At 41.9% G+C, this 57,671-nt stretch carries 32 protein-coding genes (1 of these 32 running past the window's edge); 21 read left to right on the forward strand and 11 right to left on the reverse strand.

Features of this window, described 5'->3' with window-relative positions; translation table 11 throughout:
* The 8 genes from CLV51_RS22910 to CLV51_RS22945 all read left to right on the forward strand — a co-directional run.
* The coding region (locus tag CLV51_RS22910) for a hypothetical protein (RefSeq protein WP_211302090.1) at positions 1-450 on the forward strand (450 nt) is incomplete at its 5' end.
* Complete coding sequence (locus CLV51_RS22915; protein ID WP_211302091.1) at positions 371-1,054, forward strand: P-loop NTPase family protein; 684 nt, start codon at positions 371-373, stop codon at positions 1,052-1,054. The genes CLV51_RS22910 and CLV51_RS22915, both read left to right, overlap by 80 nt.
* 86 nt (positions 1,055-1,140) lie before the next feature.
* Positions 1,141-4,662, forward strand: coding sequence for a hypothetical protein (locus tag CLV51_RS22920; protein WP_106530435.1), 3,522 nt, complete (start codon positions 1,141-1,143; stop codon positions 4,660-4,662).
* Positions 4,640-5,089, forward strand: coding sequence for a response regulator (locus CLV51_RS22925; RefSeq protein WP_106530436.1), 450 nt, complete (start codon positions 4,640-4,642; stop codon positions 5,087-5,089). Before CLV51_RS22920 ends, CLV51_RS22925 begins: the two co-directional genes overlap by 23 nt.
* Positions 5,089-6,333 carry a phosphorylase family protein gene (locus CLV51_RS22930; protein WP_106530437.1) on the forward strand — a complete coding sequence of 415 codons (1,245 nt, stop codon included), beginning with the start codon at positions 5,089-5,091 and terminating at the stop codon, positions 6,331-6,333. The genes CLV51_RS22925 and CLV51_RS22930 overlap by 1 nt, the downstream gene beginning before the upstream one ends.
* Before the next feature lie 156 nt (positions 6,334-6,489).
* Positions 6,490-8,220 carry a caspase family protein gene (locus tag CLV51_RS22935; protein WP_106530438.1) on the forward strand — a complete coding sequence of 577 codons (1,731 nt, stop codon included), beginning with the start codon at positions 6,490-6,492 and terminating at the stop codon, positions 8,218-8,220.
* Positions 8,221-8,223: 3 nt separating this feature from the next.
* Positions 8,224-9,108 carry an alpha/beta hydrolase family protein gene (locus CLV51_RS22940; RefSeq protein ID WP_106530439.1) on the forward strand — a complete coding sequence of 295 codons (885 nt, stop codon included), beginning with the start codon at positions 8,224-8,226 and terminating at the stop codon, positions 9,106-9,108.
* Positions 9,109-9,219: 111 nt separating this feature from the next.
* Entirely contained in the window at positions 9,220-10,470 is a 1,251-nt protein-coding gene (locus CLV51_RS22945) for a hypothetical protein (RefSeq protein ID WP_146151360.1), read from the forward strand.
* 1,357 nt (positions 10,471-11,827) lie between these two features.
* Here CLV51_RS22945 and CLV51_RS29225 read toward each other — a convergent pair.
* From CLV51_RS29225 to CLV51_RS22960, 3 genes are all read right to left on the reverse strand, one after another.
* On the reverse strand, positions 11,828-11,986 hold the full coding sequence (locus CLV51_RS29225) for a hypothetical protein (protein ID WP_158267122.1): 159 nt from the start codon (positions 11,984-11,986) through the stop codon (positions 11,828-11,830).
* Positions 11,973-12,443 (reverse strand): PIN domain-containing protein, encoded by a 471-nt coding sequence (locus tag CLV51_RS22955; protein ID WP_106530442.1) that lies wholly within the window; start codon positions 12,441-12,443, stop codon positions 11,973-11,975. The genes CLV51_RS29225 and CLV51_RS22955 overlap by 14 nt, the downstream gene beginning before the upstream one ends.
* A 143-nt stretch (positions 12,444-12,586) precedes the next feature.
* A complete protein-coding gene (locus CLV51_RS22960; RefSeq protein ID WP_106530443.1) occupies positions 12,587-12,805 on the reverse strand; it encodes a SymE family type I addiction module toxin in 219 nt (72 codons plus the stop codon).
* A gap of 262 nt (positions 12,806-13,067) precedes the next feature.
* Between CLV51_RS22960 and CLV51_RS22965 the strand changes: the two genes are divergently transcribed.
* The gene (locus CLV51_RS22965; RefSeq protein ID WP_106530444.1) at positions 13,068-13,415 is read left to right on the forward strand and encodes a helix-turn-helix domain-containing protein; all 348 of its coding nucleotides are present in this window, start codon (positions 13,068-13,070) and stop codon (positions 13,413-13,415) included.
* 89 nt (positions 13,416-13,504) lie between these two features.
* Here the strand turns inward: CLV51_RS22965 and CLV51_RS22970 are convergent, their stop codons facing one another.
* Both CLV51_RS22970 and CLV51_RS22975 read right to left on the reverse strand, forming a co-directional pair.
* Positions 13,505-13,714: a hypothetical protein gene (locus CLV51_RS22970; protein WP_106530445.1), complete on the reverse strand. Its 210-nt coding sequence runs from the start codon at positions 13,712-13,714 to the stop codon at positions 13,505-13,507.
* 49 nt (positions 13,715-13,763) lie between these two features.
* Entirely contained in the window at positions 13,764-14,513 is a 750-nt protein-coding gene (locus tag CLV51_RS22975; protein WP_211302092.1) for a hypothetical protein, read from the reverse strand.
* An 807-nt stretch (positions 14,514-15,320) separates the two neighbouring features.
* On the opposite strand from CLV51_RS22975, the gene CLV51_RS22985 reads away from it, so the two are divergent.
* From CLV51_RS22985 to CLV51_RS23005, 4 genes are all read left to right on the forward strand, one after another.
* On the forward strand, positions 15,321-15,707 hold the full coding sequence (locus tag CLV51_RS22985; protein WP_106530448.1) for an Arm DNA-binding domain-containing protein: 387 nt from the start codon (positions 15,321-15,323) through the stop codon (positions 15,705-15,707).
* Between the two features lie 314 nt (positions 15,708-16,021).
* On the forward strand, positions 16,022-16,315 hold the full coding sequence (locus CLV51_RS22995; protein WP_106530450.1) for a site-specific integrase: 294 nt from the start codon (positions 16,022-16,024) through the stop codon (positions 16,313-16,315).
* 9 nt (positions 16,316-16,324) lie between these two features.
* On the forward strand, positions 16,325-16,540 hold the full coding sequence (locus tag CLV51_RS23000) for a tyrosine-type recombinase/integrase (protein WP_281261538.1): 216 nt from the start codon (positions 16,325-16,327) through the stop codon (positions 16,538-16,540).
* Between the two features lie 225 nt (positions 16,541-16,765).
* Positions 16,766-17,275 (forward strand): hypothetical protein, encoded by a 510-nt coding sequence (locus CLV51_RS23005; protein ID WP_106530452.1) that lies wholly within the window; start codon positions 16,766-16,768, stop codon positions 17,273-17,275.
* Positions 17,276-17,379: 104 nt separating this feature from the next.
* Here CLV51_RS23005 and CLV51_RS23010 read toward each other — a convergent pair whose 3' ends face one another.
* From CLV51_RS23010 to CLV51_RS23020, 3 genes are all read right to left on the reverse strand, one after another.
* Positions 17,380-17,898: a hypothetical protein gene (locus CLV51_RS23010; RefSeq protein WP_106530453.1), complete on the reverse strand. Its 519-nt coding sequence runs from the start codon at positions 17,896-17,898 to the stop codon at positions 17,380-17,382.
* Positions 17,879-18,394, reverse strand: coding sequence for a hypothetical protein (locus CLV51_RS23015; RefSeq protein WP_106530454.1), 516 nt, complete (start codon positions 18,392-18,394; stop codon positions 17,879-17,881). The genes CLV51_RS23010 and CLV51_RS23015 overlap by 20 nt, the downstream gene beginning before the upstream one ends.
* Positions 18,395-18,632: 238 nt before the next feature.
* Positions 18,633-19,583 carry a quinone oxidoreductase family protein gene (locus CLV51_RS23020; RefSeq protein WP_106530455.1) on the reverse strand — a complete coding sequence of 317 codons (951 nt, stop codon included), beginning with the start codon at positions 19,581-19,583 and terminating at the stop codon, positions 18,633-18,635.
* An 85-nt stretch (positions 19,584-19,668) separates the two neighbouring features.
* Between CLV51_RS23020 and CLV51_RS23025 the strand changes: the two genes are divergently transcribed.
* Complete coding sequence (locus CLV51_RS23025) at positions 19,669-20,034, forward strand: winged helix-turn-helix transcriptional regulator (RefSeq protein WP_106530456.1); 366 nt, start codon at positions 19,669-19,671, stop codon at positions 20,032-20,034.
* Between the two features lie 956 nt (positions 20,035-20,990).
* On the opposite strand, the gene CLV51_RS23035 is transcribed toward CLV51_RS23025, so the two are convergent.
* Both CLV51_RS23035 and galB read right to left on the reverse strand, forming a co-directional pair.
* Positions 20,991-22,376 (reverse strand): hypothetical protein, encoded by a 1,386-nt coding sequence (locus CLV51_RS23035; RefSeq protein WP_106530458.1) that lies wholly within the window; start codon positions 22,374-22,376, stop codon positions 20,991-20,993.
* 997 nt (positions 22,377-23,373) lie between these two features.
* A complete protein-coding gene (gene galB / locus CLV51_RS23045) occupies positions 23,374-25,908 on the reverse strand; it encodes a beta-galactosidase GalB (protein ID WP_106530460.1) in 2,535 nt (844 codons plus the stop codon).
* A gap of 559 nt (positions 25,909-26,467) precedes the next feature.
* On the opposite strand from galB, the gene CLV51_RS29230 reads away from it, so the two are divergent.
* The 4 genes from CLV51_RS29230 (at position 26,468) to CLV51_RS23065 (ending at position 29,350) form a co-directional block, all read left to right on the forward strand.
* A complete protein-coding gene (locus CLV51_RS29230; RefSeq protein ID WP_158267123.1) occupies positions 26,468-26,614 on the forward strand; it encodes a hypothetical protein in 147 nt (48 codons plus the stop codon).
* Between the two features lie 31 nt (positions 26,615-26,645).
* On the forward strand, positions 26,646-27,662 hold the full coding sequence (locus tag CLV51_RS23055) for an ornithine cyclodeaminase family protein (protein ID WP_158267124.1): 1,017 nt from the start codon (positions 26,646-26,648) through the stop codon (positions 27,660-27,662).
* 65 nt (positions 27,663-27,727) lie between these two features.
* Complete coding sequence (locus CLV51_RS23060; RefSeq protein WP_106530463.1) at positions 27,728-28,765, forward strand: proline racemase family protein; 1,038 nt, start codon at positions 27,728-27,730, stop codon at positions 28,763-28,765.
* A 186-nt stretch (positions 28,766-28,951) separates the two neighbouring features.
* A complete protein-coding gene (locus CLV51_RS23065; protein ID WP_106530464.1) occupies positions 28,952-29,350 on the forward strand; it encodes a hypothetical protein in 399 nt (132 codons plus the stop codon).
* 157 nt (positions 29,351-29,507) lie between these two features.
* Here the strand turns inward: CLV51_RS23065 and CLV51_RS29235 are convergent, their stop codons facing one another.
* Entirely contained in the window at positions 29,508-29,693 is a 186-nt protein-coding gene (locus tag CLV51_RS29235; protein WP_158267125.1) for a hypothetical protein, read from the reverse strand.
* A gap of 718 nt (positions 29,694-30,411) precedes the next feature.
* Here CLV51_RS29235 and nusG point away from each other — a divergent pair.
* The 3 genes from nusG to CLV51_RS23080 all read left to right on the forward strand — a co-directional run.
* Positions 30,412-30,930, forward strand: coding sequence for a transcription termination/antitermination protein NusG (gene nusG / locus CLV51_RS23070; RefSeq protein WP_106530465.1), 519 nt, complete (start codon positions 30,412-30,414; stop codon positions 30,928-30,930).
* Between the two features lie 149 nt (positions 30,931-31,079).
* Positions 31,080-51,074 carry a non-ribosomal peptide synthetase gene (locus tag CLV51_RS23075; RefSeq protein WP_106530466.1) on the forward strand — a complete coding sequence of 6,665 codons (19,995 nt, stop codon included), beginning with the start codon at positions 31,080-31,082 and terminating at the stop codon, positions 51,072-51,074.
* Positions 51,075-51,107: 33 nt separating this feature from the next.
* Positions 51,108-57,671 carry the 5' portion of a non-ribosomal peptide synthetase gene (locus CLV51_RS23080; RefSeq protein WP_106530467.1) on the forward strand. Its footprint extends 17,505 nt past the window's final position, so the window shows 6,564 of its 24,069 coding nt (coding positions 1-6,564); the start codon lies at positions 51,108-51,110; the stop codon falls past the right edge of the window.

The following is a 57,671-nucleotide window of genomic DNA, read 5'->3' on the forward strand; positions in this document are numbered from 1 at the left end:
AAAAGTGATACTATACCAGTCGCAATTTTGCGACGCTTTTATAATAAACAAATAAACAATTATAAACGAGAGGGAGAAAACAGGCTCCCGCCCCCCAAAAAAAATTATAAAAATGAAACTGAAAATTCCCAGCTCGATCCGGGTGCACCCGGCGCGGAAAATGCAAATGCCGCCGCGCGAATTCTCCCCGCCTTATCCCAGGTGCAGGAGTTTTTTAACGTCCACGTCTACCCGGAGATGGAAGCAGACAAGTTTTTCCATCACTACCAGGCCAACGGCTGGCGACAGGGCGGCAAGACGTTAATCACCGACTGGCAGGCTGCCGCTCACAAATGGATACTGAATATTCATCCTCAAAAAGCTGAAACCCATGACAAACATACCAGACAACCAACCGGGCCAGGAAGGCTCCACACCAATGAAAACAAAAGCTACTCAGACCCCCTATGATTACTACCTGCTGATGCAACAACTGGAGGAACATGGAAAGAATGTGTATGGCCCGCGTTTCCGGATTGATGATATAGACCGACCGGTGGTAATCAAACTATTGGCTTACTTCCTACAGGATGAAGCGGTGGCTGCTGCCGAGGGGATAGATCTTCACAGGGGGATTCTGCTTACCGGCAAGATTGGCTGTGGTAAAACCTCCCTTATGACGCTTATGAGGCCTCTGGCGGCGGAATCCTACCGGCCGCATATGGTTTCTTGTAGGGGGATCAGTTTTGAGTTCAGCAAAATTGGGTACGATGTTATCAGCCGATACAGTACCAATGCCTTTTTCCCGTATACCAATGTGCCGAAGGTGCATTGCTTTGATGACCTGGGACTGGAACAGACGGTGAACTATTGGGGGAATAACTGCAATGTGATGGGGGAGATATTGTTGTCACGATATGACCTGTTTATATCCAACAAGATGATTACCCACGTGACAACGAATCTGAACAGCCAGGAGTTGGAGGAGGTGTATGGGAATAGATTGAGGAGTAGAATGAGGGCAATGTTTAATTTGCTAGTGTTTAGTCAAGAATCAAATGATAAAAGATCATAAAAGTAAGACTGTATTCAGCTAATAAGTGAAGAAAATAGTATGTTTGTAACCTAGTGTATTTATATTTTTATTATATAACCCCATTCATGAAAAAAAAGCATAATAAAAATTATAATAATAACCAAGATGTTGTCTATTATCAAAGAAAATTATACCCACTTGATAAAAATATAAAAGGGCATTTAAATGCCCTAAAAAGAGACTCCCCAATTGCCCGAATAAAGACCATCGTAAGAAACCTTGATTCTCATCCATATGTGAAGAAGTTTTTCTATGGAACCCCATTTCCCCAATCAATTAAAGAATTAGGAAATGCTTTTTATACAATTTCTTGTGATGTAACAAAAGAGCTAGAAGTCTTAAGTCTACTATTTTCCAAGTATTTAAAAGAAATAAATGAATTTGTTAAGCTTAGACAGGATTTTCAAAAGAAATTCATTGTTGGGAAATATGATCATGCTAGTGAAGTTTTGAATTCAATTGAGAGTAAATTCGGTTACTCCCTGTGGTTAATGGAGAATCGTTTTTTAATTGCAGAATATACTGGAGGGATCAAAGCAAATAAAGGATACTTGACCTTCGTAAATCAGAGTTCGAACGAAACTTTTGCAACCACTTTAGCCTACTACTACAGTGTGAAAAGTGAGACACGAGTATCTGCATTGAATTACTCTAATAGATTAGTTTCATTAACTACAGATTTAAAAAAACATGTAAAGGATTACTTAGAGTTCAAGTTGAGATTTTTGGGGAGTGAATCTCAAATTACTGAATTGACTGATGTTATATCATTTGAGTCGCTATTTTCAGTTATTGATAGATATGAATCCTTTCTGAAGCTTGTACAACTCATAGTATTGAATGATATATATGATGAAAATAGTATAGGTGTCAAGGATATTCTAATCTATTTGAATGGTAGAATAGATGATATTCTACTAAAGAACTTGTGTCTTAAATATGATATTGGAGTTGGAATAGTGTTTAGTGAAGCAGACATTGAAATTATTAATATTTTCGAATTATATACTAATGATGAGTGTGTTGCATCATTACAGCAAGCAATCATTCTATTAAGTAAATATCCAAATGAATTTTCTTTGTATGAGATCTACGTCAAATCACTTCTATTATTAGATGCTGAATTCGAATATGTGGGCGATGACCAGGAATCAGTTCAGAATTTTGTTTTGGAGAATTTGTATCATATTTATAAAAAGGATAAACATACGAAGGCCTCATTATTAAATCTGCAGAAAATAGTGAAGCAGGTAGATGGGCTTGGATTCCCTGCTCAAATATACTCTTTTGTAAAGCGAATTAACGAAAAGGAATCTAATCAGCGAATTCAATTACTTGATTATCTAAATTCGAGCATCTTTAATCCTATCCATTATTTGGCATTCATGCCAAATAATACAGCATTGAGCTACTTGGAAAAGTTTAAAGAGTTCTCACAACTAAATGTTATTAAATTCTTTATTTCTTTTAACTCTATTAAAAATGTGGATGATATACCACTACTAGATATTAGTGGTATTGCAATATTTAGACTTAAAATGTATAAAGCGGAGGCTCTAATGAAGCTTGGAATATTTGATCAAGCTATTTTGTTATTTAATTCCGTAATTTCTGAATCTAATATTCCAACTAGCATATACGAAGAGTGTATAAGAGGTTTGTTTGAGTGTTACTTTCGAATAGAGGATTTTAATACTTGTATTGATATTTATGTAAGTAACTACCTGCTAAATTCTAATTTAATAATCAGAATAAATTATCGTGATTTACATAAAAAAATAGAGTCTGCTAAATTTAAAAACATACAGGCTAGTATTAACTTGCCGTTATTTTACAGAATTACAGGCAGAGACAATCATCTAACAAATGTCACAATTCGATTCTTTCTCAAAAAATATGAATTGCTGAAACCTCAAGATATAATTACCTTACTTGAGATAATTGATAAACAGAAAATTATATTCTTCTTAAGAAGTGTTTGTGTGCCAGAGATTATTAAATATTTTATTTTTTATAACAGCACCAAAGAGATTCTGAGTGATAGACTGGAAATTTATCAAGTTTTACTAGTTATTGATGAAGATCATACTGATGAATATGTTGATGAAATTGGAAAAATAGCTCAAGAATTGGCTATATCGGAGGGCATCAAACAAGTTGATGAAAGTAAGATTTATGTTGATGAGAAAAGTCTTGTCAATAGTGAGTTTGAAGAGATAAAGGGGAATTTTATAAGATTTATTGAGATATCAAACCTTGTTTCAGATATTCCGTTTGTGCTAATTGATTTAATTAATAACAAACAAATTCTGGTTAATATTCCATTGAAAGAGCATGAGTCAGAGGAGATAAGAAGATCCAAAATTGCTGAAGACTTAAAGCTAGAACTGTTTAAAGAGATATTTTATGAGATTAGAAATGCATTTTTGTTTAATAGTAAATATGGATTGGATTCCTATTTAAGTACCAGAATTCGACATGGTACCCTATTAGGGCAGATTCGCAGTCAATTTCAAGATCAAAATCTAATAACACAGAAAAATAAAGATACTGAAGCTTATTATCCGAATGAGTATTGGGCAGAAAAGTTAGATTATTTAAGCGATAGTCAACTTGCTTCTATTCAATTGTATTTGGCTGACTTTTCCGACAGAATAGACTCTTTGATAAGTAAGTTGAAAGATGAGTTAATCCAAATCAGGATAGAGAATAAGCATGAAAAGGGGTTGTTTAACTATATTTATTTTCACGAGGAATTATTGATACTTTTTAAAATTGTCTATAAAAATATTGATGACTATGGCGAATTTATAAAAGGTATCTTCTCGGATTTATGGGATCGTACGAATCGAAATTTAAGTGTTATAAGGAATTATATATCTTCTACTATAAAAAACGAGTTTGATAGATATTTGGATGAACTTACGGCAAATTTAAAAGCGCTTAATATTAGTACAATAGAATTTCAAGAGTTGCTGTCTAATATCATTCATTGTAAAACGAATATTAGCTATGAAATGGATAAGATTTCAGATTGGTTTAATATTCGTGATGTTGCAATTAAAGAGTTTAATATAGTTAAAGCTATTGATACAAGTTTAGAAATTACTAATAAAATATCTCAGGGTAAAAGAATTGTTCCTAGGTGTAAAATAGTAGAAAGCTCGACTACAATTAAGGGTAATTTTTTTATTCATTTTTTTGATTTATTTAGAATTTTTCTTGAAAACATTGTGAAATACTCGGAGTTGTCTACCGAGGATCTTGATGTTACTGTTACAGCTATTGAAGAACCAGGATTGCTCAAAATTAGTTTGAAAAATAATCTTAATGAAGAAGTTGACAAGAGTCAAGTAGATACTTTATTGAAAAGAAGATTTGATGAACTGAATGGAAATAATTGGGATATGGAGAAGATTAAGACCGAGACAGGCACAGGTTTCTATAAAGCGAAGAAGATTTTGTCTTCTGATTTATTGGATGTAAGAAATTTTTTCAAGTGTTTTCTGAATTCTGATAGTGAAGTGGAGGTAAATATAGAAATACATTTAAGCAGAATTAAGTATGAAGAAACTACTACTAGTTGAAGATGATCAGAACAAGATCAAACAAATAGAAACTTTTTTAGCTGATAGTAAAAGTGAGCTTCCAGAATTCACATTTGAAGTAAGAAAGTCTTATCAAAGCGGATTGCAAGCGATTCTGGAAAATCGGTACGATCTTATCCTCTTAGACATGAGTATGCACAATTTTGACAAGACGTTTAATGAATCTGGTGGCGAATTTATGAAGTTTGCAGGAGAAGATATTCTTAGTGAAATGGAGTGGAATGATATATCTATAAAAACGATTGTAGTAACACAGTATGATTTAATTGGAAATAAGGCTCTCGAGGATCTAAAGGATCGTTGGAAAATTCGATTCCCATTAAATTATTTAGATACAGTTTTTTATAGTGCTAAAGAATCGAACTGGAAAGACGAACTTTTTTCTTTAATAAAAAGTAATATTTAATGCTATCGATACTATTGGTTGACGATGACCCTATAAAAATTAGGAGTATCAAGAGTACTTTGAATGAAGTAGATAATTTCCAGAAAATTGACATTGATGTGGCTTCAGATAGAAAACAAGCGAAAAAACTACTTTTTGATAAGCAATATGATCTTTTGATTCTTGATATTTCCCTTCCTGAACAGTTTGGAGAGAATCCGGAAAGTGATGGTGGGGTAAAGTTTTTGGAGGAAATTAGTCTGGCCCCGGATTTCATTGTGCCATTCCACATTATAGGATTAACCGCTTATCCTGAGCTAAAAGAGATGTATGGTGATAGTTTTTCTGATTCTCTTTGGCATTTAATTGTTTATGAGCCTCAATATGATAAATGGAAAACGCAGCTTAAGACACATATTGATTACCTGATTAGATCGAAGAATGAAATTAGGAATCCTTCAAACATTAAGTATGAGTATGATTTAGCTATAATCACGGCCCTACACAAAGTGGAGTTGGAAGAGGTTTTAAAACTGGATGCTAGTTGGGCTGAATTAAAGTTGCAGAACGACCATACTGTATATTATACAGGTTTTTTTGAGAAAGAAGGGAAAAAAATTAAAGTTGTTGCAGCAGCGGCAGACCAAATGGGTCTAACCGCCTGTACTTTGACGTGCCAAAAACTAATTCATAACTTTCACCCGAAGTATTTGGTTATGACCGGCATCGCTGCGGGAATAAAGGGTAAAGGAAATTTTGGCGATATTGTTGTTGCAGATCTATCATGGGATTATGGTAGTGGTAAAATAACAAGTGATGAAAATGGGTATAAGTTTAAGCAAGATCCTAGACCACTACAGTTAGTTCCTGAGCTTAAGGCTATTGTCACTAAGATTGAAACAAGTTTCGATTATGTCAACAAAATACAAACTAAATGGAATACCCATAGAGGACCTGCAATCGAAACGGTATTAAAAATAGTATTGGGCCCTATGGCTTCTGGATCATACGTTATTGAAAATCTACAGAAGGTACATGAAGTAATTGACCAGCAAAGAAAATTAGTTGGTATAGATATGGAAACCTATGCTGTATTTTATTCAGCACAGTTTGCAACTAAGCCAAAGCCGAGAGCGATGTCCTTAAAATCGATTTGTGATTTTGGAGATTCATATAAAGATGATAGATTTCAATCCTATGCTGCTTTTACGAGCGCTAATCTTTTATATGAATTGGCGCTTAATGAACTTGATTTTAGTTTTTAAGTCATTAAGCGAATGTACTCATTTAATAGTTATTAAAGGCGCTTAAAGCTTATTAGTAAAGGCGTTTGGAAAAACATCACAATTAAATTTATATTTTTTTGAATAATATCCCATTTTATCAAGAGTTTATTAATTTGATTTGCTTAAACCCATTCTATGAAAAAGTGTGCCGTCATTATTGGAGTTAATGAAGTGAAAGAACTCGCGCCACTTAAGGCTGCAGTATCAGGTGCTTATGCTTTTAATACATGGGCATTGAAACAAGGGTATGAAACAACGCCAATTACAGATGATAACGGTCCTGTAAAACTGTCAATGATCAGTAGCGCAGTTAAGAGCTATGTTCAGAAAGAAATTTATGAACAGCTTGTAATTTTCTTTTCTGGACATGGTACCTGGAAGTCTGTTCAATCTGAACTTTGGTTACTTTCAGACGCAGTTAATGATTCAAATGAAGCGATAAATTTAAGCATTTCCTGCATTTCAGCTGAGTTTGGCAATATTCCGCATGTGGTGTTTATATCTGATGCTTGTAGAACAATTAGCAGTGATCCGCTTTTGAGTCAGGTATATGGTGGTAATATCTTTCCGACTGTATTTGGCAATATAGTACCCGAAGTAGACCGGTTTCATGCAACAAGGGGTCTTAGTCCTGCCTACGAGAGGGATGGTGAAAAAGATAATATAGAGTCATTTGGTGTATATACTAAGTGTATTTTAAATGGACTTTATGGTAACGACGAAAAAATTTTTTCCCATTATGTTGAGAATGGAAAGAGTTTTAAGATTATCCGTCCGAAGAAGCTAAAAACGTATCTTGAAGAAGTTGTGCCATCCGAAGTTAGCAAATATAAAAATGCACGTGCGCAACAACCTGTTGCACATGTGCAGTCGCAATATCCTAAATATTTAGCCAAGTTTAGTCCCTCTAACAAAGAAGGGCCTGCACCTTCCGATTTGGTAAACAAGTCTGATGAATTGTACTTAGGCCATGAAATGCAAAACAAATCAGAAATGGAAGGGGTTCGGGTGACTGAGAATGTTACACCGTATATTGACTCACGATTATATAAAAGTTGGGAACAGTATGCAAAAATTGTAGTTCCCGATAAAATTATCGATTTTTGGAATCTCGCAGCTAGCATAATAGTTGACGGTGCTGATGATATAAAAATAAATCCAGATTGGCCATCCGAGTATCAGTTTACAGCTGATTCTGTGACATTTATAGGAATCCCTTCGTTTTACCAAAGTTCTTTTTTACAGTTGCGTTTAAAAAATGGCAACGGTATACCTATTACAATTTTAAGTGGTTTTGTAGTTATTGTGCTGCTGAAGAATGAACAGGTATCTAATATTAGATATGAACCGAGCCGAAATAGCGCCAAATATTTAGAAAGCGCAGAACGTAAGCCGGAAATTTTGTCTAAGAGAGCCATTATATCTACAGCGATGCAGTTTGGGGATTTCAGAATTACTGGGGAAGCACATGAAGTAATCAGGCAAGCTGGCTATTTGAGGTACGATAAAGCATTTGACCCAACATTGGGCCTATATGCATCTTATGCCTATGCTCAACAGGGACAATGGACGGAGATAGAATCAATATATGGCTTTATGAAAAAGGAACCGGAACCTATTTTATATGATGTTGAGTTACTTAACTTTTTGGCTAGATACAAAACGAACAGAAAGACGCGTTTTAATGAGCGTAGATCAATGTTTGAACCTGGACCACCATTATTAACCCAAGGATGGTCGTATTTTCCGATAGACTTCTCTTATTTTCCGCCACTTTATACGGAGCTTATCCGTAACCTTGTACCTGGACTTTGGACCACTTTTACAGAAGCTGGCGCTCATATTATTTCACACGAATTGAGATAGATTATGGCTACAATATATTTGATACATGGAATGAACCAACAGGGACGTAATATAAAGGAGTTGCAAGAAGAATGGAGGATATCCCTGGAGAATGGATGTCGTAAAATCAATGTCACTCTACCTTCGGATACTAAGTTTATTTTCCCTTTTTATGGTGATATACTTCATGAACTGGCAAAAGATGTCGATAATAGTACTGGGAAGCTAGTAGAGAAAGGTAATGCGTCAGATGAGGAGATGTATTTTATTCGTGATTTATTAAATGAGGTAGTGGAAAATGCAGGTATCACAACTGAACAAATTCGTGAGAATTATTCCGAGGAACTTTCAGAGAAGGGAGTTCTGAATTGGGCTTGGGTAATTGCTATGGCAAGGACGGTAGATAGGATTCCTGTGCTTAGAGAGATCATATTGAATATAGGAACAAATGATGTATTCAAATATTTGTCTATACCTCATATTCGAACTGAAATTGACAAGTTAGTAGTAGGCCACTTTGAGGATGATCCGTGTGTTATAGTCGCCCATTCTCTCGGTACTGTTATTGCTTATAATGTTCTCAGAGAAAAGATTAAGCTGAATGTTGATACCTTAATTACTTTAGGTTCACCTTTAGGAATTCGTACTATAAAAAAGTATTTAGACAAACCGCTTTTAATGCCTTCCTGTATTAGTAATTTATGGTTTAATGCCCTTGATGGTAACGATATTGTTCCCTTAAATCCATTAACAACTAGACATTTTCCCATCACCCCGGAAATTACCAATAAAACAGATTTGGTTAATGAAACACCTAATCGTCATGAAATTGGAGGATACCTTAGCGACCCGGAGGTTGCGGCAATAATTTATCAGCGACTAACAGAATTAAATAATAGTATTAAGTAGATATCGATAAATGTGCATGCTTCATCTAGAATTGATACCTAAATAAATTTATACTCATTACGCATGTTTAATACGCTAAAGCATAATCTTGGATTCTATACTCCTAGTTTTATGAGAATTAATCTTAATTATTTTGACGACCTTTCTGTACTCGGTAGTGGAGAGAATGAGGTTTTTGATGCAGTGTATCTTCATGAATATATTCATTTTATTCAGGATGTTTCTACAACTTTCGGATATTCTAATATTAGCATTACAGCCGATTATATGAGATTTGTGAATAATACTGTAATTGCCTCTAAAAAGGCTGTTTTTAGTGTTCCATTGCTGCCACCAAAGAAAGATCCATTTAATGTATACGATAACCTGAAGCTTAAAAAATATTACAATGGAGATGAAGCTAAAGGGGAGTTGAAATTTAACGGTTATAGGGTAATACCTTTGTTTTTAGATGATCTTAATAATCCCGTGCCACTGAATATCATTGAACTAAATTGTACTACTTCCGATGGTCGTTTAAAGAAATTTGAGTTTGGTGGAATATGCATAATGGAAAGTATGGCTTATATTATTCAAACTGAGTGTTATCCTGATATTTTAAGACAATCTGACTTTTTGTATGTTGGAGCTGAAATTGTGGCAAAAGCTATTTATCCGAAATTTGCAAGTAATAGACTTAATGTTTTAGCCTTGTGCGACGCTTCATTAGGAGTTTACAATCCAGGTTTCTTTTTCTGTAGTCTATTAGAATCAATGAAGAGGGATAATGTCTCTTTCACTGATCCCGTCCAGATTTATTTATATAGCCATTGTAATATTTCGGACCGTTCGAATAAGCCAATTGACCTGCGTGATTTGCATTCAAGCGCTGCTTCTCAAAGCAAAGATCAACTGGTAAGGTATTTTAATGATAATTATTTTCTGGACGTAAAGTTTTGGTTATCTAATATGATTGAATCGGCATTTGCTTACCGACGAGACAACCCCGATTTTATTATTAAAATTGCCAGAGGAGGAAAGCTTATTAGTAATCAAGCGTTAAGAAATTTTGTCAATCAGATAGGATCTCCATTAATAACAAATGCGAACTACCAAACAAAGCTTTCAATGCCAGTGGAGAATCCACATGTTGTCAAAAGTGATTATGTCTGGTGTTTAGATCAAATATCTAAAATATACTGGGGAAAGCGAACTTCCTGTGAATTAAAAACAGTATGTCAGAAGAAAGGAATAAAAGTTGATACGCGATGTGATTTGGAGCCTTGGGAGCGTTCGAAAGATCCGATAAATGAGCGTTGTACCTTTGGTGACGTATGGTGGCATTGGGGAATGAAGAACCATGTACCGAAGCTCACGAGATAAATTAATCGTGTTCATTGCTTTGGGCTTTTTGCTTGCTTCTTGAGATGCGAGAATTTTTATCAGGATTTTAAAATTCTGGCGAAGAATTGAGCCCAATACCTGTTGATGTGCAAAGGAAGCTTGACCAGCCATATTTATCAATACCATCTCCAGTAAGAAATAGAAATAAACAACGAATTTGATTATTATTTCTGCGAAAAGATTCACAGGATTCAAACGACTAAAACGGTATTTCAGGTATAGTAAAGCAAGCCTCATTTCTAAATCTGTTCATTGAAATTTAGATGAGAGAATTTTTTTTGATACCAGCTTCAGGAGTACTATTAAGCATCCTTGCGTCGCACTCTTCAGCCGTAGTACGACTATAAGCAGAGAAATACCCGTACCGAAGCGGTTTTGAGATTAGCAGATCGAAGCGTAGAATTAAGCGGGTTCAAAGGTCTCACTGCGGCCTCAGTCGGCAAAAAGGGCGCCAGGCCCTCGCTTGCCCCTTCCGCTGCGCTTCAGGGGCTGCGCTCCGTCCTGTCACCCTTTTTGCGCTCCTTCAGCCTCCGTTCGGGTAGCTCCCGGTCTGGCTAAGGGCTGTTTTTAAAATTGGTCGCCTTTATGCCCGCCATCCCTCCGCTACCCATTTTGTCCGCCCCCCGCCCGCCACCCCCGGCCTTCCATTTTTGATTTGCCGTCCGCTGGCGCTCCCGGCGAGACAAAGGACGAAGGCGCGGCCTGCTGCGGCTCGCCCTCGCTTGGCCCCTCCGCTGCGCTCCGGGGCCTGCGCTCTGGCTGCCGCCGCAGCGGCCGGGGGTGGAAGGGCGGTGGGGGCGGCAGACCTCCGATTAAGCGGGAGATTATAGCACTGATCGACAGAACCCTGATTAAGCGACCGACAGGAGAACCAGGCGCGCGAACACCAGCATTTGTACCCTGATCGACATTGTATTATCGCGCGGCGTCCGTGAGAACAGATGATGGGATCAGCTATAGAACATAGGCTCAACGACATCACTTTGACCAGCGGAAGATCATAGGCCCGGCGTCAGTAATCCATCATCTATTCTCCCGGACGTTAGCGCGTTTGTATGATCAAATTGATTTTTGAGTTCTGGATGAGTAACGGCAATACATGTACGCAACAGCGCAGTTGCCGACACCTGGCTAAAAGCAAATACCGGCTGTGATAGATGATATTTTAACTTCAGAACATGACCCGGCATTTGTACCACTGTCAGCGACAGTACATAACCCAGCACCCGGGCGAATCATCGATTACGGCCGATATTTGTTTGCTCTCTTGAAAATTTAATGAGTATTGCATTACCAGGGGGCATCTAAAAGTTATGGTAATGCTGTATATGAAAGATTAGTGTTTCTCGATAGTTTTTAGCCGTTGGGCGTATCTTTCTCTGACTGCTTTCAGATCTTTCAGCAGTAACTCAGTATGTCCCCAATATTTCAAACTTAACTCTTCCCGGATCTTCCGCACCTCGGCCACTGCATCGTACTTTTTACTTTTTTTCATGGTCGTTTGGTTTTAAAATTTCTCTGGGTGTTCTGATCTCAATTAATCGGTAACCCATTCGCAAATTAATGGAATTATACAATTTAATTCTGTCTATGTTTACAATATGCTTAAAATTCCAGCTTGCAAGAATATCAGCGCCGTGAAGTGTAGCCAGGGCAATATGTAAAGCATCATTGTAGCATTTATTACTCAAGGCACCTTGTGCGATGTAGGTTGCTGCAAGGCTAGACGCTTTAACGGTGCTTTTAATCTCTACTTTAAACCGTCCTGGTACTTCATCCGGTTTTTTGTTTACTTGCTCATTCGCCAGCTCCAGTTCCATTTTTACCAGATCTGACAGGATCAGCGTTTTAACTCCGGCTTTAAACTCTTCAAAAAGAGCAAGGCTGTGTTCTTTGAACTCTTTATCAAAACAGCCCCCTATAACTGACGTATCAGTATACACATGTATCATGAAATAGCAATGAAAAGGTTAACAAACTGGTTTTTCTGAATTCGGCCGGGGTGGCCTATATGCCCGGTATCCGTGGGCGGGAGGTTCATGAATGCAGCCCGCCCTCGAATGCCCAGGTGCTCATTTTTGGAGTTAATGAGGTTTTATAAATCCCAAAAAGACTTAATTTGGGGAGGAGCCTTTTGAGCCACTGTTATGGTGATCGTGTTTTTTTCCACTGCAATGGCAATATTATCGCCTACATCGAAACCGGCTTTTTCAAGCCAGACACCAGATAAGTTTAACCAAGGAACTGTTTTAGACTCACAAAGTCTTGGAACTCCTTTTGCGTGTATTTTCGCGGTTCTGTTTTTACTTTGCATAAGACAGGTAATTTTAATTGTTATCTGATGTAAATATACCTTATTTGACTTAATTAAACAAGTCTAATAAGGCGTATTAAGCTGTTTTAAGTCATGTAATTGTCAAAATAATATACCTAAAAAGGAGTATAAACATCAGATATGGAGTTTTAAAACTAATAGCATTGCATAGAAAAAACATTAATATGAATGACCTGATAGCCACCCTTTGGCTAACATTTTACTTTAAAGTCATATTTTTAATCTCTAAACATTAACCCTGATGACATTCGGACAAAGAGTCACATTAGTAAGACGGGAAAAGAAACTAACACAAGCCCAGATGGGCGCTGCAATCGGAACTACCGGAGATATGGTAGGGAAATACGAGCGTGATGCAATCAAACCATCTATAGAAGTCGCCGCAAAGATCGCGGATGCCCTGGAATGCACACTGGACTACCTGATTAGAGACATCCAGGACAACGAAGACAAAGAAAAACGCATTTCTCCTGCATTGATAGAGCATTTCAACAAAGTGGAAAGATTGTCTGCTAAAGACAAAGAACATGTACTGGCTGTAATCGATGCCTTTACAGCAAAATCGAAAATCCAGTCCATCATGGAATGAAAAAAGGCTCCCGCGAATAGCGAGAGCCCTTTACACCAAACAATCCGTAAGGTAACCACACCTTTGGCCGGAGACTATTTAACAGCGGACTAACCGCCTTCTTTTTGAACTGCTGCCTGACTCACACCGCTCATAACCGTACCGGCAACAGCTAGGTAACCAGCTACTTTGACAATGATAGCAGGAATAGCCGGAATACCCATCAGAGCGCCGCTAATCGCGGTCAGGATCAAACCTATATTGCGCACCTTAGTAAAAAAAGGTGGTGTTGATGCAGTGAAACGTTGTATAAATTTCATACACGCTTTTTAGAAGTTAAAAGATCTGGCCATGACGACCAGCCTATTATTATACTCCACCTGGCGTCGCCGGTATGCCGGAAATACTCACCAAAGCCAGGGCATTGAAAGCCCCATTTTTAAGGCTATACAGCGCCCCGTTAACTTGCTGATAGAATTCTACGCCGAGGGCAAGAAACAGTGGTTTTGTGCTGTTTGCTGTTACATTCACGGACAGATTCATCACCGCTGTTACGGTGGCATCAATGGCCAGTTCTGCGCTTGCAGCATTGCCGTTGACAAAAGTTTCGGCCTCGAAATCAATCTCAGCACCGGCGACCATAATTTTAAAATGGGAGGCACCACCTGGCGCCGCTACCATGTTAATAGGTATGAAGGCCGGAATATCAACTTTCAGAATACCGGTCGCTCTATCAATGGCCGCAGTATAGGGTGCAAACAGTGTACTAGCCAGCCGCGCATTGATATTGAACTCAAACCCACTCAGGAGCTCCGCTTCACCATCAATAACATTGCGTTGACCTCGAACACTCTTGGCATCGGCTTGAATCACCTTCAGCATATCACGGGTCAGCCGGGAAGTCAGATAACTATCACTGGCATTTAACAGCATAGCCCGGAAAGCCGTCCTCAGTAACTTACCGGCTTTACCGGCCCGGCCAAATTCTGCTCCATTCTCCCGTGTACGGACGAAGGCGGCATCATTGGCAATACGACTTCCATCTACACCACCTTTCCCGCGAGCCAGGTGGCCAGCTTTAGACTTATAAAAAGTAATGTTGCCGATGGTCCCTTTCAAAGGGACGATTCCATTTTGTTTTGCCATTTGAAAACAATTTTAAGGAACGATAAGGGCTTTCACATAGCCAAGCCCGTTAGGCTCACATCTGCGCAGGATGCAGTAAATTTGCATTTAGCCACACCAAACTAAGCCGGCATTTTAACCCAAAAAAATTTCCATTCCGATTATGCCGAATTCGCACATATTAATACCTAATCGCATAGTGATTTATGCAAAAGACATCCGAAATATTACTGGCAGGAGTGAACGCACCGCGAGGAAGATGCTGCAGCAGATCCGCGAGGCCAACGGTAAAAAGAGAGGTGATCTAGTGACTGTAGTAGAGTTTTGCCGGTTTACCGGAATAGAGGAGGAGTTAGTGACTCAGTTTCTCATGTATTGATACTCCCGGTCCCCAACCTATATTAAACGTATATGGGTTACTGTTATATTACAGGAATATATTTTAGCCTTATTTATGCTTATTTAGCAGGGGTTTTCGTATCTTTGTAAGGTGTTTAAGTTCTTACAAATTCAATTAAAATAAGCGAATCCAAAAGGATACAAAAAAGGATACAGTACCTTTTTATTACCCTGAAAGCGGCGGTTTATAAGCCTTTGATATAGTCCCAAGGGGATCACTGGAATACTCTACGAAAAGCCGCTACTATAGCGGCTTTTCTGCATTGGTAGCGGATTCGCCACAACCCTTCAATACCTCCTAACGCCCTTCAATACCCCCTATTCCCTTTTCTACATTTACAAAAATTTACAACCCGAAACCCAAAGCATTTACAATTTAAAATACGGCTAAAACGTAGGTCTATGGCGAAGATCACACCGATGTTAGATGAAAAGTATCAGCATAATGATGATACCTATCCCATTGTTATAAGAATAACAAATAAAAATCAAACAAAATATAAACCTGTTGAGCATTCAGTCCTCAAAACTCATTTTAAAAGAGGTACGTCTGATTGGGTCAAAGAACACCCGGATGCTATTTTTTTGAATGCCCTGATTGAATCAAAACGAGCGCTACTAAATGCAAAAATAATTCAGTTGCAGCTTAAACAGTTGCCATTCAACTTTGAATATGTAATGTCAGATGACCCAATTACGGAAATCGTTGACCTAAAGCCTAAATATACATTAGGGGATATTTTGGATAAAATTGCAAACCGACATTTTGAAAACAATGAAATAGGATAATATTTCAAACAGCGTTCCATAAAATCTCAGGTTATGGAATGTTTAAAGTTTGACAAACCCTTAAATGATTTTTGCCTTGAAGATGTCCAGAAAATTGTCGATTGCTTTAAGAATGTTCATAGTAATAAGCCGAACACTGTAAATAGAAAGTTACGTTATTTATCTACTGCTTATTCTGACGCCCAAAAAATATGGCCGAAGGACATAAACCCTGGTAACCCATTTAAGTTAGTCAAGGTAAAGGGAGAAGGTAAAAAAAGTTAAAGCTGAATGGGAAACAGCTACAAGCACTTGAAGATATTGAGCTATCTGGAATGTTTGACCTTGGACGTGATATGTATTTGTTTGCGTTCTATTCGCAAGGTATGCGCTTTGCTAATGTTGCAACTACCAAAAGAGAAGCTATAGACGAGGCATATCTTGACTACCGAATGAATAAAGGCCGTGATCTGAGAAGCATAAAAATTCATCCTAAGCTCGCCCGGATAATAGATAAAGATTGGAATTCAGGTGGGCCATATCTATTCCCTCTATTGAAAAAAGAATGTACTGATGATAAAGCGCTATATTATGCCATTGATGAGGCTAATTATAATATCAATTTTTAACTCAAAAAAATAGGCGATTTAATAGGTGTTAAGGGGGCAATGACCTTTCATACATCTCGGCATACTTTCGCACAGCTGATGAAAAAGGCTAAAATAGACGGGTTTATTATTCAAGGAAGTTTAGGCCATGATAGTTTCCAAACAACAGATGGTTATTTAGAGGATTTAGACGATGATGAAATCAACGAGGCCGTAACACCAGTATACTATCAACAAATAGCATAAATAAAAAAACCGGGCCATGATAGCCCGGTTTTTCTGCTTATATTGTTTGCTGGTAAAAGGAAAAGAGTTACCATGGTCTTGAAGCTGAAAAGCATCCTCAATTCATTAACATATTCAAATATGCTGTCTTTTGTGATGTTGTAATGAAAATATTGGTCCAGTATAACCCATGCTGAAGCATTTCCTGTTTTACTAATTATACAAATACAAAAAAACATTAATCGTATGGAAACATTAGAATTTCAAACTAGCCCAGTAGTAAATATTTTAGGTAACACATTCATAAATACACCTATAATTTTAAAGTATGAGGATGTTAATTTGATAGAAATAGTAAATGAGCATAGTGTTAGTTATGAAGTGCAAATACCAATCTATCATTCCGACGGTACTTACCTTACAAAGGTGACGGGAAATAGAGTATATGAAACTGATGCAGGGAGAAAAGCAGGCGTAAAATTGGAGAAATGGGAAGGCGTTACTGTGTGTAAAATGAACGACAAGACCATATTTGAACTTCATCATGGAACAGGCGATAGTTTTAAAGCCTCTGTGGAATTATATGCTCCGGAAGGATATTTTTTAAAAATTACGGAAGGGGCACTACCCGTAATGAGGAATAATAATAACGAAGCAATAAACATTTTAGGTGCCCAAATGAGTGGTAATACATTTAATAATTGTAAAATTGGTATACTCTTAAAAAAGAATGGAAGTATGCGTTTAGGTGTTTGATAACAAAGCCCTTCTCCACAAACTGAGAATCCGCTCAACGCCTATAAAACAGAAAGCACTTGGTACTTGCCAGGTGCTTTCTGTTTTATAAAGCATTGTTTGTATTATTTTTTAGCGACTGTGCCATACTTTTTTAAAATTAGATTCTCTAATAAAAAGGTAGGAATATTTTTCTTTTTTCTACCACCTATATCCGTATCCATCATAGCTTTTATTTGGCCTGTAGAAATAGTATCCGGGCATTCTGCAATGTAATTTGGATAATACGTATAGATAAAAGGTTGTATAATATCGAAATTGCCACTCGATTTACGAATAATTTTGTCCCAATTAGCATTTTTGTAAAGTGAAAAAACGGTAGCAAAAGCTAATTTTATGATTTTTGGATTCCTCGAAAAATCTACAGAATCAAGTACTCTCTTATTGCGAACATGAATTATTACAGTGGAATATTCATTGCAAACAGAGTCCTCAATTCTATGTAATATGATCGCGCGTTCTACCTTATTAAAGAATTTTCTACTTTCATCATTATCAACTGCCTTAATTTGTGCAGATGCTATTTGACTGATCATAATAAGTAGGCAAATCTGAATTGCCTTTTTAATTGCATTTGGTTCCATTGAGTCCCATTTTAAAGTTAATATTTGTAGATTCAATAGTATCTTTCGCCCCTTTGCTTAATGCGGTATATGCTGACGTATACCCAAGCCCTCCCCAAGACAAAGAGATCGCATCATTATATTGCAAGTTTGGGAAAAGTTCAGATAAAGCATCAGCAATAATGCAAACATAATCATTTGCCATTTGATTGTGATCTCTACTATTTCGATCCGTGATAATTGGAGAGGGTGGATGTGCAATAAAATAAGCGTGTAATGTTTCGTGCATCATTGTTGCTACAAGGTATTCCTGTGACGCATTTTTTAATGTAACATTATTAATTTTTGTATCTCCATATGCATATATGCCACTAGAAGTACCATCAGTGTGAGCGTCATCACCATTCTGTACTATCCCCTCACTGAAACTTATAGTCGAGTTTGCTTTATCTCCATAGAATTCATGTAAGATTATACTGTAACGGCCATCGAAAATTCCTCCTTTTAGATTATTCAAGGCTTTTTTAAAACAAGGGTTTTTTAAACTATCTCTTATTTGTTTTATTTGATACAATTGCGTAATCGCAACAGGAGGAGGGGCACCAACACTCCCGCCGCCATCTCCGCCTCCGGAAGGAGGGGTGTTATCTACACAAACCGAAGTTGTTTGTAGATAGTAACAGGTCCAGTTCGCACCATCATCCCATATTATTTTAGCCCGCTGGCAAGGAATTATTATTTGTGTATGGCCATACTCACCATGGTTGAAGTATCAACCGGCCTATACTACGCCGTTCTTCCATATCCCGGTGTGCCCGGGATGCATCAGCCAATGGATAAAGAGTTATTGACACATCCAGTTCACCTGAAAGTATCCATTGAATAATCTCCCTCGTCCATTGCTCCCTTAATTCAGCTGGAGCAGAGTAAAGCCTGGCGCTCACGATCCTGGTATTGGATATGATGAGATCCGAGATATCCACTATGGTTGGCTGCCGGGAACTATTGCCATATACCACCATAGTACCGCCACGGGATAAGCGGGGTAGCAACGCTGAGGCAACAGGACCGCCCACCGATTCGAGGATCAGGTCTACTCCTTTTTTTTCGGTAAGTGTATCCAGTTGATCCTGCCAGTTATCGGCGGTGTAGATGACAGTCCCGGTGGCTCCGAGGGATAAAATATATCCTGCCTTGTCTGCACTACCCACCATCCCGATAATAGTGCTGATACCTTTAAGTTTAGCTATGCGTATGGTGGAAGACCCAACTCCCCCGGCAGCGGCGGTAATCAGCAGCGATTGATAACCGGCAGCCTGATGCAACAGGTTCTGCGCCGTGAGATGCTGGATCAACATGCCTGTTCCCAGAGGGAGTTCATTTGGCAGCAAAGTGACTTCGCTGGCTGGCATAACGGCAAATTGGGCGTAGCCGGCATTGGCATATCCGGTTATGCGCTGGCCAGGGTAAAGGTGCCGTACCTCTTTGCCGGTTGCTTCTATGACACCCTCTACTTCCCCTGGCATAATGGCCGGGAACTGCTTTAATACAGGATGACTGCCTTTCCGGATAAGGGTATCTACATAATTAAGGCCTACAGCTTCTACCCGGACAAGCACCTCTTCCGGCTTACAAACCGGTTGGGGAATGTCTTTAATGACCAGTACTTCGAAATCTCCCTGATTTGCTAATTGTATTGCTTTCATAAGTAGTATTTTTCACGACGGCAATTTATTGGCTATTATGGGATTGATCGTTATGGGTTACCTTTAGGAAAGTAAAAGAACCGTTATGTCAATAATCAGGTGTGATGATATTAATGTCGACTGGAAGGAGAGGGCGCTGGGGCTCAGGGATGCCATTGAGTTGCTTCGCGGAAAGTGGAAATTTAGAATTCTTAAAACCCTTGCATATGGTTCCCTGCGATTTAAGGACCTGCAGGAAAAATTAAATATCAGTCCGAAAGTGCTTACCCGGGAGCTTCAGGAGCTGGAGCAAAATTTGCTGATTGCCCGCACAGTTAAAAAAACGAAACCGATCACCGTTGAATATTCCGTGACGGAATATGCGAGAGAGACAAGGTTGATATTAGAGGCGCTTATTACGTTTGGTGAAAACCACAGAAAAAAAATTAAATCGCAGATAAAGGCGTCTTAAATCAATACTTAGCCATGCTCCGGAGGATAGCTCACATTTTTGCTTTTATCGTTGTGGCATTCAAGCAATGTTTGAGGGCTACGCTCCAAAAGCAAAAACCTCCGCGATTGCGAAGGCTTTGTTGCTTTTTCTCTGTCGCCCTGCCTGTACAATTTTCGAACTTATTTTTAATGGATCACAAAAGCGTGATACAATTCGAAAGAATGTATCACGCTTTTTATAGTCCTTTTTGATTAGTGACTCATCTTAATCTGGAAGCATAATTTTTCCCGACATACCTACTAATGTAACTATTTAACCCTCTTCCACTTAGAGCTAGTGTTTTCATTTGATCTACATGGCGACTACCTGGGCGACTATAATTATAAAGGTACACAGCCCTTGTACTGAATTCAACTGTTATAGAGTTATCGTCGATCAGAAACGCATAGACCCCTGAATCTCCCCCTATATTTTGATAAATTTCCATATTGATATTTATAGGTGAATAATCAACAAATAACGGTAGGACAAAATTTTGCTTTGTATTTTTGATCTTACGAAAATCGGATTAACCAATTAATAACAACCAGTTAGGGATAATTTTTGGTCTATCAAAGTGCGGATTTGCAATTCTTGCTTACTTAGTTTTATTTGGGTTGACTTGTCAATATGTAAATTACATTTTTTTGAGATGATCTTTAATGGATTTAAATCAGTAGGCGCTTATGAAGCAGCACAACCAGCAGGACAAAACAAATTACTCAGAAGCAATTTAGAGGCGATCAGAAAATTCAGGCGGCATAATACCAGAAGTGCATGCTGGCATTAAAAAGCAATGATAAAGTATTTGACTATAGACGGCAACCCCAATTATTTTGGGGTTGCTTTTTATTAAGATTCAATAGCCCCGTTTCTTGTGATTTAGCGCAGAGGGCTTGCTCATTCAACTCCTTTTACGCATCCTCAACTTATAATCAGGATCCTGATTCGCGGAGATCTTCGAATATGGGAGCAAAATCTTCGTCTTCTAAAATCATGTCAAAACTGTATGTGCTGTATTCTGTAGTGAATATGGCCTGGCATTCGTTCAGGATATTCAGTGATTCCTGTTTATTACCTGATTTCAAGGCGACTTTGGCGAGTAACAGAAAAGGAAGCTCATAATAGTTTTCCCCCAATTCTTTAGCGATGTTCAATTTGAGGGCAGCCTCTTTGAGGATATCTTCAGCTTGAAAGTTGTAGGCCAATCTGGCATATTCAATCAGAAATTCTCCCCAATTAAGATTTAGGGTAAAGTTTTTTTCATGCTGATACGTTTTTGAAAAGATGGTATTCCCCGCTTCGAATAGTTGGATAATTATACGTTTATCCTGGTGATGCCGGGCCATTGCTTTCAATGCATTGGTGGCATAAACGGGAAAGGTCCATGCCGCAGGTGCAATGGTTTGCCCTTTTGTAAAGTAATGGACTGCTATTTGGAAAAAACGTAATTTTTCCGCGACTTCATTATTGTTCATCTGTTTGGCAGCCTTTTCAAATGCGGATCCCAGCCGGTTTAAAAGTCCACTATCATCAGTTGAGTAGTCGGTTAGGTTTTCAAGGAGATCAAACGATAATTTGTATAGATCATCGGCATGGTTGGGTGAGATGTCATAGACCCCACACTCCAGGACTCTTGTCAGTTCCTCTGAGCATAATAAATTGATAATGGGATCTTTCGCTGAAAAATGAGTGAGAGATGCAGTGAATTTCCCGAAAAACTGGTGATGCCAATGTTCTCTTTTATCAAATGAAAAATTCAGGATCCGGAAACAGCCTTGCAAAAAATAAATGAGAACCTTTTCGGAGTATGCTGTAAAGGCAAGTTGAAACAACCCAAGGATTCTTATAAACTCATCATCGGTATACTGTTGTGTAATCTCCATTTTATCAATCGAGATACCCGCTATGCAAACGTTTATTTCCAGAGAAGTCCGGGCCGCTTTAATATATTCGTCGGCAGCTTTTTGGAGTGCCGATAATTTATCATTTATCCCTTTTTTAAGCTCTGCCTGAAATTCATAACATTGTGCCCGTTCTATATGAAAAAGTTTCTCTGGATAGACTTTTTCTACTGATGCAAGGATTTCAAAAAGATATGCAACAATTGAATCCTTGTCTTCTGTATTTATATTGCCATAGCTCAGATCACAATGTCCAATGGTGAAGATCCGAAGATAGCTATCTGTAATTTCAGTTTTGTAGCGTTGCAAATCTTCTGCATTCAGGCGATGGATGAGTGCATCTAATTCTGTAAGGTCTTCGCTGTTAGTGATTTGTTCGAGCAGGTCATTAAAGTTCTCGTGTGCTGAATTATTCATAGGTAATAAGTTAAGGATTCTTGAGTAGTTTACTGAGTAGGGTCGTCATAGGGCCAAACCTAAATGTCAAACCGGGTTATATAAAATTCCCCGGCATATCTTCATTGAATAGTTTCTTCGATTGTGTTGCCATCTTTTGTATTCTTATAAAAATTTGGTATGACAATGCTTTTGATATTTTATTTTCCTGAAATGTACAGAAATTTTGGACTGGCATTAAAATAAATTTTGTCAAACAATCCCATCAGGATAAACTAATAAGTGTTTGATAGAAATGTGATTATAAATCATCCATGACCAAAAAGTTCGAGAATTGTACAGGCACCCCGACTTGACTGGACAGAATAGGATAAACCCATAAATTTAATTAACTATTGGGCCGCAATGAATGAAAAAGAAAGATTACTTAATGTAATTAAGAGCAATGTCTGGGTAACCGGAGGGCGGCGTTCTGATTTGATCCCCGACTTACAGCAGTATTATCAAATAGACAGAAATTTAGGGGAAGCTCTTATACAGGAGTGCCTTGCAGAAGGACTTATTTCTATAAATAATGAAGGATATAGCATTAGCAGGTTTGGAACTAATCCCTGAAAATTGGTATTTATTTGTAAACCAGGTATCCCTACCTGGAGTCGCAAAAAACTATTATCTTACTTTGTAGCAACACTAGGAGCCAAATCATTCCCGAGATGGATCTGAAAGTTCATGGTTTGCCACGTTTTAAAAGAAACGTCATGTACAGGGTCAGACACATCATTAATGTAACGTTTTCTTTTTTCGGATTACCTTTCAAAAAAGGGAGTCATTATCATTCATAAACAGGTTGTTTTAGTTACGGAACTGTTTGCCAGGTATAATGCCTCGCTGGAACTAATTAGCAAAGCTCTTACAGGTAATAATGACGTTTGATATTTGTAACGATATTATTACTTGTAAGAGCTTTTAAGTTTATTTTGAGCCGTCTTAAGATGCTTTTGGAGAAGTGTCCTTGTCTTTATTTTACCACCACTTCAGTAGCTGCCTCCTCTAATCCGGAGCTTACCGCTCTTATAATAATTTTTCCTTTTTTCCCTTTGGCGGCTTTTACAACCACCTGGGCCATCCCATTATATGCAGGGCGCTCATGGCTTTGAAAGGATATAAAGCTGGTGGCATCCCCGTTATCTGTCGCAACAATCTCACCTGGTCCTTCAATCATAAATTGCACTAACGGATGAGAGCGGGGAACCATTATTCCATCATTATCCTCCACACGGAGCGTCACATAACAAAGCGTTTCCCCATCATTAGCTATTGTGCCGGCCTCCGGTAACAGGCGTAATTTCCGGGCCTTTCCGGCAGTCTTTACTATATCTGTAGCCCATAACTTCCCGTCCTTGTATGCTATCACCTTTACTTCGCCAGGTACATATTTTACGCTGTCCCACACCAGCCTGAAGTCTTGCCCTGGTCTTTTGATTTTCAAGCCAAGGCTTTTCCCATTCAGGAAAAGTTCCGCCTTATCGCCGGATGTATAAACATGCACAGGCACTATGGAATCTTTTCTTTCCGGCCAGTTCCAATGTGGTAGTATGTGCGCCATGGGAAAATCAGGACGCCAATGTGCCTGATAGTTATAATAACGGTCTTTGGGAAATCCGCAGAGATCAACTATTCCGAAATAACTACTCCTGGAGGGGGGATTTTTCTTCTTAATTTCTTCAAGCGCCTGTTCCAGCTGGGCTTTCTTGGCAGGATCGGTCCGGAAGTTAAGCAGGTTGGTCTCATCAGAATTATAAGGGGTGGGTTCGCCAAGATAATCAAATCCTGTCCAGACAAATTCTCCCAACAGGTGGGGGTATTTGTTGTTAGTGCGGAATTGCTCGTCGGGCGAGCATCCCCATCCAGGGAAGGCATTATCGTAGGAAGATACCTGCCAGTTCTGGTAATTCCCTCCGAAAAAATATTCTCCTCTCGAACTTACGCAGGAAGACGTTTCGCTTCCTATAGTAGGTTTGTCTTTATACATGGAATCAGCATCCCAATGGGCCTGCCTGCCAAAAAAATAATTTACGCCCATGATATCGAGCGCCATTGCTGCACCTGATTCCCGTCCTCCGTCAGGATCGTTGTATGCATTGGATACCGGCCTGGTAGGGTCCTCCCTGTGAACAATTTCAGCCAGTTCCCTGGTGATGCCCACATCCCGCTGATCCATCACTTCGTTCCCTACCGACCATATAATCACTGATGGATGGTTACAGTCCCTGTGTACCATCGCTTGCAGGTCGCGTTCATGCCATTGGGGGAAAAGTTTATTATAGTCGTTCTTGCGTTTACCTGTTTTCCATGCATCAAATGCTTCATCCCAGACCAGGAAGCCCATTTGGTCTGCCAGTTCCAGCAATTCGGGAGCGGGAGGGTTATGAGATGTGCGGATGGCGTTGCATCCCATTTTTTTCAGGATTGACAGCTGTCTGGCTATAGCGCTGCGGTTAACAGCAGCACCCAACGCGCCTAAATCGTGATGGTTACAAACACCTTTGATAGCAACCTGTTTACCATTGAGCAAAAAGCCATTGCGTGCGGTGAAAGCTATGGACCGGACCCCGAACACAGTATTGTATGTATCCACAATCCTTTTATTGATAAATAAGGTTGTTTGTGCTATATAAAGATGCGGGTTCTCCAGGCTCCATAATTTAGGCCGGGAGATGTTTACAGAGATATCCGAAACAGTGTTGCTATCAGCCTGAATATTTACGATTGCATCTTTTGCAACAGCAATTTTTTTTCCGGGCTTTTTCCCATCGGCCGACTCGTAGATTACTGTGTGAAGAATGGCTTTAACAGGGGCTTTTCCCTGGTTGTCCAGTTTGACATTGATATTCGCAATGGCAGCAGTATCCGTAACCTGTGGTGTCGTGATAAAGGTTCCCCAGCATCCGACATGCACTTCATTCGTTTTTACCAGCCACACATGGCGGTATATGCCGGCACCCGGGTACCAACGGGAATCATACTTCTCTGTATCCAGTTTCACCGCTATCGTGTTCTGCTTCCCTGTTTTTATAAAAGGAGTGATATCAAAACGGAAAGAACTGTAACCGTAAGGCCATTCACCAACATACTGTCCGTTCACCCAGACTTTAGCATAGGCCATTGCCCCATCAAAATCAATGAAAATCTTTTTACCCGCATCGGTTGCCGGAATACTGAAATCCTTCCGGTACCAGCCTATCCCTTGCCAGGGTAGTTTTCCTGTATTGCCGGAGAGTTCTACCCTGAAAGGCCCACTGATAGCCCAATCATGGGGTAGGTCGAGGTGCTGCCAGCTATTGTCCGCAAACCGTTCCTCTTCAGGATGCGCTGGTTCATCTTTGCTGCTGCCATCTGCCTGTAGTCCAAAACGGGCAAAGCGCCAGTTACTATCAAACAGCTGTACATCCGCAGATCCTGGCCTGGTAATGGTCATCTGCGCCAATACGGTATTGGTGCCCATGATCGTTACTGCCAACAGGGATAATACCCAATTCTTGTTTTTCAACATTTTTATTTAATTCAATTACTTTGTAAATATTAGACAAACTTTTAAGTGCAACGCTCTATAGAGATAAAAATAAAATGCGAAGCTAGTGAACCAATTCTATTATCAGTATTCCTAAATTAACTTTTACGCATGCTTTTTTGCTTGAAATATGTTGAGGAGGAAATGTATGCCAATTGGGGTAGCATCGGTTATCTTGATAGTATACCTTCTTTCCCTTTTTGCTTAAATGCATTGTTTAAGGCTGCAATGCTATTTTTATTAAAGTCTATAAACCGGAAATCAGGTGCCTTTAAAGTTTCCATTTCTGTTAAAAAATGAAATTGCGCTGCTTTCAGTCGTTTTATGAACAGAGGTCATGTAAGTTTTCTATTCTTTTTTAGCTTAACAAGAGCCGCACTAAAAACAACAAGCCAGATGTTCCTGTAAAAGGCAGAATGATTATATTATGCAGGCCGGTTAATTTTAGCAAAGAAACGGTTAACATCGGTGCTAACCCCAATAGCAATAATCAATACATTCACACTGCTAAGATTATTTACCATCACTAAAACAAATTGCGATGAAGAAACAATGCGTAAGAAAGCTGACCCTGGGCAAGATCACCGTTGCTGGATTAAGTAAACCTGGCCAGTTAAATTTAGTAGTAAAAGGATCTGCCAATTGTGTGTTTACATGGCGACCACCTTGTTACACGGATATTAATTAATAATCCGGTCAGTAAACAAATGCAGGTTAAATTGAGTTTAGAGCTTGCCAGTCTTGTAAGACTGGCTCTTTTTTATGTATCTACAATGCTGGTATTAAACAATCATGAAATTGCGGGCCTCCTTTCGTTAGATGAAGTGATAGCAACAGTGGAGGCTGCGCTCATTGCCAATGAGCAAAATAGTTGCCTGGTTCCCAAACGTATGCACATTGACTGGGGGGAAAATACTTTCCTTTCCATGCCTTCTTTTTCCGACACCTATTTTGGTACCAAGCTGGTATCCGTTGTGCCGGGAAACAACAAACAGCAACTGGCTGTAACTAACGGAGCTATGTTACTGAATGATGCACATACCGGTTTTCCGCTGGCCATTATGAATGCTGCAAAGCTGACAGCATTGCGTACCGGGGCATTGGGAGCAATAGGAATCAGGTATATGACTCCTCCTGATATTAATACCGTCGGATTAATAGGATGTGGTGTTCAGGGCATACAACAGGCTATTTTTGCCTGTGCCGTGCGGCCGGTGACGAAAATATACTGTTTGCAACGATCAGCAACAAGTATGACAGCTTTCACTGCGGAACTCCGGGAACAGTTTCCGTCAGTAGCGGTGATTCCCTGTAAAGATGCTGCCACTATCCTGCAACATACAAATGTAATTATTGCAGCCAGCCGGTCTGCCACTCCGGTTTTACCAAATGATACACGTTTGCTGGAAAACAAACATTTTATCAGCATTGGTTCCTACAAACCTGATATGCAAGAGTTACCGGATCATGTTTTCCGGTTATCCGGGAAGCTAGCCATTGATTCTGTGTTTGCTAAAACAGAAACCGGCGATATCATTAATCCGCTCAGAAAAGGAATTTTGCAGGAGAAAGATGTGTTTACGATCGGGAAACTTTTAACCGGCGAGGTGAAGGTAGACGTGACCGGGACTACAGCATACAAATCTGCAGGAATGGCCCTTTTTGACCTGTTTATGGCAAAGGCTTTGTACGAAGCGGCCAAAGCCAGGAATATCGGAACACACATTTCTTTTTAAGCCGCAAATTGTTTTCATTTCATACTGTTTATCATAACCATTATCAATTATTAACCCCACGTTAAATGCAAACATTACTTAATAACCTGCATTGGGAAGCACCTGCCCAATGGTTAAAGATAGAAACAATAGATATGCATACCGGTGGCGAACCGTTACGTGTTTTTGTTTCCGGATTACCCGCCATAAAAGGTGTAACCGTTCTTGAAAAAAGAAGATACTTCAAAGAGCATCTGGATTTTATCCGTACCGGTACCATGTGGGAACCCCGTGGACATGCAGACATGTACGGAGCTGTGATCACTTCTTCCGCAGATGCAGATATGGATGTTTTTTTCCTGCACAATGAAGGCTACAGCACCATGTGTGGACACGCGATTATTGCGTTAACAAAACTGGTATTGGAAACAGGTATTATCAAAAAGGAAGAACGGAATCCTCACCTTACCATTAATGTGCCTGCGGGTAAAATTTACGCCCATGCCACCATGGAAAATGGCAAAGTAAATGGTGTAGCCTTCCGTAATGTACCTTCTTTTTTGTATTTATCCGATCAGGAAGTGGTAGTTCCGGGTATCGGCAACGTAAAATTTGATGTGGCTTATGGCGGCGCTTTTTATGCATTTGTAAATGCGGAGAGCCTGCAACTTAGCCTGAATGCTGCCCACTACAACCAACTAATTGATTATGGGCGCAGGATTAAATATGCTGTTATGAGTAATTTTAGTATCAGGCATCCATTTGAAGAAGACCTGAGCTTTTTGTATGGTACCATTTTCACAGGGAAAGCCCTGGAGGAAGGACATCATAGCCGTAATGTATGCATTTTTGCAGAAGGAGAGGTAGACCGCTCTGCTACTGGTTCTGGTGTTAGCGCACGTGCAGCACTGCATTATGCCAAAGGGGAATTAAAGATCAATGAAACTATTATAATAGAAAGTATTACAGGCAGTACCATGGGGGTAACGGTCAGGGAGCTGACTGCCTTTGGTGACTATAACGCTGTAATACCGGAAGTGAGCGGAACTGCTTTTATTACGGGGCAACATACCTTTCATTTTGACCCGGAAGACCCGTTTAAAGAAGGATTTATTTTCAGATAGGATAGCGGAAGAATGATGGCTGTCGCTTTTATAGCTGATTTATATCATCATATTGGTCATAGCGGTTGAAAACAGGGGGCTGGTACGTGCTCCCGGGATATGATAGCAATCATGCCCCAAAATGACAGCGCTCATTTTTGAGCAAGGTTTAATGGGGTATAATTGTAGTAACATAAACTCACTGTCATGCAAATCCATATTAACGACGAAACACTGGTAGTGGATATACAAGAAGAGTTCAGGAGATACTATCCCTACCTGAAACTGGAATTTTTCTATAAACCACACGTGAAAGGGGAATACTATGCTAAAGAAGAAAAAGTAATCTCAGATACCCCTATTGAAAAAATCAGGGTGACCCATCATTCGGGATGGCTGGACATTAACTATTACCGTACGGCCGCAGCAGTAGAGCACGATTGCTGGTATCTGTTTGGCTTTTGTATGCAGATATTGCGTAAATCAAATGGCCAGTGGCTGGAAACAACCGGTACAGATAACTGGACACTGGAAGGATTGAACGCAGCGGGCAGACCTGCTGAGAAACAAACTTATCATTTGTCTGATGAAATAGAATTAGGATAAGGTGCTCCCCATGAAAAATATGCTTAGATATCCTGCCAATTTATAAAAGGTTAACGAATAAGCAGATTGCTTACTCATTAACCCTTTTCTTCACATTAAAACCGCTTTTTTCAGATAAATTTTTTAAGTGTGCAGATATATCTGATGTTGAAATTGCTTAAACGTGAGATGAAGTAATAGGACTGGTTGGCACTGTGCAAAGAGTAGGGCATGCCAGCGTGCAATTCGCCAATTGAGAATGTTCTGTATGGCTTGCTACGCCAATGTTTGCACCGTTACTTCCATTCAAACGTGAAATGGTGATTTTTTTCAATTGTAATTTTTGAGCTGTGACTTTTTTCATAAAAAATAGAGTTGGATAATTGTGAATTATTTATCGTTAAGCAAAGTAGATCTTAATTGTTTTTGATACAGCTCTTAAATTCACCACTTCTTTGCATAAATTATCATTGTTAATTATTTCGTCTTGATTAGTGTTCATTTCATTGAATGTGCCATTTTTTAGATTTTTTAAAAATATTTATTTCAGAAGACAAGAGCGGATGAAAATAATATTTTTCAGGTGATAATACAGGTTGGTTTTTTTTATCAGGTATAGAAACTATATACGTCCTGATTCCCTTCATGCGATTATATTTCAGTGCTTTTCGTAACGTGCAGGATTATTAGGTTTAGCAGTATAGTTTTCTTGGTTTTTATTTTGCGTTGTAAAATTTGTTTCCTAATTTCAGACCAAGACCCACATATAAGCCCTATGTAGAAGATGAAACTGAAAACGATAGCAACTTTATAAAATATATAAGCCCTCAAAGTATTTATACACGCTATTTCAGGCTTGTAGATTTTATTTTTTCCACCAGTTTAATGCCGGATTTTCGAAATAATGTGGCAGATATGTACACCACACTAGCGACAGCTTTATCCGGCCTTCACTATCCGGGTAATATTGTCCCTTGTTTTAATGCCATTAAGCTACATCTGTTTCATAGAAAATTGCAGCACACATTAAGCATATCTGTTTAGTATTCCTATCTTTTAAACTATCCAAGCAATTACCCACAATGAATAATACCATTGCCGGATGGTATGTTATTTATACCAGGCCCCAACATGAGAAAAAGGTGTCTTTTCGGTTAACTGAAATGAATATAGCCACCCTTTTGCCAACAGTTAAAAAACAACGTATACAGAAGGACAGAAAGAAATACATCCATGCGCCAATTTTCCCATCTTATATTTTTGTTTACCTGAATGATCTGGAAGAGTATTATAAAGGATTAAGTATTGATGGCGTACTCTATTATGTAAGATCAGGGAAAGATGTTGCCAGAGTGAGTGCAAACGTTATCCGGAATGTCCGCATATTAATGGAACAGGCGAAAGACAGTACCATGGAAGTATCTGCGGCTTATTTTCCCCAGGGGAAAGAGGTTGTTATTAAAGATGGACCTATGACGGGCATGACAGGGGAAATTATGAAAGTTGACGGTGAAGAGAAAGTCCTGGTGAGGGTAACGCTGTTACAACGCAATATCCTCATCACTTTGCCATCTGAAGATATTATAAAAATTGTAAGTTGAAATACCCGAATTAATTCGCTGTCACAACTCCCTATTGACGATTATTGTTTACATCCTTTACACACTTCCTTCCCCGTTAATAAAGCCAATTAAACAGATTCTTATTACTTCTTCACAGTGAAAGTTATTGTCCAAATAAATTTATAGCTATGTCACAGGAAATTTATCCATTACACCCTGCCCAACGAGATATCTTTATTGATCAGCTTATAAATATAGAAAGCACCTATAATAATATTGGAGGATATCTTAAACTATCAGGTTCTCTGCATAAGGAAAAATTTGTTGCGGCAGCTACGTCATTACCTGCTGCATTTGATGCCTTCAGAATGAGATTTGACCTGGATGACCCCGTGCCGGTGATGTATTTTGAAGAAGAATATCATTATTGTCCACTGGGTGATTATGATTTCAGCGATCAGGAAATAAGCAGGGAAGAAGTGGAACAATGGGTAAAGGAACAGGTAAATATTCCTTTTATAATAAAAAAAGAGTATCCGCTATTCGAACAGTTTTTGGTAAAACTCCATGCAGATGAATACTGGTGGTGTTTTAAAGTACATCACCTGGTGTCAGATGGATGGGGTGTTTCATCGATGAGTCATTACCTGGCTAAAAAATACAATGCGCTGTTTACAGGAATAGAGCCGTCATTTAATTATCCTTCTTATAAAGAGGAAGCCATCAGAGCAGACGATTATTATCACTCAAACGCCTATACGCAGGAAGGAAATTATTGGAAATCAAAGATCGGCGGAAAACAGGAAAATATATTCAAAAAAAAATTTCAACAAACGCAACAGGACGTTAATCTGAAAAATAACGTTTATCTGCTTGATATATCTGCCGATGAAAAAGAAATGCTGGAAGCCTTACAGGAGGCTACCGGAACTGGTTTGCAACAACTGACGATCGCAGCACTGATGATCCATTTTGCCAAAACAACTGATCATACTGAATATGTTTTCGGCATTCCATTACATAAAAGAAAAACAAAGCCACTACGCAACATAGCCGGTATGTTTACCGGGATTATTCCATTTAAAGGTGTTTATGAGCCAGCTACCATTTTATCAGATCTGATAAAATATATCACTTCTTCCCAACGGGAGGATTATCGTTATCAAAATTACCTGATCAGTGATCTGGCTAGAGAATTGAAACTCAATTTTGCAGATGATAATTTAATTGAGATTGTTGTAAATCACGCCCTCCTTAACTTTGAAATGGAATTTGAAGGCGGTGTGCAGGCTGCTATTATTAATTTATCCGATGGCAATCCATTGTTTCCGCTGGGGGTTATGTGGAAAGATTACGGTAAACAACAGGCGCTGGAATTACGGATAGATTTTCAGCAGGAATATTTTTCTCCTGATGAAATCCCATTACTGGCGCACAGGATCATGTTTATTTTGAAACAGTTTCAAAATGGCCTTCCCGAACCCATCGAAAATATTCGTGTGCTCCCCGAGGCAGAAGCTATATTGCTGGCGGCTTTCAATAATACTACAGTACTTTATCCGCATGATCAGACACTCCATGGTTTGTTTGCGGCGCAGGTGGTCCGTACACCAGATACTTTAGCTTTAGTATACGGAGAAGAAACAATAACATATCAGGAACTGGATATTCGTTCCAGTCAGCTGGCACATTACCTGTGCAACCAGGGAGTCCGGAAAGGAACACTGGTGCCGGTTTGTATGGAACGTTCTGTGGAGCTTATTGTGGCACTCCTGGGTATTCTAAAGGCGGGTGCGGCTTACGTGCCTATAGATCCGGAATATCCGGCAGCAAGGATCAGTTATATGCTGACTGATACAGCGGCAAGATTAATAGTAAGCACCAGCACTTATCAAACGTTGTTATCCGGACTGGAAAATATAACTGTTATCCGGCCGGATATGGACCGGGATATTATTAAAACCTATCCATCCACTGCACCAGCCAATCATACGGATGCTTCACAGCTCGCATATGTGATCTATACCTCCGGTTCTACAGGATTGCCCAAAGGTGTGATGGTAGCGCATCAGGGGGTAGTAAACCTGGTGCATTGGCATTTGCATCAGTATGAAGTAAATGCCAACAGTAAATCTACCGTGCTTTCAGGTGAAGGCTTTGATGCTTTTGGCTGGGAAGTATGGCCTTACTTATCAGCCGGTGCTACCCTGCATATCATCCATGATGATACACGGCTTGCTGTCCGCGAGCTGATAACTTTGTATCGTAAATATGCTATCACCCATAGCTTTTTGCCTACTGGTTTATTCACTGAATTTATCAGCGCTGCAGGTAACAAAATAACTTCATTAAAGTATTTACTGACAGGAGGTGATCGCTTACCGGCAACAGACATCAGGGCTTTGGACTATCGGGTGGTAAATAATTACGGACCTACTGAAAACAGTGTAGTGGCTACCAGTTATCAGTTATCTCCAAAGGATAAAGCCATATCACCGTTAATAGGAAAGCCTGTTCATAATACCCGCATTTATATTTTAAACAGACTGGATGAATTATGTCCGGTAGGGACAGTGGGAGAGATCTGTATTGCAGGCCGGGGCCTGGCAGCCGGTTATCTGAACCTGCCGGAACTGACAGCAGAAAAATTTATATCCGATCCGTTTAGTGGCGGAACAGGCAAACTTTACAGAACAGGTGACCTGGGAAGGTGGTTGCCGGATGGCAACATCGCTTATGCAGGAAGAATAGATGACCAGGTAAAGATCCGTGGATACAGAATTGAGCCGGGAGAAATAGAAAGTGTGCTGCAACAGTGTGAACTGGTAGATCAGGCGGTAGTATTGGCGTCCGCTGATCAGCAGGGCCATAAGCGATTGGTGGCATTTATTATTCCTCATGGTACTTTTGAAAAAGCTGGTATCCTTACTTATCTGAAAAGCAGATTGCCGGAATACATGGTGCCGGCATTACTCATACAAATAGATCAGTTGCCATTAACGCCTAATGGTAAAATTGACCGGAAAGCTTTATCAGTACCGGATGAAAGTACTTTGCTGCAGCAAACTTATGTGGCTCCCCGTAATCAGGCAGAGCAAACATTAGTTGCAATATGGCAGGAATTATTAGGTATATCACGTGTAGGTATACACGATAATTTCTTTGAATCCGGTGGCGACTCCATCATTATGATCCAGGTGGTGAGCCGGGCTAAACGCAGCGGATACGAATTACAACCACGTGATCTTTTTACCTGTCAAACTATTGCCGGACTCGCGGCTTTACTGGCGGCAAAGCAGGGAACCCACATCGTAGCAGAACAGGGGTCGCTTATCGGTAACAGCGGACTATTACCCATACAGCAATGGTTCTTTGAAACTGTTGATCCGGGAAATGTACCGGAAGAAAAGGTAGTTGCCATCGCCAGTCATTTTAACCAGCATTTCTTACTAAAAACAGATAAAAATATCGACAACAACAGGATGGCAGCTGCTATCCGTCAATTAGTACAACAACATGATACCCTTCGTTTTTCGTATAGGCGTGGTATTGATGGTTGGACACAGACATATGGCGACCAGGAAAGAGTACTTGAAACAGCCGATTTGCAACATGTGACAGACGTTGAGCTGGAAAACAGTATCAACGAATGTATTGCTCATCATGAGCGTATGCTTCATATTACCACTGGCGCCCTTATACGTGCGGTATTGATATTAACCCCAGCGGGCGAGTCTTGTAACAGGTTACTGCTGGTGATACATCATCTGGCTGTAGATGGTGTTTCCTGGCGTATCCTGCTGGATGACCTGCATTCTTTGTTAGAACAGGACAGTGACAATTATGCAGCCAGGAAAGGCAGCTCTTACCGTCAGTGGTACAATACTTTATTGTCATATGGGCAGCAACGCAGGCTATTAAACCAGCAATCATACTGGCAACAGATAACAACAGGTTACATTCCTTTGAAGACAGCAACAGAATGGAAAGGGGCTATTACGGCATCGGATATCCATCATTGGGAAGTTTGCCTGGATACTACGCAAACAAGGGCTTTATTACAAGAAGTCCCCGCAGCCTATCATACAGAAATCAATGATATTTTATTATGTGCGTTGTCACTTACCTTATCGGCATGGGGAAATACGTCAAAAGTATGGATAGGATTGGAAGGACATGGTCGTGAAGATCTTGCCGCCGGTATAGATACCAGTCATACCACAGGTTGGTTTACAAATTTATATCCGGTGTTATTACAGGTAGCAGATAGTAATGATCCGGGAGAACAGTTGATAGCTGTAAAGGAACAGTTAAGACGTATACCGGGTAAGGGTATTGGATATGGTGTATTGAAATACATTAACAAGGCTGTTGGTTTACAGGGAAAAACTCCCTGGGATATTGTTTTCAACTATCTGGGAAGATTTGATCAGTTACTGAAAGATGATAATGTTTTTCATTTTTCAGTAGCCTCCTTTGGTGCGGGCATGGGTGCAGATTTCCCGGTCAGGGACCGGTTATCAGTCAACAGTTTTATTCGTGATGGAGAACTGGTACTAAGATGGAGCTACAGCCATAAACATTATAAGCAGGAGCATATTGATGCATTGGCGGAAGCTTATTTGTTGCAGTTACAATCACTGATGACGCATTGCCTGTTGCAGCAAATATCAGTATTTACGCCATCAGACTATGGCTTAGGTGAAGAGATCAGTATGAGAGAGCTGAACGAATTTTTATCTGTTGTTGATCAGGGACATAGCCGGCGCAGTCAGATAGCAGGTGTATACCGGTTAAGTGGATTACAGGAAGGAATGTTGTTTCATCGGTTGTATGGCACACATTCAGGCGCTTACATGGAGCAGTTCAGCTGCGGGCTTAATCAGGTAGCACCGGATATTTTCAGGAAAAGCTGGGAGGAATTACTGCAACGACATAGTATTTTGCGCAGTGCTTTTTACAGTCATGCATTCAGTATTCCGGTTCAGTGTGTATATAAGGAGGCGGCATTACCCTTTGTGGTACTGGATTACGGGGATATGCAGGAGGATGAGCAGTTACTTGCATGGGAAAATTATAAGGAGCGTGACCGTCAACAGGGTTTCGATTTCACTTCGCCCTGTCTGATGCGTATCAGCCTGATACGATTCTCAGATACCCAATACCACCTGTTATGGAGCTTTCATCACATTCTGTTCGATGGCTGGTCTGTGGCCATTCTTATTGAAGAATTGCTTGGTGTTTATGAATTGCTTGTAAAGGGGGGAACTTTGCCACCAATAATAGAAGATCGTTATGAAGATTATATCCGCTATCAGGATAATCGTGATAAAGAAGCGGAGGAAGAATACTGGCGCAGCTATCTGTCAGATATTACTACCGGCAGTTTATTGCCTTTCATTGCTGCTACTGCTGATCGTAACAAAGGTATAGGCAGCTATCAGCATGAATTATTGCAACTGAATGAAGCGGTATCTGCTCAGTTGACCCGGTTTGCACAACGGCATCGTATCACGTTGAATACAGTTATGCAGGGAGCCTGGGCCTATTTGTTGTCCCGTTATACCGGTAGTGAAGATGTTAGCTATGGCGTTACCGTATCAGGCAGACCGGATGTACTGCACGGTATTGAGCAGCGCGTAGGACTTTACATTAACACATTACCTTTCCGTGCTCGCGGAAATGCTGCCAATGAAATAGTGGATTGGTTACAATTATTACAGGCAAACCAGGTTAAGAGCCGGGAACATCAGCATACGCCGTTGTCATCCATGCTGGATTGGAGTGGAGTAGGAGAACGTTTGTTTGATAGTTTGCTGGTATTTGAAAATTATCCGGTAAGTAAAGTGCTTTTGTCGCGGTCATGGCAATTGCAGTTAGACAATATAGCTGTACATGAACATACCAACTATCCGCTTACGATTATTATAACAGGCGGAGAGAAGATCAGTATCCGGTTTAATTACAACAGTGAGTTACTGACTTCAGCTGCTGTCGGCGCCATTGCTGGTCATTTTGAACAGGTGCTCCGTCAGCTGATGGCAAAAGAATCCGGCCGGTTGGCAGATCTTTCGTTTTTAACTATCGCGGAGCAGGCGCAGTTGATAACAACGTTTAACGATACTGCAGCACCATACCCGGAAAATGAAACGATCGTTGACCTGTTTGCACAACAGGCATTGCGTACGCCCGACAACGTAGCCATTGTGTCTGCCAATCATTTGCTGACCTATCAGGAACTGGATGAACGTTCCAATCAGCTGGCGCATTATCTGCGCAGCAAAGGTGTTACCAGGGAAAGCCTGGTGCCGGTTTGTATAGAACGCTCCGCGGATATGCTGATCGGTATTATGGGTATCATGAAAGCCGGCGCTGCTTATGTGCCTGTAGATCCGGAATACCCGGCAGCGCGTATCAGCTTTATGCTGGAAGATACCGCTGCGCCGCTTATCCTCTGCAGCCGTAAATGTTTAGCAGCATTACCGGCTATGGCTGCGCAACAGATTATACTGACAGATGCAGCCGCCATCGCAGATGGTGCTACATTGTCATTAACCAGTGTGCCTTCACCTGATCATCTCGCCTATATCATCTATACTTCCGGGAGTACCGGCAAGCCCAAAGGCGTGATGATCACGCATGGTAACCTGGTGAACTATCTGTTGAACAGCAAAGCTTCGTATATAACTGAAACGGATACACGTTCAGGAAGTTTTATCCATTTCTCCTATTCTTTTGATGCTTCTCTCACCGCTATGTTCATGCCTTTGCTGTATGGAAGATCTGTTGTGATCTCCGGCAAACAACAGGCTGATATTTTCGAAGATCCCTTGTTATGGAAATATGCTCCCTATGATTTTATTAAGTTAACACCGGCTCATCTGCCCTTACTGGAAGAGGCGCTGCATAAAGTGCCGGGAGGCTACCTTACCAGGAAGCTGGTAGTGGGCGGAGAAGCGTTGCAGCCGGCACATTTACAGTACCTGTATGACCTGGGTATAGAGATGGATATTATCAATGAATATGGCCCTACGGAAACTACTGTAGGCTGCAGTACTTATTGGTTTAATACGGCCAGGGAGGATCAGCCCCGCAATAATATTCCTATAGGCAGCCCTATATCAAATGTGCAGATCTACATCGTGGATGCTGCCTGTAACCTGGTGCCGGTAGGAATGGAAGGTGAAATATGTATAGCCGGCGCAGGTCTGGCATGCGGTTATCTGAATCGTCCTGAGCTGACCACAGAAAAATTTGTCCTTAATTCTTTCAGTGAAACAGTGGGTACGAAGATGTACAGGACCGGAGATCTGGGCAGATGGTTAACGGATGGTGTCATCGAATATACAGGAAGGATAGATGATCAGGTGAAGATCCGTGGTTACCGGATAGAATTAGGGGAGATAGAAAATGTGCTGCAGGAATGTGAACTGGTGAGCCAGGGAGCGGTCATTGTACAGACAGATCATCCGGGTGATAAGCGGCTGGCAGCTTATGTAGTGCCCAGGGGCAATTTTGAGAAAGAAGCCATACTTGCTTATCTGGCTGATAAGTTACCGGAATACATGGTGCCTTCTCTCCTGGTAGCACTGGAACAACTGCCTTTAACTACCAATGGCAAAATAGACCGGAAAGCCTTACCGGATGCAGAAGGGAATACACCGGTCACTAATTCGTATATCCCTCCCCGTAATGAAACAGAGCAAATATTGGCGGACATATGGCAAGAGCTGCTGGAAGTAGAACGCGTAGGTGTTCACGATAATTTTTTTGAATTAGGTGGGAATTCCTTGCTGGCCATGCGCGTGATATCATTGCTTCGGAAACGTTTACACAAAGAAGTATCACTGGATGCCATATTTCTGTATGTACGGCTGGCTGATCTGGCTTTGCATATCCGTCAGGAGGCTACCCCTTTATTATCTCCGGCAATAACCATTACTGCAAGGCCATCCCGTATTCCACTTTCGTATAGCCAGGAACGTTTATGGTTCATAGATCAGCTGGAAGGAAGTGTACAATATCATATTCCATTAGTGCTCAGATTAAAGGGCCGGCTTCAGCAGGATGCATTGATCCGGGCATTCAAAACAATTATTGACCGGCATGAAGTGCTGCGTACAGTAATTGTACAAACAGATGGTATTGCTTATCAGCAGGTGCGGGAAGGGGATCAATGGACACTGCATACAATCAATGCAGCTACCTGGAATGATGATGAGGCAGAATTGCAATCAAAGATACAGGCATTGATTACGCAACCATTTGACCTGGCAGCAGATCACATGTTAAGAGCGTATTTACTGGAATTGACCGATACAGAACATCTGCTTGTCATTACAGCACATCATATCGCATTTGACGGATGGTCCGGCGATATCCTGGTTCGTGAATTAGCTGAATTGTATAATGCCTTTGTTGCCGGGAAAGCTGCAACACAGCCCCGTCTGCCTTTTCAGTATGCAGATTATGCTATCTGGCAGCGTTCCTATTTATCCGGTAAGGTACTGTCTGCCCACCTGGATTACTGGTCAGATAAATTATCCGGCGTAAGTCCTTTGCAGTTACCTGTTGATCATCCGCGTCCGTTCATTCAAAGTACAAACGGAGCGGCTGTGTTATGCGGGATAGAAGATGAGCTGTATATACAGTTACAGGCACTGAGTGCCGGGGAAGGAACTACTTTATTTATGACATTGCTGGCAGCCTTTAATGTATTGTTACATCGTTATAGCGGGCAGGAAGATATATGTGTGGGTAGCCCGGCAGCGGGAAGAATGCAGCACGAAGTAGAAGGATTAATCGGATTTTTTATCAACACCATTGCGTTGCGCAGTGACCTGAAAAATAATCCTTCTTTTATCACATTACTGGCGCAGGTGAAGGAAACAACCCTGAGTGCCTATAAACACCAGGACGCGCCATTTGAAAAAGTAGTAGAGGCTGTTTTAAAGGAGCGGGACATGAGCCACCATCCATTGTTCCAGGTAATGTTTACCCTGCTGAATGCTCCGGAGGCAGAGATGTATGAAAGTAATGGTTTGCAGCTGTCGCCGGAAATGATTGCACAAACCAGATCACAGTTTGATCTGACGTTTTCAGTGAAGGAAACAGCCGGATCATTACTGGTGCATATTGCCTATTGCACAGATCTGTATAAGGAGGATACTATTAACCGGATGTTTGTGCACTACAAACAGTTGTTACAATCAATTGTCGCTAATCCGGCTTTGGAAATAGGTGCATTGAAGATGATCAGTCATGCAGAGGAGGATCAGTTGTTGTTTGCATTTAATGATACTGCAACAGCGTATCCGCAGGATAAAACGATTGTAACATTGTTTGCCGAACAGGTATTGCGTACACCGGATGCCATAGCGGTTGTATTTGAAGAACATACTTTAACCTACGCAGCGCTGGATGTCCGCGCTGCCCGGCTGGCGCATTACCTGCGCAGCAAGGGCGTTACCACTGAAACATTAGTACCCATTTGTCTGGAACGCTCATTGGAAATGATTATCGGCATTCTTGGCATTCTCAAAGCCGGTGCAGCTTACGTGCCTGTTGATCCTGCTTATCCACCGGAACGTATCAACTATATTTTAACAGATACACGGGCAAACCTCATCATCAGCAGCATTGCCTGTGAAGTGGTGTTGCCTGCTTTGGATTTGGATATTATCCGGTTAGATGCAGACAATGATATGATGGCAGATTTCCCGGCTACATCTCCTGTCATTGATCTTCGTGCATCGCATCTGGCCTATGTTATTTATACTTCAGGTTCCACAGGCAAGCCCAAAGGTGTGATGAACGAGCATGGCGGGGTGGTGAACCGCTTACAGTGGACACAGGATTATTTCCGGCTGGATGCACATGATGCGGTATTGCAGAAAACTACCTACTGTTTTGATGTATCTGTATGGGAATTGCTATGGCCGCTGATAGCCGGTGCCCGGCTGGTATTTGCTGCCCCCGGCGGACAAAAAGATACAGCTTATCTGTGCCGGCTGATCGCAACACATCGTATCACTACCATCCATTTTGTACCATCCATGCTGGCTGCATTCCTCGAAGAAGTGGCAGCAGGAGCAGCAGTGTCGCTGGAGCGCCTGCTATGTAGCGGAGAGGCATTGAAGCCGCAACATGTAATTGCTGCAAAGGATAAATTGCCACAAGTAACATTATATAATCTGTATGGTCCTACAGAGGCTGCAGTAGACGTAAGTTGCTGGCAGGCACCGGAAGAAGTACCTGATTTGGAACTGGTGCCAATAGGTACTCCGATAGCCAATACCCAGCTGTATATATTGGACAAATACGGGGCGCCGGTACCTATTGGCGTAGCAGGCGAATTATACATAGGTGGTATCCAGGTAGCAAGAGGTTATCTGAATCTGCCTGCACTGACAGCAGAAAAATTTATATACCATAAACTAGGCGATAAAACCGTAAGGTGTTATAAGACCGGGGATCTGGCCCGGTGGCTGGCTGATGGCAATATCGCTTATATAGGCAGAATAGATGACCAGGTAAAGATCCGTGGCTATCGCATAGAACTGGGTGAAATAGAATACGTACTGCAACAGTGCGAATGGATAAGTCAGGCGGTGACAGTAGTAAGGGAAGATAAACAAGGGCACAAACGACTGACAGCTTACGTAGTCCCTGTTGGTTCTTTTGACAAGGACGCAATTTTTGCCTATCTGAAAAGTAAGTTGCCGGAATATATGGTGCCGGCATTACTGATCGCATTGGAGCAGCTGCCGTTGACCGCCAATGGTAAGGTAGACCGGAAATCACTGCCAGACCCTGATATGACGGCATTTTCATTAAATACGTATATCCCTCCCCGTAATGAAACAGAGCGTGCACTGGCAACTGTATGGCAGGAACTGTTGGGGGTATCACGTTTAAGCATAAACGATAATTTCTTTGAACTGGGAGGTGATTCCATTATCACTATTCAGGTGGTAAGCCGTGCCAAACGCCATGGATATGAATTGCTGCCCCGCGATCTGTTTACGCATCAAACCATTGCTGACCTCAGTGCGCTGTTGTCAACCAGACAACATGCTGCTGCGGCGGTCACGGAGCAGGATTTTCTTAGTGGCAGTAGTGGATTGTTACCTATTCAGCAATGGTATTTTGAAACAGCTGCTGCAACAACCATCCCTTTTAATCAAAGTGTTTTATTAGCTATAGACAAGAACGTAGATGCGGCCACGTTAGGAAGCGCTATTCAGCAACTGGTCCGTTATCATGATGCACTTCGTTTTGTATACAACCGCACGGAACACGGCTGGGAACAGCAATACGGCGCTTACAGCGGGGAGCTGGCTGTAGAAGAGCTGTCGTCCTTTGCTTCCGGTAGTTTAACAGATAATATTGTAACGCTCGCAAATAAATATCAGCATCGCTTGTTGATAGAAACCGGCATTCTTATCCGCGCTGTATTGTTACTGACGCCGGCGGACGAAACGCATAACAGGTTATTGTTAGTGATCCACCATCTTGCTGTAGACGGAGTTTCCTGGCGTATACTTTTAGACGACCTGCATCTGTTGCTGGAGGGCGAGCAGTTATCCATGCGTAAAGGCAGTTCTTACCGGCAATGGTATGCTGCATTGATGACGTATAGTCATACGCAGCGTTTATTAAAACAGGGTGTTTACTGGCAGCAGGTAATCAATAATGCTATTCCGATGAGAGTAGATATTCCTGCGGAAGCAACCGTGTTGATGGCAGATATGGGCTATTGCGAAATCAGACTGGATGCATTACAGACACAACGTTTGTTACAGGAAGTGCCGCAGGTTTATCATACAGAGATGAATGATATTTTGTTAAGTGCATTGGCATTAACATTATCAGCGTGGAACAGCAGTGATGCAGTGATCATAGGGTTGGAAGGGCATGGCAGGGAAGAGATCATATCCGGTATAGATACCAGTCATATTGTAGGTTGGTTTACCAGTCTTTATCCTGTATTACTGCAGATAACACCTGGCGGAGAGCCGGGAGATATACTGGCAGCTGTAAAAGAACAACTACGGCAGGTGCCGGACAAAGGTATTGGTTACGGTGTACTAAAATATCTTAACAAAGCCACTTATTTACAAGGCAAAGATCCCTGGGATATTATATTCAATTATCTCGGACAGCTGGATCATGCCATTAACACAGATAGTAAAGTCCATTTGTCGGCAGCATCTTCCGGATCAGCTGTAGGTAACAATTATCCTATAAAGGAAAAATTATCGGTGAGTGCTTTTATTCGTGGCGGAGAACTGGTGATGGGTTGGAGTTACAGTAAAAAGCATTATCTGTCTGATAGTATTTCTTCATTAACAACAACCTACTTATCGCATCTCCAATCCTTGATTACGCACTGTATATCCTGCACTTCACCTGTATATACACCTGCTGATTTTGGTTTGGGAGGAGAGGTGGCAAATGAGGAGCTGAAACGGTTTCTGGCGGATCATGCGGTGCAGCGTTTGTATCGGTTAAGCGGATTGCAGGAGGGTATGTTATTTCATGGATTATATGAAGAACATACCCGTCTTTACATGGAACAGTTTACCTGTGAATTGAAAAATACTGATCCGGATATACTTCAACATGCCTGGGAGATACTGGTACAACGTCACAGTATTTTGCGCAGTGCATTTCATTATCATGAGTTCCGTATTCCTGTACAAGGTGTTTATAAAGAAGTGTCTGTTCCTTTCCATGTGCTGGATTACCGGCACATGAGCGCAGAAAAACAGGCTGCTGCCTGGGAAGCGTATAGGTTGTCCGACCACCAACAAGGTTTTGATTTTACGGTTCCCTGCCTGATGCGTGTAAGTCTGGTACAGCTGGATGATATACGTTACCGCCTGTTGTGGAGCTTTCATCATATTTTGTGTGATGGCTGGTCTGTAGCTGTTTTGATAGAAGAGCTGCTGAAGGTGTATGAATCTTTGGCTACCGGAAAGCCACTGGAGGAAGTAGCGGAAGATTGTTATGAAGATTATATCCGTTATCTCAATAACCGGGATACAGCAGCGGAAGAAAATTACTGGCGTGGTTATTTGTCGGATATCACCGGCGGGAGCTTCCTGCCTTTTATTGCTGCTTCCGGTAACAGACACAAAGGAAGTGGTCAGTACCGGCAGCAGCTGCTCCGGATGGAGGAAACATTTACCCGGGACTTAACCATATACACACAACGTCATCGTATTACCCTGAACACTCTCATGCAGGGCGTTTGGGCTTACCTGTTGTCGCAATATACCGGCAGAGAAGATATTACTTATGGTATAACAGTATCCGGCAGGCCGGAAGCACTGGGAGGCATTGAACAGCGCGTAGGTCTTTATATCAATACACTGCCTTTATACACCCGTGTTACTGCAGCACAGCATATTATTGAATGGCTGCATCAGTTACAGGAAGATCAGTTGCGGAGCCGTGAGTATCAGTATGTATCATTGTCTGACATTCAGCATTGGTGCGGGATATCAGATGGTTTGTTTGATAGTTTGCTGGTGTTTGAAAATTATCCGGTAAGTAAAACAATTACTTCACAGTCATGGCAACTACAGATAGATCAGGTAGCCATGTCTGAACAGGCCAATTATCCGTTAGCGATTATTATAGCCGGAGGGGAGCATATTCACCTGCGTTTTGATTATGACAGTGAACTGCTGTCTGCCGCTACCATAGCCATGATAGCTGGTCATTTTCAGGAGGTATTGCGGCAGCTGTTATTGCATGAATCAGGCAAGCTGACAGACCTTTCCCTTTTAACATCGGAAGAACAGTATCAGCTGCTGACAACTTTTAATAATACCGCTACGGAGTACCCTAAAGATAAAACCATCATCGATCTGTTTTCAGAACAGGTGTTGTTGACTCCTCATAAGATCGCAGTATCATTTGAAACGCAATCCCTGACCTATCAGCAGCTGGATGAACGCTCAGATCGGCTGGCGCATTATCTGCACAGCAAAGGTGTTACCATAGAAACGATGGTGCCTGTTTTTATGGACCGGTCTATTGAAATGATGATTGGTATACTCGGTATTCTGAAAGCAGGCGGGGCTTATGTGCCTGTTGATCCGGAGTATCCTGCTGAGCGCATTTATTTTATGTTGTCAGAAAGTAACAGTCCGGTGCTTATTACTACTACCGTATTACGGCATCGCCTATACGAAAATGAACAGCAGCTGATATTTATCTGCCTGGATGAGCCGAACCCTGTGTGGTCAGCTGTATCTGCAACATCGCTTCATATGGCGCTGTCAGCGGATAACCTGGCCTATGTAATGTATACTTCCGGTTCTACGGGCCAACCCAAAGGCGTGCTGGTAACACATCATAATGTAACCAGCCTGGTGTTGGGTGCTAACTACATCATGCTAACCGGGGAAGACACTATATTATCTGCCGGCTCGCTGTCCTTTGATGCCACTACGTTTGAATACTGGAGTATGTTATTGCACGGAGGCCACCTGGTACTCAGTGCAAAAGATAGTTTGCTGGATGTTGCGCTGTTGAAGCGGGAGTTGGTGGATAAGCAGGTCACTAAAATGTTCTTTACTACCAGTTGGTTTAATCAGCTGGTAACAACAGATATCACTGTTTTTGAAAACCTGTCAGCTATTTTAACCGGAGGAGAAAAGTTGTCGGAAAAACAGGTGGCAAAACTGATGACGGCCTATCCGCATATTGCTGTCAGCAATATCTATGGCCCTACAGAAAACACTACTTTCTCATTAAGTTATCTTATCAATAACAAGGGCCTTACCAGTAATACACCGATAGGCTATCCCCTGAACAATCGCAGTGCCTTTATCCTGAATGCCAGCCAACAACTGGTGCCGATAGGTGTTGCAGGAGAAATTTATTTAGGAGGCGATGGTTTGTCGAGGGGTTATCTGAACCGTCCTGAGCTGACGGCAGAAAAGTTTATTGTTAATCCTTTCAGTGATCAGGCCGGCGACAGGCTTTACAGAACAGGTGATGCAGGCAGGTGGTTGCCGGACGGAAGTATAGCATACATAGGCAGAATAGATGATCAGGTAAAGATCCGTGGTTACAGGATTGAGCCGGGAGAAGTGGAAAGTGTACTGCAACAATGTGAGGCCGTGAGCCAGGCAGTGGTGCTGGTAAAAGCAGATCAGCAGGGACATAAACGATTGATAGGATATGTAGTGCCTACAGGAGATTTTAACAAAGAGGCCATCCTTATTTATCTGAAAGCCCGGTTACCTGAATATATGGTGCCCGGCGCATGGATGGTATTAGATCAGCTACCACTGACAACCAATGGTAAAGTAGACCGCAAGGCCCTGCCAGATCCGGAATCAGTTACATCGCAGATAAATAACTATATCGCTCCGCGTGATGCCGCAGAACAATTGTTGGCAGACATCTGGCAGGAATTACTCGGAGTATCACGTGTAGGCATAAACGATAATTTCTTTGAACTCGGCGGAGATTCTATCATCACCATACAGGTGGTAAGCCGGGCCAGAAAGGCTGGTTATGCGCTGCGCCCAAGGGATCTGTTTATGCGCCAAACCATAGCAGGTCTTACTGCATGGCTCTCCTCTCAGCAGGAGGTGGTGGGATCAGGGGAACAGGGAATACTTGTTGGTAGCAGTGGTTTGTTACCCATTCAGCAATGGTATTTCGAAAAATCGGTACCGGCTGCTGTTCCTTTTAACCAGAGCATGTTATTATCAATAGCTAAACGCGTAGATGCGTCAACGTTATCCGCTGCTATTGCCCGCCTGCTCCTTTATCACGACGCGTTACGTTTTATCTATACTGATAATGGTCATGAGCAGCAGCAATCCTATGGCACCTATGAGGGCCGGTTGGAGATAGCTGATCTGCGATCCGTAACTATTGATCAGTTAACAAATGAAATTACAAAGCAGGCTAATTATTATGAGTGCAGCCTGGATATAGCACAGGGTGTACTGGTTCGTGCCGTATTATTATTAACCCCTGAAAGCGAATCACATAACCGGTTTATGCTGGTGATCCATCACCTGGCTGTTGATGGCGTGTCATGGCGTATCCTGCTGGATGACCTCAGCCTGTTGCTGCAAAACGGTAATTTACCGGTAAGCAAAGGTAGTTCTTACCGGCAGTGGTATGATACACTGCTGGCTTATAGTCAGCGCCGGCGCTTACAAAAGCAAGCTGCTTACTGGCAGCGCGTAGTGGCCGCCTATGTTCCTTTTAAAACTACTGCTGAGTGGCAGGGCGGGCTTACGATGGCTGATATGGGATGTTGTGAGGTGGCGCTGGATGTTTCACATACACGCTCTTTGCTGCAGGAAGCATCTGCTGCTTATCATACCGGTATCAACGATCTGCTGTTATGTGCGCTGGCAATTACTTTATCGGAATGGAACCATACTTCAAAAGTAGTAATAGGACTGGAAGGTCATGGCCGTGAAGATCTGGCTACGGGTATAGATCTTAGTCGTACTGTAGGCTGGTTCACGAGCCTTTACCCGGTATTGCTGCAAATATCACCTGGCAGCGGGTCAGGGGAGTTGATCAAATCAGTGAAGGAACAATTGCGGCAGGTGCCGGATAAGGGAATCGGATATGGGGTATTAAAATATATCAGCAAAGCAAATTATCTGCAGGGGGAGGATCCCTGGGATATTGTATTTAATTATCTGGGACAGGCGGATCATTTAGTAAAGCAGGAGGATGTGCTAAGTGTTGTGGATACTTCTTCAGGCGCGGACCTTGTTCCTGCGTTCCCGGTGTCACATAAATTATCTGTTACCTGTCTTATAAAAAATGGTGCCTTGGTGTTGCAATGGCGGTATGCTAATAAATATTATCTGCCTGATCATATTATCAAAATAGCGGCTGCTTATCTGTATTATTTGAAATCACTGATTACGCATTGTGTTGCTCAGAGCACCGCGGTCTTTACCCCTGCAGATTATGGCCTGGCCGGGGAAGTGACCAATGAAGAATTAAATATATTTCTGGAAGATTGTAATCAGACAGGAATGGTTGAGGGTATATACCGTTTAAGTGGTCTGCAAGCGGGTATGTTGTTTCATGGGTTGTATGGAGCTACATCCGGTGTATACCAGGAACAGTTTACCTGTACACTTAAACAAACGGATGTAGCAGCTTTCCGGAAGAGCTGGAAAAAACTGCTGCAACATCATAGTATTTTGCGTAGTGCATTTTATTATGATAAATTAAGACTTCCGGTACAATGCGTGTACAGCGAAGCGGAATTACCTTTTACAGTACTGGATTTCCGCCACCTGTCTGCCGTAGAGCAGGCAATTGGAATACAGCAGTATGAGCAGGCCGACAGGCAGCAGGGCTTCGACTTTGCTACGCCATGCCTGATGCGCATTTGTTTAATACAATTGGATGAAGCACGCTATCATATGCTGTGGAGTTTTCATCATATACTCCTGGATGGCTGGTCTTTGCCCGTACTCATGGAAGAGTTGCTGCATATATATGAAACGATTGTTACAGAAAAGCCTTTGCCGGTAATTGCAACAGATCGTTATGAAGATTACATCCGTTACCTGGAAACGCTGGATAAAGAGCAGGAAGAAGAATACTGGCGCACTTACCTGGCCAGCGTTACAGCCGGCAGCAGCCTGCCTTTTATCTCCTCTTTACAGGATCGTAATAAAGGTGATGGCAGCTATCAAAATAAATTGCTTCAACTGGATGCAGGATTAGTTCATCTGTTAACAGCTTGTACGCAACGGCACCATATCACCTTAAATACCCTGATGCAGGGCGTTTGGGCTTACCTGTTATCTGCCTATACTGGTAGTGAGGATGTTGTGTATGGTGTGGTGGTAGCCGGCCGGCCGGAGGCATTACCAGGTATCGAGCAAAGAGTAGGATTATACATTAACACGTTGCCGCTTTATGCCAGGGTAGTTGCTGCTGATAACATTGCAGACTGGCTGCAACAGTTACAGGTGGCGCAGTTAAAGAGCCGCGAATATCAATATACACCACTGGCTGAAATACAAGGCTGGTGCGGTATAGGAGAGCAGTTGTTTGATAGCCTGCTGGTATTTGAAAATTACCCGGTAAGTAAAGTGCTGTTATCACAGCCATGGAAATTACAGATAGAACAGGTGGCCATACGTGAGCAGACCAACTATCCTTTAACACTTGTTATTACAGCAGGAGAAGAGATCAACATCCGGTTTGATTATAATAGCAGATTATTATCTGCCACTACTGTAACGGCTATACGCAGACATTTTGAACAGGTATTGCATCAGCTGGTAACACATGAATACGGAAAGCTGGAAGATATTAGCTGTATAACACCGGAAGAACGGTATCAGTTAATTACAACATTTAATAACACCGCTGCAAATTATCCTGGTGATAAAACACTGACCGGGCTGTTTGCTGCGCAGGTATTGCGCACGCCAAATGCACCGGCACTGGTATTTGAAGGAACGGCCCTTACCTATGATGCACTGGACAAGCATTCCAACCAACTGGCCAATTATCTGCGTCATAAAGGAGTAACCACTGAAACGCTGGTACCGGTATGCATGGAGCGTTCGTTAGATATGGTAGTGGCTATGCTGGCCATTCTGAAGGCCGGTGGCGCTTACGTTCCTATTGATCCGGAATATCCTTCCAGCCGCATCAGTTATATACTTTCAGATACCCGCGCTACCCTGGTCATAAGCAGTAATGCATGCATGGCTAAATTACAGACAGCAACTGCCATTGATATTATTGCGCTGGATGGCGACGCTGATATTATCAGGACTTATCCATCAACCATTCCTGTATTTGTGCAGACCGGCAATCAGCTGGCATATGTGATTTATACCTCCGGCTCTACCGGATTGCCTAAAGGAGTAATGATTGAACATAAAGGAATATCGAACCTGGTAAACTGGCATATAGCAGCCTATGAAGTGAATAGTGCCAGCAAAGCTACGTCTATGGCAGGTATGGGCTTTGATGCTTTTGGCTGGGAAGTATGGCCTTATCTCTGTGCCGGTGCTGTTGTTAATATACTCAGTGATGATCAGCGTCTTTCGCCTGCGGCTATTGTTGATGTGTATTTCCGCGAAGCGATAACACATGGATTTTTATCTACTGCACTGGTGCATGAATTCATCCGGGAAGCAGGCCATCAGCTTACTGCATTAAAATATTTGCTTACAGGCGGTGATAAGTTAGGGGCTACGGATGTTAGCGGACTTTCTTATAAAGTGATCAATAATTACGGACCTACGGAAAACAGTGTGGTTACTACCTGGTATCCATTATCAGAAAAAGATAGTCATACTGCACCATTGATTGGTGCACCTGTCAGCAATACCTGCGTTTATGTATTGGATAAGCATCTACAGCTATGTCCGGTGGGCGTGCCGGGAGAAATCTGCATCGCCGGTACAGGCTTATCCCGTGGTTATCTGCATCAGCCTGCATTAACAATAGAAAAATTCATCACACATCCTTTGAGTGAAAGGCTTTACAGAACAGGTGATTTGGGCAGATGGCAGCCGGATGGAACATTAGCATATATCGGGCGAATAGATGACCAGGTAAAGATCCGGGGTTACAGGATTGAGTTAGGAGAGATTGAAAGTGTATTGCAGCAGTCCGGATTAGTAAGTCAGGCAGTTGTACTGGCACCCGCAGATCCGCAGGGACACAGGCGCTTGGTAGCTTATGTAGTACCTCCTGGTGATGACTTCAACAGAAAAGACATACTCAGTTATTTGAAAGATACACTGCCTGCATACATGGTGCCTGGCATACTGATAGCGTTAACAGCATTACCATTAACAGCTAATGGTAAGGTAGACCGTAAATCACTGCCGGATGTGGATATGGAAGCGATAACCGCAAAAGCGTATATGGCTCCCCGTAATGCAACAGAACAAGCCCTGTCAGCACTATGGGAAGATTTGCTTGGAATATCCCGTATAGGTATCTACGATAACTTTTTTGAGTTGGGAGGACATTCTTTAATGGTAATGCGCCTGATACCAGCGATCAACAACAGTTTAGGCGTAACAATTCCTGTCAGAACTTTCTTTGGACTCGCCACTATTGAATCATTGGCCAAATACATCAGTGTTAATCAGGATAATGTGGTAGCTGATGCAAAAACTATCACTATTGAATTATAGCTCCGGCTGTCTTAAACCCTCAAAATATAGAACATGTCTTCATTTAGTTTGATTGAAATTGTTAATCTGCTTGACAAGGCACACCGCAATGGTATTAAGATATCTTTTGATAACGATAAACTGATTGTGCAGGGATTTGGGTCGGATGAAATAGATCCTGACCTGTTACAGGAACTAAGGAGTAATAAAGCGCAGCTAACTGAATATTTTAAGCAGCATAAAATAAATAGCGTTGGCAATTCCTCTTCCATAAGAATAAATCCATCGGAACGAACTACGCTGAGTCGCATTCCGCTTTCGTATAACCAGGAACGTTTATGGTTTATTGACCGGCTTTCCGGTAGTGCGCAATATCATATACCTATGTTGATGCGGTTGAATGGCGCGGTCAACAGGGAGGGATTGGAATATGCATTAAAACATATTGTGAACAGGCATGAAGTATTGCGTACCATTATTGCAGAGGAAGACGGGGTAGCCTATCAGCAGGTAAAAGAACAGGATCAGTGGTCATTGGAGCTGATCCCGGCGGAGGCCTGTAAAGAGGATACAGCAGCATTGCAATCGTTGATAGCGGGGTTGATGCGCCAACCATTTGATTTGTCGGCAGATCATATGCTGCGGGCACATTTAATAGCGCTGCGTGAAGACGAACATGTACTGGTAATGAGCATACATCATATTGCATCAGATGGATGGTCTGCCGGAATTATTGCACGGGAATTTTTTGAGTTATATAACAGTTATGTGGGAGGAGGTACGGTGCAGTTGGTCGCTCCTGATCTTCAATATGCCGACTACGTTATCTGGCAGCGGTCTTATTTATCCGACCAGGTATTATCTGCCCATCTGGATTATTGGTCATCACAATTATCCGGCGTAGGTGCGTTACAGTTACCTACAGATTTTCCCCGCCCTGCTATACAAAGTAATCGCGGATCAAATTGTTTATTCCGTATAGAAAAGGAGCTGTATACGCAATTGCAGGAACTGAGCAGTCAGCAGGGTATTACGTTGTTTACAACATTGCTGACAGCTTTCAATGTATTGCTGTATCGTTACAGCGGACAGGAGGATATCTGTGCAGGCAGCTCACTGGCTGGAAGGATGCATCAGGATGTGGAAGAATTGGTTGGTTTTTTTGTTAATACCGTTGCTTTACGTAATGATCTGGGCGGCAATCCTTCTTTTGTGGAGTTACTGGTAAAGGTCAGGGATACTGTTATGAGCGCGTGGGAACACCAGGAAGTGTCCTTTCAAAAAGTGGTGGAGACGGTGGTGAAAGAGCGTGATCTGAGCCGTAACCCGCTTTTCCAGGTTTTATTTACATTAGAGAACATGCCCGTAGGTGCAGCGCAGGAGTTGCAGGGACTGCGTGTTTCGCCGGAACATTTTATACAAACGCATGCACAGTTTGATCTGTCATTTTCTTTGCAGGAATCTCCGCATTTTTTATTTGTCAATATTCTCTATTGCACAGATCTGTTTACGGCTGCCACCATTCACCGGATGTTTGCACATTACAAACAGTTATTGCAATCTGTTGTGGCGGCTCCCGCTTCAAAGATAGCTTCATTGAAGATGATGACTGCGGAAGAAGAACGTTTGTTGCATACATTTAATGATACAGCTGCGGATTATCCCAACGATAAATCACTGATCGATCTTTTGACTGCACAGGTTTTACGCACACCTGATGCAGTGGCTGTTATTGCAGCACATCAGTCGCTGACATATGGGCAACTGGATGCCCGTGCCAATCAGCTGGCGAATTACCTGCGGAGCAGGGGCGTTGCAGCCGGCACTTTGGTACCTGTTTGTATAGCGCGTTCCATTGAAATGGTGATAGCTATTTTAGGCATCCTGAAAGCAGGGGCAGCTTACGTGCCTATAGACCCGGAATATCCGGTTGAGCGGATCAGTTTTATGCTGGCAGATACTGCTGCTGAATGTATTGTAAGCAGCCATCATTGCATATCAGTATTGCCTCCTGATGTCCGGCAGCTGGTTGTACTAACAGATAGTGAAGAAATATTGAATGGTGGGGTATTGCCATTGGCAGATACACCGTCGCCTGATCATCTCGCTTATATTATCTATACATCCGGCAGCACCGGTAAGCCTAAAGGAGTAATGATCACGCATGGCAACCTGGTCAATTACCTGGTGAACAGTAAAGCTGCCTATATAACCGAAACGGATACACGTTCGGGTAGTTTTATCCACTTTTCCTATGCTTTCGATGCCTCTCTCACAGCCATGTTCATGCCATTGTTGAATGGAAGATCTGTTGTGATACCAGCAGGTGAGCAGGCCAATATATTTGAAGATCCGTTGTTGTGGAAATATGCGCCCTATGATTTTATTAAACTAACACCGGCGCATTTGTTATTGCTGGAAGCTGCAATGAATAAAGTGCCGGGTACACACCTGACTAAAAAACTGGTACTGGGAGGGGAAGCGCTGCAGGCAGGGCAGCTGCAGTATTTGTATGATCAGGGAATAGCAATGGAAATTATTAATGAATATGGGCCTACAGAAGCTACTGTGGGCTGTAGTACCTGGTGGTTTAATACCGGCGGGTCATTTACCCGGCCAGGCAACAGCCTTCCGATAGGCACTCCTGTATCGAATGTACAGTTGTATATAACAGATGTTAACCTTAACCTGGTGCCTATTGGTGTGATCGGTGAAATTTGTATAGCAGGAGCGGGTTTGGCGCAAGGTTATCTGAACCGGCCAGAATTAACTGCAACGAAATTTGCTCCGAATCCTTTTAGTGAAGCTGCCGGCGCAAAGATGTATAAGACGGGTGATCTAGGCAGATGGTTACCGGATGGTACCCTCGAATATGCCGGTAGAGTAGATGACCAGGTAAAAATACGTGGCTACCGGATAGAATTAGGCGAAATAGAAAATGTATTGCAGGAATGTGAAGCGGTTAGCCAGGCTGTAGTATTGGCTCCTGCCGGTCCGCAGGGTGATAAGCGGCTGATCGCTTATGTGGTGCCAAAGGGGAGCTTCAACAGTGCCGTCATTCTTTCCTTTCTGAAGAGCAGGTTACCGGAATACATGGTACCCTCCTTATTGCTGGTACTGGAACAGCTGCCATTAACCACTAACGGAAAAGTAGACCGGAAAGCCTTACTGGGTATGGATAGCAACATGGTGGAAGTAATTACGTATGTGCCTCCCCGTAATGAAACTGAACAAATACTGACAGCGATATGGGAGGAGTTACTGGAGGTAGAGCGTGTAGGCGTATACGATAGCTTTTTTGAATTAGGTGGTCACTCCCTGCTGGCCATGCGGTTGATTTCTTTGTTGCGTAAGCGGTTGCATAAAGAAGTATCATTGGATGCAGTGTTTACGCATGTACGGCTGGCTGATCTGGCACAGCATATCCGGCAGGAAGCGCCCGCATTATTATTGCCGGCAATAACCGCAGGAGTGCGCCCGGTACGTATTCCACTTTCGTATAGCCAGGAACGTTTATGGTTCATTGATCAGCTGGAAGGTAGCGTACAATATCATATACCGGCGGTTTTAAGGCTGAAAGGACAACTTAACCAGGAAGCATTGGCATATGCACTGAAAAGTATTGTTAACCGCCATGAAGTATTGCGTACGGTTATTGTGCAAACAGACGGCATTGCTTATCAGCAGGTGCAGGAAGGAGACCATTGGCATTTAAGTACGCTGTCTGTTGCTGCGCTGAAAAATGATCCGGCGGCATTACATGCTATGATCCGGGAATTAATTGCCACCCCATTTGATTTATCGGCAGATGCCATGTTAAGAGCGCATTTACTGATATTGGATGAAACGGAATACCTGCTGGTGGTGAATATGCATCATATTGCTTCTGATGGCTGGTCTACAGGTGTACTGGTGCGCGAATTTTTTGAGCTGTATAACAGTTATGTTGCAGGCAGACAGCCACAGTTGCCTGTCTTGCCTATACAGTATGCATCGTACGCTATCTGGCAACGGTCCTATTTATCAGGAAAGGTGCTGGCTGCCCACCTGGACTACTGGACAGATAAACTTTCCGGCGTAGAAGTATTGCAGCTGCCTGCTGATTATCCCCGTCCGGCTGTGCAAAGCATACATGGCGCTACAGTTGATTTTCGTATCAATGAAGAACTGTATACAGCATTGCAGGAGTTATGCAAGGTACAGGGAACTACTTTGTTCATGACATTACTGGCAGCTTTTAAAGTGTTGTTATATCGTTACAGCGGTCAGGAAGATATTTGTGTAGGCAGCCCGCAGGCAGGTCGTATGCAACAGGAAACGGAAGGACTGATCGGTTTTTTCATCAATACAGTAGCCCTACGGAGTAATCTGAGTAATAATCCGGCTTTTACGACCTTGCTGGCACAGGTGAAAGAAACTACGCTGGGTGCCTGGGAACATCAGTTGGTGTCTTTTGAAAAAGTAGTGGATGCGGTAGTGAAAGAACGTGATATGAGCCGCCACCCATTGTTCCAGGTCATGTTTGTATTACAGAATACCCCGGAAGTAGCTATGCAGGAACTGAGCGGCCTTAACCTGTCAGAAGAAACACCTGAGGTACCCCATGCAAAATTTGATCTCACTTTTTCTGTACAGGAATTTCCCCGGTACTTATCTGTAAGTGTGGTATACTGTACTGATCTGTATGAGAAAGGCACTATTGAACGGTTGTTCAGAAATTATGAGCAGTTGTTACGTGCTATTGTAAACACACCTGCTGCCACTATAGGATCCCTGAAAATGCTTCACAGGGATGAGGAAGAAGCGTTATTGTCTGCGTTTAATAATACTGCCGCTGTTTATCCGGAAGACAGTATTATCACCAGCCTTTTTGCAGAACAGGTCTTGCGCATGCCCGGAGCTGTAGCCCTGGTATTTAATGGGGAATCTTTGACCTACCAGGAGTTGAATAAACGCTCAGATCAACTGGCTGCTTATCTGAGCAGTAAAGGTGTAAGCAGTGGTACCCGTGTACCGCTCTGCACCGGCCGTTCAGCTGACATGATAGTAAGTATCCTGGCCATTCTGAAAGCAGGCGGCGCCTATGTGCCGATCGATCCCGATTACCCTGTGGAAAGGATACGTTTTATGTTATCGGAAAGTAATAGCCCGTTGGTACTCACTACAACGATATATCGTGAACGGATATACGTAAACGAGGAGGAGAAGCTCCTTATCTCCATTGATAACAGGGAGGAATGGTTTTCATCGCATCAGTTGGATTACGCCATTCCTGCTTCAGTACCTGATGATCTTGCCTATGTTATTTATACTTCCGGCTCAACAGGGCAGCCTAAAGGCGTGATGGTGTCGCATAAAAATGTGGTAAGCCTGGTGAAAGGCGTTCAATATGTAACCTTTAGTCCGGCTGATATTTTGTTGTCTACCGGTTCTCCATCTTTTGACGCAACCACTTTTGAATACTGGGGCATGCTGTTAAACGGAGGTCAGCTGGTATTATGCGAAGAAAATACTTTACTGGATCCTGTGTTGCTGAAGCAGGAGATTAATCTCCGCGGGGTCAATAAAATGTGGTTTACAGCAGGATGGTTTAATCAGCTGGTAGATACAGATATTACTGTTTTTGCCGGGTTGTCTGTTATCCTGGCCGGCGGAGAAAAACTATCGGAGGAACATGTCAGCAGAGTACAGCAGCAATATCCATCGCTGATCGTTATTAACGGATATGGGCCTACGGAGAATACAACTTTCTCATTAACCTACCAGGTTAAACCGGGAGCATATAAGGGTAGTATTCCTATAGGCCGGCCATTGAGTAACAGGACAGCCTATATACTGGATGCCCGACACCAACTGGTGCCAGTTGGTGTAGTTGGTGAAATTTATTTAGGTGGCACGGGTTTGTCGAAAGGGTATCTGAACAGACCGGAATTAACGGAAGAAAAATTTATCCCCCATCCTTTCAGTGATCAGCCGGGTGAAAGGCTTTACAGAACAGGCGATTTAGGAAGATGGCTACCGGAAGGGGTGATTGAATATACGGGCAGAATAGATGACCAGGTAAAGATCCGGGGGTATCGTATAGAATTGGGAGAAATAGAAAATGTATTGCAGCAATGTGAACTGGTCAATCAGGCTGTGGTATTGGCCATTGCTGATCATCCCTTGCATAAGCGTTTGGTGGGTTATATAGTACCCAATGGATATTTTGAGAAAGAAAAAATCCTTACTTACCTGAAGAGCAGGCTGCCTGATTATATGGTACCTGCTTTGCTGATTGAATTAAAGCAATTACCATTAACCCCTAATGGTAAGGTTGACCGTAAATCCTTGCCAGAATTGGATGATAGCGTATTGCCAACAAAAGCATACGTAGCGCCGCGCAACGAAACAGAGCGGGTATTGGCCAATATCTGGCAGGATTTATTAGGCATCTTACGGGTAGGGATATACGATAATTTTTTTGAATCAGGAGGAGATTCCATTATCACCATACAGGTAGTAAGCCGCGCCAGGCAGGCCGGATATATTTTGCAGCCACGGGATGTTTTTACGCATCAAACTATCGCCGGACTGGCAGCTGTATTGGATTCCCGGCAGGAAGCCATTGTAGCTGGT

This window comes from Chitinophaga niastensis (assembly GCF_003014755.1).
GTDB lineage: Bacteria > Bacteroidota > Bacteroidia > Chitinophagales > Chitinophagaceae > Chitinophaga > Chitinophaga niastensis.

Excerpts from the sequence above, each read along its gene's own strand:
- CLV51_RS22915 (WP_211302091.1), top strand. The coding sequence starts at position 371 with ATGACAAACATACCAGACAACCAACCGGGCCAGGAAGGCTCCACACCA.
- CLV51_RS22920 (WP_106530435.1), top strand. The coding sequence starts at position 1,141 with ATGAAAAAAAAGCATAATAAAAATTATAATAATAACCAAGATGTTGTC.
- CLV51_RS22925 (WP_106530436.1), top strand. The coding sequence starts at position 4,640 with ATGAAGAAACTACTACTAGTTGAAGATGATCAGAACAAGATCAAACAA.
- CLV51_RS22930 (WP_106530437.1), top strand. The coding sequence starts at position 5,089 with ATGCTATCGATACTATTGGTTGACGATGACCCTATAAAAATTAGGAGT.
- CLV51_RS22935 (WP_106530438.1), top strand. The coding sequence starts at position 6,490 with ATGAAAAAGTGTGCCGTCATTATTGGAGTTAATGAAGTGAAAGAACTC.
- CLV51_RS22940 (WP_106530439.1), top strand. The coding sequence starts at position 8,224 with ATGGCTACAATATATTTGATACATGGAATGAACCAACAGGGACGTAAT.
- CLV51_RS22945 (WP_146151360.1), top strand. The coding sequence starts at position 9,220 with ATGAGAATTAATCTTAATTATTTTGACGACCTTTCTGTACTCGGTAGT.
- CLV51_RS29225 (WP_158267122.1), bottom strand. The coding sequence starts at position 11,986 with ATGAAAAAAAGTAAAAAGTACGATGCAGTGGCCGAGGTGCGGAAGATC.
- CLV51_RS22955 (WP_106530442.1), bottom strand. The coding sequence starts at position 12,443 with ATGATACATGTGTATACTGATACGTCAGTTATAGGGGGCTGTTTTGAT.
- CLV51_RS22960 (WP_106530443.1), bottom strand. The coding sequence starts at position 12,805 with ATGCAAAGTAAAAACAGAACCGCGAAAATACACGCAAAAGGAGTTCCA.
- CLV51_RS22965 (WP_106530444.1), top strand. The coding sequence starts at position 13,068 with ATGACATTCGGACAAAGAGTCACATTAGTAAGACGGGAAAAGAAACTA.
- CLV51_RS22970 (WP_106530445.1), bottom strand. The coding sequence starts at position 13,714 with ATGAAATTTATACAACGTTTCACTGCATCAACACCACCTTTTTTTACT.
- CLV51_RS22985 (WP_106530448.1), top strand. The coding sequence starts at position 15,321 with ATGGCGAAGATCACACCGATGTTAGATGAAAAGTATCAGCATAATGAT.
- CLV51_RS22995 (WP_106530450.1), top strand. The coding sequence starts at position 16,022 with ATGTTTGACCTTGGACGTGATATGTATTTGTTTGCGTTCTATTCGCAA.
- CLV51_RS23005 (WP_106530452.1), top strand. The coding sequence starts at position 16,766 with ATGGAAACATTAGAATTTCAAACTAGCCCAGTAGTAAATATTTTAGGT.
- CLV51_RS23010 (WP_106530453.1), bottom strand. The coding sequence starts at position 17,898 with ATGGAACCAAATGCAATTAAAAAGGCAATTCAGATTTGCCTACTTATT.
- CLV51_RS23020 (WP_106530455.1), bottom strand. The coding sequence starts at position 19,583 with ATGAAAGCAATACAATTAGCAAATCAGGGAGATTTCGAAGTACTGGTC.
- CLV51_RS23025 (WP_106530456.1), top strand. The coding sequence starts at position 19,669 with ATGTCAATAATCAGGTGTGATGATATTAATGTCGACTGGAAGGAGAGG.
- CLV51_RS23035 (WP_106530458.1), bottom strand. The coding sequence starts at position 22,376 with ATGAATAATTCAGCACACGAGAACTTTAATGACCTGCTCGAACAAATC.
- galB (WP_106530460.1), bottom strand. The coding sequence starts at position 25,908 with ATGTTGAAAAACAAGAATTGGGTATTATCCCTGTTGGCAGTAACGATC.
- CLV51_RS29230 (WP_158267123.1), top strand. The coding sequence starts at position 26,468 with ATGAAGAAACAATGCGTAAGAAAGCTGACCCTGGGCAAGATCACCGTT.
- CLV51_RS23060 (WP_106530463.1), top strand. The coding sequence starts at position 27,728 with ATGCAAACATTACTTAATAACCTGCATTGGGAAGCACCTGCCCAATGG.
- CLV51_RS23065 (WP_106530464.1), top strand. The coding sequence starts at position 28,952 with ATGCAAATCCATATTAACGACGAAACACTGGTAGTGGATATACAAGAA.
- CLV51_RS29235 (WP_158267125.1), bottom strand. The coding sequence starts at position 29,693 with ATGAAAAAAGTCACAGCTCAAAAATTACAATTGAAAAAAATCACCATT.
- nusG (WP_106530465.1), top strand. The coding sequence starts at position 30,412 with ATGAATAATACCATTGCCGGATGGTATGTTATTTATACCAGGCCCCAA.
- CLV51_RS23075 (WP_106530466.1), top strand. The coding sequence starts at position 31,080 with ATGTCACAGGAAATTTATCCATTACACCCTGCCCAACGAGATATCTTT.